This window comes from Curvibacter sp. EU05-FHT14A10 (genome assembly GCF_058791075.1).
This window is the reverse complement of the sequence record NZ_JBYTDE010000003.1, coordinates 280495-335174: the sequence shown is the minus strand read 5'-3', so window position 1 is coordinate 335174 and position 54680 is coordinate 280495. Positions and strand designations below refer to the sequence as shown.

Here is a 54680-nt window from a genome sequence, read left to right as displayed (position 1 = left end):
TGGCGCATTCTAGTTGAACTATTGCTTTGCCGGCGCTCAAAATGGACACAAGACACCACTGTTAGGTCAGATGACCAAACAAAGGCATTTAGACGTCTATCTATTAGCGCTAGTGAGATTAATAAGAAGGGGTGGCTACAGTTACAAGCGGCCGCCGATGAATTCTTACCGCACGAACCAGGCAATGAGCGTGGAGGAAATGGCGTCTAATCAACCACTCAAGCTAAGTCGCGTAGGCAGGCAGCCTTTTGCAGTCCTGCCGCAACGCTAAATGCCCACTTACCATCTTTGCGACTTCCTGTGTCCGGCCGACCCTGTGTGGCAAAAATTTTACGACAGCACCTCGACTACTCGCTGTGTCTTTGTATGTAAATCTTCTGATGAATCAAAGCTGATGCAGGCCGCGGCCACATCCGATGTATTTTCAAGGTGCAGAAATGCTGCCCACCAAGGAATCTTCAGTCCCAGAACAGGAAAATTGCCAAACAGTCCAGGGCACCCCCGGGCCCGGCTTCGGACTCCTACTCAGTGTTGCGTTGATAGCGCGCAGCGGCTAGTTTGGCTCAGACCGACTTGTGTTTTGATCAGATGTCGAACCTGCGCGATGCCCTCCGACGCATTGCCAGCCGCGCGCTCACTTGCGATAACGACTCAATGTAAAAGCCACAAGTGAGCTCTATCTTAGATAGAAAAATATCTACCCAAGATTGACATCAATCGTCTATTGGAAATAGACTTCCCTCCACACCGCAACCCACGCGGAAAGGAGTGAACGATGCACACGAACGAGATCCGACCGTTGCGCAGCTACCGCGCAACCCTGATCCCCAAGGACCTGGACCGTTCCGAGGTTCAAGGCCATGCCGCCGATGGCAAGCTGCCGACCATCCAGCTCAAGGCCGCCAGCGCTGACCGCGCCCAGGCTGCAGCCCACCACACCACTGGCCTGGCGGTGCTGTGCGTGGATCGGGTCGGGGGTGGCGAATGACTGCCGCCGCCCTGCCCTCTCGCGAGCTGTTGGCAGAGGCCATCGTCGTGCGCCCTGGTTTGACCTTCAAGTGGGGCACCTACAACGCTGGATCTGAGTTCGGCCACAACGCCCAGGGCTACTGGTACCGGATGCGCGAGCAGCACTCTTCTGGCTGGCCGCTGGCGGCCCTGCGCCATTTCCTGAAACTGTCGATGTGGGATGAGCACGGCCGGCTTTGGCAATGCGTGACGGCCGCCGTGATCGATGACTTTGGCAACCTGGTAGAGGTGACGCCATGAGCCGCACCACCTTGATCAATGGCTTGTGCGTGCTGGTCATGGCCCTGGTGCTGGGCACCGCCCATCTGTGGGGCCCCAGCGAGCTGGAGGCCATGGAGGCCGTGGCCGATGAGCGCCGTGCTGCCCCTGTGGAGGTGGCCAAGCTCGAGCGCACCGAGGCGGCATCCCCTGCCGCCGTGGGGAGCATGCCGCCCCGATCGCCTCACTGACCATTGGAGGCCCGCCATGCCCACCCTCGTCACTTCGACCATGTTTGTTGCCAAGCAGCGGCCTCTGGTCGCCCCCGCTGCAGACGGCACGTTTCAGCTCACGCTGCGCCTGCTGGATCGCCTGGGTTCTGAGTCGCGCCAGGTGGAGAGCTGGCTGGTGCGCTGGTCTGGCCGTGAGGCCGCTGCCTGGTGGCACCGCCATGGCGCCCAGGTGGTGGCTGGCCAACCCGTGGACGTGGTGCTGTCGCGGCCCCGGGTCTTCTACACCGGCCGAGGCGACTTTCGCACGGCCGAGCTGCATGCCACCGCCAAGCGGCTGGCCCTGGCGCCACGCCGCAAGGCGCTGCCCTCTTCCTCAACCCCTTCCCAACCCCCTGCAGCCCTGATCGCTGCGTAAACCCTTCGGAGGTTTTCCCATGTCTGTTTCAACACAGAAGAGACTCGCTCGCCCTTTGAAAGCCGTTTTGCCTGTTTCGCAGGCAGTTTTGCTGCAAAAGTCGATGGCGCTGGCCTCGGCTGACAGCTTTTTGCGCACCGCGGCGGCCACGATCCAGGACCGTGGTGTGCTGCGTGACACCAGCGCGGAAGGGGCCCAACAAGAGCGCAGCATGGCGGCCACCGTGGCGGCCTTCAATGCCCTGGAGGGTACGTCGCTGACAGAGCGCCAGGGCTGGGCCTTCATGCAGGTGCTGAAGCTGGCCCGGTCTGCGGCTTCGGCCCGCAATGGCCAGTTCAACGCGGATGACTTCGTGGATGGTGCGGCCTATGCCGCCCTGGCCGGTGAATCGGCTGTGCCGAAGGATTGAGCCATGGCAACCGATACCTGGATGATCACGGCCCGCGGGGCCGAGCACCACCTGGCCGGTGTGGGCATGGCAGTGAACCGGTTTGAGATTCAGACCATTGCCCATGCCCTGGCGCAGATCAATCGCTTCACGGGCCATGCGGTGCGCCCCTACAGCGTGGCCGAGCACAGCCTGCTGTGCTGCGCCCTGGCCGCCCGCGAGGGCCTGAGCCCCAGCGTGCAACTGGCCTGCCTGATGCATGACGCCCACGAGGCTTTCACGGGGGATATAGCCAGCCCGGTGAAGTGGAGCCTGCAGGGGGCGTGGGATGGCTTTGAGCATGTCCACGCGGTACAGGTGCGCCGCTGGTACGGGCTGCAGTCAACCTTTGCCGCGCACAAGGCAACGATCCGGCATTTCGATCTGGTGGCCCTGGCCACGGAGCGGCGGGATCTGACGCTTTGGAATGCGGACCAGCATGAGCCCTGGGCGATCTTGGACACGCCCGGTGCCGAAGTTCGGCCCGCCGCCGACAACCTGCTCGAGGGTTGGCGCGATTGCCCCTGGTCCACCTGGCGGGACCGGTTTGTTCAAACCTTTCATGCGCTTCGCGCGGAGGCCTGAGCATGATGGGTCCCACCTACCAACCCAGCACCATCGCCATCCTGAAGCACCTGCAAGAGCATGGCCCGCTGACGGTGGACGAGTTCGGTAAGCTGAAGCACATCGGCACCACTGCACCCGGCATTCGCGTGGCCAGCATGGTCAAGCGCGGCACGGTGGCCCGCGTCGACATGAGCCGGCCGGCTCGATACGCCATCACCAAGAGGGGCCTCGAGGCGGTCAATGCCGTGGCCAATGGCCAGGGCAACCTGGTGCCGCGCACGCTCATTCCCGTGGTGTCGACGCGGGCTGCTCCGCAAACAGCACAACTCCTGCCTGCACCGGCTTGTCGGGCGTCGGTCGAGTCCTACAAGGCCCCCGAGCTGCGGCCCTTTGATGCGCGGCCTAGGGCGATGGATGCATTTGCACTGCCAAGTCGAATGGGTAAGGCGCTGTACTACCGCAACGGACGGATGGAGGATGCGAAATGAGCGCCCCCGCTATTGCACTGTTTATCGAATTGGCGTGTGCCGATCCGTCCTCGGAGCCAACCCGACGCCGCCTCGCTCACCCTATGCTTGATTCAGGACACCACTCATGAACACAGCCTTCCTGCTCATGGCGCAATACAACGCTCAAGCTGTGATTCCGGTTGCGGCCGTGGTGAAGGATTACTTCCCCCACCTAACGACCGAAAATTTTCTGCGCAAAGTTTCGGCCGGCGACATCACGATCCCGCTGGTGAGGATTGAACCGGGGTCTCAAAAGGCCGCGCGTGGTGTGCACCTCTCGGATCTGGCGGAATACCTTGATGATCGACGTGCAGCAGCCGTCAAAGAGGCTCGGCAACTGGCTGGGCAACCAGTGCATTGGTCTCAGAAACGGTCTACATAGCCAACAAGCTAACAACGCAGAATTTGCGACTGATACGTCGGCATCGATTGGCTGCACAAGCAATCACCCGCCCTCACTCCCCCATTTGCCTTGATGCCGTTGGACTCGACAGTTTGGAACTGCTCTGCAAAGAGGGAGGAGAAGGCAATAGAGTTTTCGTTGCCATTCTTCAAGAGGAGGATTTACTTGCTACACGTCCCTGGCTGCGCCAGACCCAACCGGGCCACATCGGCTTTGCCTTGTTCCTCAGGGATCAGCTCCAAGTCTGCTCCAGCCACAAATGCGCCCATCTTAATGTACTGCCGAATAAAGTAGTTCTTTCCGACGTCCATAATGACCTCCAGAGAGTTGGGCGAAAACTCCGACTCGGTTTCGATTTTGTGCTTCTTGCCGCCTTCCACCTGAGTGTAGAAGAACACATCGGATGCGCTCTCACCAAGACATTTACCGTCAATCCATATATCCTTCTTCAACGCACTTCCAAAAAGGCCATTTCGGTATACATAGAGACCTGAGCTCCCTGAATTTGGAGCCGCGAACTGCTTTGCCTTGTCGGCTTCCTCCTTATTGGCCATATTGACAGAAGCACAGCCAGTCAGCATCAAAACAGAAACAGCTACACCGATAATTCTATAATTAATTTTCATTGAATGGCTTCAAAACCGTTGTGAATTTAAGGGCAAGACCCGGCTTAGGTCCGGTTCCTGGCCACCGCACACCATGGCGGCGGCCTAGCCATTATTACACTTGTATCAGTACGTAAAATTCAACAGAGCTTCGCTCACACCTCGGCGTCGAACACTTGCGGAGGGCCGCACTAACATCGCTGATCTTGACTGAGATTTCTCATGACCGAGGGTGCTTTCAAGGAGGTCGTTGTTAGGCAATCCTTAACCCATAAACATTGCCCTCCTGCTCATGGCCCAATACATCGCTCAGGCCGTGATTCCTGTGGCATCAGTGGTGAAGGATTACTTCCCTCACCTAACCACCGAGAATTTTCTGAGCAAGGTTTCGGCAGGCGACATCAAGATTTCACTGGTGCGAATTGAGCCAAGTTCGCAGAAGGCCGCCCGAGGTATACACCTCACAAACTTGGCCGAATACCTTGATGATCGACGCGCCGCCGCAGTGAAAGAGGCACGGCAGCATTCGAGTCAGCCGACTCATTGGTCCCACAAGAGGGATACATAGCCGAAGCGGCTAGCGCCGTGAGCGCGAGATGCTACGTTGTCCGATTTCGTACTGATCTGTGGTTTGCGTTAACAGGCCCTAGCCTTCGACCGTTACCGGTCAACCTTTACTAGCAGCCATCGCTCGGAGTGAGCCTAACGACAAAATCTTCAGTTTTCAGCGGAGGCTCTGCAACCTCATGCAGTGTGACACACGTGCCGATCAGCAACTGACCTTCAGCCCTCGCCTTGACGTCTCTCCCGTCAAGAAGCCGCACGGTGTACAAGCGCCATGGTGTCGCGACTGGGGTAAAGTACGGCAATAGGATGGGTGCCATAGCCATATCACTGCGGCGCTGCTGGAGCGTCGCTTCCTCAAGGGCCGCAACCTCAAGGATGCGCCCTTTCCCAACTAACCTGGGAGTGGCACACCCTGTAATCATGCTGGCCAACAAAACAGCAACCGTGAGTGTTTTCAAAAGAGTCATTAAATCGCGCCCGCATCGCAATAGGGCAGTGGGTTCGTCGTTCTCACTCAAGGGCCTTGGTTTCTTGTAGCTCGACCAACGCAACTTCTGGCGGGATGTTATCGAGCGAACGAACCAAACTACCCGGGACCGCATAGAGCCCGCTACTCCTTAGCTCTATGGTGTACCGGAAAAAGAGTGTTTTGCCCGGCTCAATATTGACATCAACTCCTGTCGGTTGAGCACTTTGGACCACAACCGTGTGATGGCCGGGTGCAAGTTCTCTTCGAAGGTAGCCGCCATTCTTCATTACTGCAACTTTAACCCCGTCAATCAGGATCGGCGGAGTAAGCCCTCCAGCCGCAAAAGCTGGCAAACGATATACATAGACCGCTCCTAGAGAAGGACTTGGAGCCTTAGATTCGCTAAAGGCAGGCCCGTAAGCTCCACAGCCCCCCAGCGCGAGAGGCAGGACCACACATGCGGCGATTCGAGGCAGGAAATGGCCTAAGCCTGCGAGCTTGAGAAATTTGATGTTCATGTCAATTTGGAGCGCACTTGTGTGAATTGGAGGAAGGTGTGAGGTGACTGCTATTGACTGAATTCTGCCGCGTGTCCAAGGGCCGTGGGTGGCCCATGGCCGTCACCGGGCTAAACCGCAAGCATACACTCAACGTGCAAGCACAGAAACGAGCGAAGCCAACACATAAGTCGCTTCATCGTTCCATAGCGTCACAGAGCAGCTCAGGCACCTAGCGTGGATCGAGTTACACAACATCTTCAAGAAGTTCTTGGCCAGGCACCAGACTGCCGGTGGTCAGGTGGAGCACATCAGCCTTTAGGAGCTTGCACCATGAATACGGCCTTCCTTCATATGGCGCAGTACAACGCGCAAGCAGTCATTCCCGTCACCTCCGTGGTGAAAGATTATTTCCCACGCCTGTGCATCGCGAATTTTCTACGAAAGGTTTCGGCCGATGACATCAAGATCCCTCTGGTAGGAATTGACCCGGGTTCACAGAAGGCAGCACGCGGTGTACACCTCACAGACTTGGCCGAATACCTTGATGATCGACGTGCTGCCACAGTGAGAGCGGCGCGGCAGCTTGCGAGCCAGGCAATTCACTGGTCCCACAAGCGGGCCACATAGCAAAAGCGGTAACGCCGTGAGCGCGAGCGGCTACGATGCCCGATTTCGGCCGAGGCTGTGTGAAAACGCTGATGAATGACTTTTTCGGGGGTGCTTGAACCCTTGCTCTCTGAGAAGAGCGGTGGATTGAACAGCCGCTTCGGGACCACCAGTGCCCTCCGATGTGGGGCAGAATTCGGCCAGAACCAGCCATTCCCGTCACTCCTTCGCTAAGCTGGAAAAATGGGGAGCCTTTGCGACAGATGAAAACAACCCCTGAGCCTCGGTCTTGCAAACAACGGACCCAAGTTGTAGCGATTCTCGCGTTGGCTCTCATCCTGGGTAGCGTCCTGCAGGCAACTTTTGATTGGCCCTATCGATTGCGTTTTGCAAGCCCCGCGGCCAACTATTGGGCCGTTGCGATTGGGGTGCTTCTGGTCCCGGTTCTCCTTCTCTGGCTATCTCGCCCGCTAGCTAGGCCGTGGGTGCGCCGAACTGGGATGACACTCGCTTGTTTGATGGTGGTCCCATGTCTCCTGATTTCGAGCTGCGCAGCTTTGGAGGCCCCTTCGCCGGGTTCATCCGACAGCTCATATGAACTACTTAGTGAAGTTCAAACAGGCAGTTCTGCTTTCCGTCTGTACAGGACGAATTGTGGGGCTACCTGTGCATTCGGCCTTAATTTGAGAGAGGAGCACGATCTCTTCGGCGGTCTCAAAGTGGTTTCGTCAAAATGGGCCATGTACCGAGCGTCGGCTGGAGAATTGAGGCTCGACCAGGCATCTGTTCTTGTTGTCGATGGAGGCCGCATCGTTGCTAGTGTTCCTCGTTGAGCGCGGGCGGCAAAGATTTTGTGCCGGCGGCGACAACCGGCCACATCCGGCCAATAGCAGCCCCTTGATTTAAATGATGAAACCACAACTTCGACTCGGGGTCAGCACCATGCTGATAGGCGTTGGGTTATTGCTGCTTCCATGGTCATCCACATTGCTAGCCCTGCCTAGTCTCCCACCGAGATGGGGCGGACTTCAGCACTTCTTTGATGTCATGGTTCTCGATGTTGGGCCGCAGTTATTTTTTGTGGCGTTTCTGGTCGCCGCCGTCTTTCTTGCTTGGGCTGTCTGGCGTCGCCGATGGGCGTTTGCTGTGCAAGCGATTGGAGAAATGTCGGTGTGTGTTCTCGCGGTTATGGCGGTTCCCGCGTACTAATTTCTGAAGGAATGGCCACTTTCGGAAAACTTGTACTTCCGCAATGGGCCCAAAGTAGACATGCTTCTTGGAGAAAAATTGAGTAGTGACGCAATGGGAATGCCAGCGGGGTTCAGTTGCGGCTTTCTGCCCAACGCTTATTTTTGGGCTCCAAAGGGCTGGATAGTTCCGGTCAGCATCGCGATGCAAGCGCGAGTCTTGTTGGCCTGCGGCCCTGTTCGGACGCTGAAGTACCCTTGAGACTCAGGAATGAAAACGACGGTGAAATCGCCAATAGAACCAAATTTTTCGCGGCATTGATTGACTGCCCCGTCCAAGCTAGCCTCAAGTGACAAGCGCCTTTGACTGCCATCGTCATCCTTGGAGGCAGCTCCTTGGGCTAAGCATTGAGTAAATGGCGTGTCTTCGACAAATGCAAAAGTTGAATGTGTATCAATGGAAAATCGAATGCTAAAGGGATGCACTTCAACATTCGCGCGACAATTTCGTGCTACGTCATAGAAATGCTGGTCGCGGGCAAATGCAGCATGCGATGCTGCCAGCCAAACGAAAATAGCTGTGAGGATTGAAGGGATACGCATGCTCACAGGACGTATGAGTAGAAAACGCTTTTGAGTCGATGAAGAAGGATTTCGATGATGCTCATGCAGGTCTGAACGTCCACTTATGGCCGATTGCAGGTATCGCCGCACGTTGGCATCGTGCCAGACCTTAGGCGCCTAGTGGAGCATCAGACACTAGCGAAGTGATACCAAACGTCCTACCCCATGACCATGATAGACACGACATCTGCCGTCACGACACAGAAGCCCAGGGCCCAACCTGAGGCCCCGAGTCCCACAAAAGTGCTACACAGCCCATCACAATGAAGCCAATCTATTGATTCCATTGGATTTATTATTTCATTCAGCCCAATCCATCATCGGTGCGACACTCAGCCGGTGCATGCTGTGGGAGGGCTGCTCTCCTCTGAAAACGTCACCTGGGGTGCCTGTCTGATTCACGTCGATTTACCTGCTTTGGGGATCAATTTGAACTGCCAGTGCTACAGGGGGCCACAAAAACGCCGTGTGGCACTGGCAAATGAACCCGATTTTCTCATGCGGGAGGAGGGACGGCTGGGCAAGCTCGTCCTCACCCACGTCGCGGCACAGTTGGTGTTTCTCCCAGTTCTGGGCCACTCGACGATGCAAAACGACTGCAAGATCGCGGACGAAATCGACAAGGTCCTGGCGCGCGACCTCAAATCCAAACACCTGCTTGACTACGCGTCTCCACGGAACAGCGGCGACGGTCTGTGCCCGCCACCATCAAGTTAGCCTTGGTCCCGTGTCGACAGGGCTCCGTGTCGCCCGCATCTCGTTCCACATCGAGGCTGAACCCGCGGTCGTTCAACAGTCCTTGTTCCATCTCTACAAGCAGGTCTTGTGCTTGATGATGAATTTCGAAAGGTCAGTGCGCAAGGCACTGTCGCAGCCCGCGAGCGACGCATCGCCCGATGCTGTAAGCACTAAGGATGCTTCTGGGAGGTCACTAGAGTCTGGGACCAACCAGAGCGTTGTCATCTGCCAAAGCATCCACGGCGTTTCAGGTGCCCACCATGGAAGCTAGGTTGAGGAGCTTCATGAAATGAGCAACAGCGTGCTTCAGTTTTTGCGACGGCGCAGTGTCAGCATCGACGCTGCAAATAGAAGAACGCCAAGCAATACCTGTCCCCACTCCGACAACGACGGAACACTATTGACATCGGCAACGCCGGATGTAGCACCCAGAGCCACCGGGTCGTCAATCACACCGTTCTGAGTCCAGTCGTTGTCGCCCCTCTGTCCATCCGTGAGTGTGTAAGTCACCGTGCCTGCAGCGGCATCGATGGTGGCCGGGTAGACGAACCATTTGTTGACATCACCCAGGCCGTTTTCTTTGCCATATTTGTAGAGTTGGGCCCCCGCCGGAATGCTGCTGAAGCGCAGTGTCACCGTGGCGCTGGTGCCCGGGGTGCCGCTGTCCAGGACCACCTTGGTGGCCCCTTGGGGAAAAGTCACGTTATTGGGCGGGGCGGCGGGCGGGGCGACAAAGCCCGAGTTGGCCGACCTGATCTGCCAGTTGTTGCTGGTGGCGGCCTGGATGGCGCCCACAGCGCCCCCCACCGCCACAGCACTGTAGGGGGCCGAGCAGACGCTGGCAGTGCCGCCGCCGCTGCCACTGCAACTCCACGACCAACTGCTGGAGCCAGCGCTCACGGCACCCGCCGTGCCCGCCGAGCACAGATTGGCAGCAGGCAGGTAGGCGCTGGCAACATTGGCTGCGCTGCCGCAGCTGGCGTTGACGAGGGGTGCGGCCGCCACGGCCACGGTAGAGCCTGTGCAGACCTCTGCACCTGCACTGGTGTTGCCCACCGCCGCCACCGGGGTCACGCAGAACCGCAGGACTTTGCCTTGGTCCGTGCTCACCGGGGTGTAGTTGCGGGCGGTGGCGCCGGGGATGGTGGTCTGGGTCCCTCCTCGGCCTCCCGCAGTAACCCACACCCAGCGGTAGGTACTTGTACCTTCGGCGTCGTCTTCGAAATCCCAGTAGCGGTAGCTGCCGGCCAAGGACTGGCCCACCTGCACGGTGCCGGTCACGGCGGGCGTGCCGCGGATTTCCGCCCGAGCATTGATGATCGATGTCCCCGTGATGACCATCGAAAGGTTCTTTGTCGCGGCAGGCGATGTAGCGTGCTTACGGAAGATCACCCGGTACTGGGTGTCGGCCACGGGGTTAGCGATGATCACCTGCTTGAAGTTCTGCCCCATGTCGTCAAAGAGCGACGTGGACAGGGTAGCGTTGTCAGTGCGGTGCGCCATGTCCGGGATCTTCCAGGGGCGGTAGGTATTGCCTGTCGCTAACTCGTAGACTTCGATGTCGAAGTTGTAGATGACCCGAGAGCTGGTGTCGTCCACCGGGTCGGCGGCCGTCTGCTCCGTGCCAGCGTCATCGTTCCAGGCCACATTGATCACCAAAGGCACTCCTCCCCCCCGGGCAATCACCGTCCGGTAGCAAGCCGCAGCCCCGTTGTTGTTGGGGTTGACGTCGAGCTCATCGATGACCGCCCCCCTCAGCTCAGAAGCCAAGTAATCTTTAGTGCAGCCGGAGGTTCCCTGGGGCGTGGTGCGCTGCTTGATGACCGAGGCGGCCTTCTGCACATCCAGCAGTCCCCAGCCGAATTGGTGATCGGGCCCGGGCCGCCCCAGATCCTCAGCGGTCCCAAACATCAGGGCCCGCAGGGTCTCTGAGCGCATGTAGAAGAGTTCGTAGCGGGCCCTGTAATACTGCTGCAGCAACAGCGCGCCTGCCGTGACGGCCGGCGTGGCATATGAGGTGCCACTGGAGGCGGCCCCGCTGCCGCTGTAGGACGTGTCGCTGGCGGCGGTGGCCGAGTTGATGCCGGTACCCCGTGCCACGATCTCGGGCTTGAGCCGGCCGTCATCGGTGGGCCCCCAGTTGCTGTAGTCCGACATGCTCTTGTCGGCGTTCACCGCGCCGACCGTCACCACGTTCTTGGCCGCACTGGCGCCCGTCATCAGGTCGTACCCGCCTTTGGTGGGGTTGCCGTTGCTTTGCTGTTCATTGCCTGCCGCCACAAACGGTTGGTAGTAGACCAGCGAGCTGATCACCTGGTCCCAGGTCCGCGATTCGCTGTCGTAGGCGCCGAACTGCCAAACCGGGATGGTGTTGTCGTTGGCGTAGCCGTAGGAATGGTTGGATACCACCATCATGTTCACGCTCAGGCCGGCCGCGTACATCTCGGTGGTGTCATTGTCTGAATCCCAGTTGCGTGAGCTTGCGCTGTAGGCAATGCCTTGGGCACTGGCACCATCGCCGCTCAGACCAGCTTTGCCAATGATGGTCCCGGTCACATGGGTGGCATGGTTGCGCGCCGAATCGGTGGTGCTGCCCAATTGGTTGGCCTCGATGGTGACCTTGCCGGCCAACAGCTCGTGCGTTGCTCGAGGCACCCCAGGCTCCCAGACGTCAGCCACCATGTTCTGGCCCGTGATGTTCACACCGAGGCTGCCGCCCGGATAGAGCGAATCGGCCTTGATGAGTTGGCCAGATTCCACGTTGCTGCGGGCACCTACGCTGCTCCCCTTGCTCTTGATGTAGATGGGCTGGCCATCGGCGCCGATGCGCACGATGCGGTACAGCACCCCGTCGCGGATCACTTCGCGCTGAACCTCTGGATGAGCCGCCAGATACCGGGCAACCGCCGCTTCTTGTGCCTCATAGCGGCGTTGCAACTCGACGGCCAGGTCAGGGCTCGTGCTGCCCTGGGCCTGGGCAAGCCCCATGTTGACAGTGCACAGCATCGAGGCAGCCAAAGCCACGGCTGTCCATGTTCCATGGGCCTTGTGCCATGAGTGATGTGAACGAAAGCAATGGGCGGAATCAGTGTTCATGCGGGCTAAGGGCCAAGGTCTCTTCCGTTAACATCGCGCTCCCAAGACCATCCACTGGATTGGACTGAAAGGGCTGCCGCTCAGTTGCAGGTCAAGGGTGCCGTGGCGTTTTACGTTATTGAATTCACGCCGTTTGTAACCATCGAGATCCGAGAAAGTTTGCGTTTTATTGCAACGTCTTCGGACCTCTACCGTTCGCCATTTGCCATCCCCAAAGGAGCTGGGTTCGCGTATGTCATTTGCCTTCGGCGCCCTGAACGTCCAGCCTTTTCTAAAAGCATGTCTTGCCCGTGTAGCGCCTTGGCTGGCACTGCTGATACTTCTGGTGGCATGGCCTGCGCTCACCCACGCTGCGCAAAGCGATCAGGTCGAGGTACAGCGAGCCATATGGACCGATCCCACCGGCGAGGCTCGCTTCGAGGACGTGATGCAGCAGCCCTTCCAGCCCGCGCCCGCCATCGTGTCCCGCGGCTATAAAGCAGGTGCCACCTGGTTGAGGGTGATCGTCCCCCCCTCTGCCGCAGAGTCTTTGTGGGTCACGATCCAGCCCATGTACCTTGACGATATCCAGCTCTACAGCCGACGTCGGGAAGCAGATGGGCGTTTGGGAGACTGGACAATCAGAAGAACAGGCGACCGCTTCCCGTTCCAAAGCCGAGAGCTGCCCACTCTGAACTACAGCCTGACTCTGGACACCTCTTTGAGCGAGTCCACCGTCTTTTATGTGCGCTTGACCACCACCAGCACTCACGCGCTGTATGTGACAGTCCGAACCCAGAACAGGGCACTCGAGTTTGAAGGAAGAACGCTGCTTTGGCTGGGTGTGTACCTGGGTGTCGTGCTTGTGCTGGCCTGGATGTCCACGCTGCGCCTCATCATCACACGCGACCTTCTATGGGCTCTCAATCTGGCATTCCAGATGGGCACATTGATCCTCACCTTGTTCTACTTGGGACTTGCCTCCAAGTACCTGATGCCCGACGCTCCCCAGGGCGTGGATGCATGGATGTCCACAGTCTTGTGCGGGCACCTTTTCGTAGGCCTGATCTACTACACGGTATTCGTCAAAAACTTTGGCGCCCCTCGCTGGGCGGTGCTGCTATATGCCTGCTGCACGCTGGCGTTTCCCGTGCAACTGTTGTGGATCTGGCATGGGCATGAACAGGCCCGATTGGCCATGAGCTTGAACTCGAATATGCTACTGGTGAGTACGATCTTGGGCTCCGTGGTGGCATGTGTTTTCAAGATCCAGGACCAACGGCTGCGCTGGATGATCCGCATCCTTTATCTAACTCAGACGCTCTACCTGATGTTCTTTGTGCTGCCCTTGCTCGGCTTGATGCCAATGACCATCTGGCATTTGTACCCGGCATTGTTGATTAACCTGTTCGGATCGGTCTCTCAACACTTGGTGCTGACACGACGCGATCAACTTGACATCGAGGCCAAGCGGCGACTGAAGAGTGAAGTGGCTGCCGCACAGTTGACGTTACGGGCAAAACAAGAGCAGTTGGCGGCCAGCACGAGCTTTTTGAGCATGCTGCTGCATGAGCTAAAAAACCCGCTGGCATCGATTCGGCTTGCGGTATTGAACCTGCTTCGTCAGACAACGCCCCACTCCCCCGACCAATTGAAACGCCTCGACCACATTCAGGCAGCTGTACAGGGCATGGACAGGGTATTGGACCGCTGCCGTCAGGTGGACAGGATCGAATCTGGAGGCTGGTCCGTACAACGGGTCGAATTCGATGCGCTGGCTATCGTGGTCGAGCTGATAGCGCTCCAAGACCAGGGACGCAGGGTGGAGATCACCGCTCCGAGTTCCCTGCCAGTGTTTCTGGACGAGCAAGGGTTTCAGATCGTGGTCGCCAACCTTCTGGATAACGCTTTGGGCTATTCACCTGCGGGCTCAAAAGTGAGTCTTCAACTGCAGGTGGCTCTTCAGGACGGTGCTCCAGGCAGGCAGTTGCTGCTGAGAATAGGCAACACAGTCGGCAAGGCTGGCCCGCCCGATCCGAAGAAGCTGTTCGAAAAATACTACCGTGCCGAAGGCGCCCATCAACGCACGGGCTCAGGGCTGGGCCTGTACCTCGTCAAAAGCCTTGTCGAACTCAAGGGCGGCACGATCAGTCACTCGATGTCGCCGTTGCCTGACGGTGGTGATCAAGTCATTTTCGAGGTCCGGCTGCCATGCGATTAAAAGAGGCTGTTGATTTGAGTGGTTCTTTGGAAATCATTGTGGTCGAGGACCATGACCTGGTCCGCGAAGAATTAGTGGCCTTCTTGCAGTCCCCAGGTGTCAACGTGCGGGGAGCCGATGACGCCAAGGCTCTCGAAGCGCTGCTGAAGCAACGCCCGGCTGATGTGTTGATCGTTGACCTGAACTTGCCCATCGAAGATGGATTGAGCATCTGCCGCAGGATGCGGCACTCTTTTCCAGAGATGGGTCTGGTCATGCTGACCGCGAGGACCTTGTCAACCGACAAAGCCGCAGGGTATCAAAACGGCGCTGATGTGTATCTGACCAAGCCAGCCAACCTGGATGAACTGGAGGCCGCTGTCGCCAATTTGGCGCGCCGCATCAGGAGACGGGTCGCCAACGGCTTGCAGCTGGACATGCCAAAACAGCGGTTGACTCTCCCGTCAGGCACTGTCGTTCAGTTAACGCTGCTCGAATCGCGTCTACTTTACGAGTTGGCATCTGCGCCCGAGCGCATGCTCAGCACCGCCGTGCTGATTCAGCGCCTGTGCCCCAGTCGGGACACGAATCGGCTAGGGGAGAACCTGCCGGTGACCATCAGCCGACTTCGTCAAAAGATGACCTCTGACTATGTCGGGCCCGACGTCATCAAGGCGGTGCGAGGGTTTGGGTACAAGCTGACGGTCGCGGCCACCATCAGAACTTGAGTCGCACAGATTTCGATCTGTCGGTGGGGTTCTTCAGGGTGATTGCGGCCCCCCATTCAACGAACGCGTTGTTGTTGGTGCCACTGCCCCAATTCGCTGCAGGCTCCAGATACATGCTGCGCAGCACGGGAGGCCAGAGCGCAGTGCCATCAGGCTTGGCCAACAGGTCTTACAACAGCGCCCTCACCTCCCGCGCCGCCTCCTGCAACAGCGGCAGCAAAGTCTGATGCAGGGTCTCGGGCGGATGCGCCTGGGGTGAGGCCACCACGTTCAGGGCAGCCACGGTGCCGCCCTGCATGTTGCGCAAGGGCACGGCCAGGGCCAGCACGCCCAGTTCGTGCTCTTCGGTGGCGAGGCAGAAATCGTCTTCGCGCACCTGGCGCAACAGCTTGCGCAAGGCCGTGGGCTGCACCGTGGTCTGGGGGGTCAGGCGCGCCAGGGTACGGTCTTTGAGCCAGGCACTCAGCTCGGCCGGTGCCAGCGCCGCCAGCAGCACCCGGCCAGTGGAGGTGGCATGGGCCGGCAAGCGCGCGCCCAGGTGCAGGCCATAGGCCAGCAGACGGGTTGGCGAGCCATACACCCCGCTGCGCGCCACGATGACCACCTCGTCGCCCTCCAGCACCACGGCCGAGAACGACTGCTGGGTCTGCGCGGCCAGGCGGTTCAGCGTGGGCTGCATCACGCGTGGCAGCCGGGCCGAGGCCAGGTAGCTGCCCGAAAAGCGCAGCACCTTGGGGGCCAGCCAGAAATAGCTGCCATCGCTTTCCAGATAGCCCAGGTGCTCCAGGGTCAGCAGGTGGCGGCGCGCCGCGGCGCGGGTGATGCCGGCGCGCTGGGCAGCCAGCGTGGCATTCAGGCGCTGGCGCTCGGTGTCGAAGCTCTCCAGCACGGCCATGCCTTTGGCCATGCCTTCGATGAAATCTGCTTTGGCAATCATGGGGGGACGGCGGCCACACGGAGGCCACAGGTTGATTCAGATCAATGTTGCGCGATCATCGCACAAACTGCTCATTGATCGCACAAAGCCATGCCGCCAGCCCTACCCGGGGCAGACACAGACTTTTACGCTTGCGGACAACCCATCACCCACCACCGAGATCCCCAAGGAGACCCTCATGCGTACCCAAGTCGCCATCATCGGCGCCGGCCCCTCCGGCCTGCTGCTCGGTCAACTGCTGCACAAGGCCGGCATTGACAACGTCATCGTTGAGCGCCAAAGCGGCGACTACGTGCTCAGCCGCATCCGTGCCGGTGTGCTCGAACAGATCACCATGGACCTGCTGGAGCAGGCCGGCGTGGCCCAGCGTGCCCATGCCGAGGGCTTGCCCCACCACGGCATCGAGTTGCTGTTCAAGGGCGAGCGCCACCGCATCGACATGCACAAGCTCACCGGCGGCAAGCAGGTGATGGTCTATGGCCAGACCGAGGTCACCCGCGACCTGATGGAAGCCCGTGCTGCTGCCGGCCTGAGCACCGTGTACGAAGCCAGCCAGGTCAGCCTGCATGATTTCGATGGCACCCAGCCGCGCGTGCGCTATGTGAAGGACGGCGTGACGCACGAGATCGAGTGCGATTTCATTGCCGGCTGCGACGGCTACCACGGCGTGTCGCGGGCCAGCGTGCCGGCCGGCGCGATCCATGAGTACGAGAAGGTCTACCCCTTTGGCTGGCTGGGTGTGCTGGCCGATGTGCCCCCGGTGTCCGACGAGCTGATCTACGCCAACACACCGCGCGGCTTTGCCCTGTGCAGCATGCGCAGCCACACCCGCAGCCGCTACTACCTGCAGGTGCCCTCCGAAGACAAGGTGGAGAACTGGACCGACGCCCTGTTCTGGGAAGAGTTGGCCCGCCGCCTGGACCCGGCCGCCCGCGAACGCCTGGTGACGGGCCCGTCCCTGGAAATGAGCATCGCCCCGCTGCGCAGCTTTGTGGCCGAGCCGATGCGCTTTGGCCGCCTGTTCCTGGCGGGCGACGCCGCGCACATCGTGCCCCCCACCGGCGCCAAGGGCCTGAACCTCGCCGCCTCCGACGTGGGTTACCTGTCGGGCGCGCTGATCGAGCACTACCGCGAGCACAGCGCCGCCGGCATCGACCATTACTCGGCCCGCTGTCTGAGCCGCATCTGGAAGGCCGAGCGCTTCTCGTGGTGGTTCACCTCGCTGATGCACCGTTTCCCCGAGACCGGCGAGTTCGGCCAGAAGATCCAGGAAGCCGAACTCGACTACCTGATCCACTCCGAGGCCGCCTCGACCTCGCTGGCCGAAAACTACGTGGGCCTGCCCATGGTTCATTCGAACTGAAGCGGGCTCAAAGCGACCGGCGCCTGGATCTGACAGTCAGCCGGTATAGTTCACTCCGATAGCAATTCGGAGACAACAACATGCGCCTTGACCTGCCCACCGCAGGCCGGGTTGCGCGCCGCTGGCTGCCTGTGGCAGCCTGGCTGGCGTGCAGCCTGTTCACCACCGCCCAGGCCGCCGACGACATCGTGGTGGCCCAGATCGGCCCCTTCACCGGCCTGCCCTCGCCCGATGCGCCCGACATCAACACGGGCGCCAAGGCCTACTTCGAGCAGATCAACCGCGGCGGCGGCATCAACGGCCGCAAGATCACGCTGTTCACCCTGGACGACCGATTTACCGCCGACGGCTTCAAGGCGGCCCTGCCCCAGGCGCTGGAGCGCAAGCCCGTGGCCTTGCTGACGCCCATCGGATCGGCGGCCCTGAGCGCGGTAGTGCGTGAGAACCTGCTGGACAACGCCAATCTCATCGTGGTCAACGCCGTGCCCGGGGCCGACGTGCTGCGCAAGCCCGGCCATGCCCGGCTGTTCCATGTGCGGGCCAGCGACCGCGACCAATACGCCCGCATGCTTGAGCATGGGCGCACCCTGGGCGTGAGCACGGTGCACGTGCTGCATCAAGACCTGCCCATTGGCGTGCAAGGCTTGGCGGCGATCAAAGAGCTGGCCCCAGGCTTTGGCTACAAGACCATCGAAGGCAGCCAGGCCCAGCACAACGACGACAGCCTGAAAATCGCCGCCCAAGCCACTCAGGCTGCGGCGCCTCAGTCCGTGATCGTGATCGGTTCGCCAAAATTCATGGCCGATGCCGTCAAGCAGCTGCGCGAGGCCGGCTACGGACGATCCATCATGGCCTTGTCTTACCTGTCGGCCCCTTTGCTGGTCAAGGTGGCGGGCGAGGCGGCTTCCCGCGGTGTGGGCATCGCGCAAACCTTTCCCAATCCCAATGGCCGCGGCCTGCCCCTGCAGGCCGAGTTCCAGGCCACGATGGCCCGCTATGCGCCTGAGGCCAAGCCCTACACCGCCTTCCAGCTGGAGGGATACCTGAGCGCACGCGTGCTGGTCGAAGCCTTGCGGCGCGCCAAGGGCAACCACCCCGAAGCCCTGGCCGACGCCCTGCACGCCGCGGGCGAGCTGGACTTCGGCGGCTTCAGGGTCAACTTCAGCAAAGGCAATACCGGCAGCCAATGGGTCGAAATGAGCGTGGTGGATGCCACCGGCAAGCTGCGGTATTGATGGCCGACATTTGGGAGACACACATCCATGAGCCAGACAAACACCAACACCTTGCAAGGCACGCGCATTCTCAGCCTGGCCTTGAACCTGCCCGGCCCAGCCGCGCTGATGCGTTGCCGCGACATGGGGGCCAGCTGCACCAAACTCGAGCCCCCGCCTCGCCACGGCGTGCCCGCCGATCCCATGGGAGCTTACAACCCCGAGGCCTACCAGACCATGCACGCGGGCCTGCGCACCCTGCATGCCGACCTCAAAACCCCCGAAGGGCAGGCCACGCTGCATGCCGAGCTGGCCAGCACCGATGTGTTGATCACCTCGTTTCGCCCCTCGGCCCTGCGCAAGCTGGGCCTGGCCTGGCCCGAGTTGCAGGCGCGCTACCCTCGACTGTCGCTGGTCGAGATCGTGGGGGCGCCCGGTGAGCGAGCCGAAGAGCCCGGCCACGACCTGACCTACCTGGCCGAGGCCGGTCTGGTGCCCAGCCTCGAGCTGCCCCCCACCCTGTTTGCCGACATGGCCGGTGCCTTGCAGGCCAGCGAGGCCGTGCTGCAATGCCTGCTCCAGCGGATGCACAGCGGCATCGGCAGTCGGCGTGAAGTGGCCTTGAGCCAGGCCGCCGCCTGGCTGGCCCTGCCCCGTCATTGGGGCCTGACCCGCCCTGAGGGGGCCGTGGGGGGAGCCCACGCCGGCTACCGGGTCTACCGCTGTCTTGATGGTCGGGTGGCGCTGGCGGCGCTCGAGCCCCACTTTGCCCAATCGCTGTGCCGCGCGGCCGGCATCGACGCCGCTGACTTGAAAGCCATGTTGACCCCCGAGGTGCACCGCGCTGTCGCTGCCTTCGTCGGCAGCCAGACCCGCGACCAACTGGAACGCCTGGCGGTAGAACAGGACGTGCCGCTGTACACACTGGCCGACTGAGCGCGCCTGAGTTCTCAGGCCTCGTACATGTAGGCACGGTTGAACGGGTAGCTCGAACGGGCCCCAACCAGGGGCTCGTCGGCCAAGCCCGGCGCGGGCCGGATGGCCAGCACCTGGTGCAGGGCGATCCAGCCCTGTTCAAAAGCCAGCGCCGAGCCCGCCAGGTAAAGCCGGTAGGCGCGCAAGGTGCGCTCGACCTGCTCACCCGCGAGTGAGCCGCCCAGCACCTCGCGCGCCTCGTCCAGCCGTGCCTCCAGGCCGTCAGACCAGGCCCACAGGGTTTTGGCGTAATGGGGGCGCAGGTTCTCGGTGTCCACCATCTCAAGCCCAGCGCGGGCTGCATCTCGCAAAACCGTGCTGACGTGCACCAGTTCACCCCCTGGAAAGATGTACTTTTCGATGAACTCGCCCATGCCGGCCCCCAGTTGCAGGTTGTCGGTCCCCCCGGCCGTGATGCCGTGGTTCAGGACCAGGCCGCCCGGGCGCACCCGTCGGGCCACTTGGACAAAGTAGTCCGGCAATTGAGCTCGTCCCACATGCTCGAACATGCCCACGGAAGCCACTTTGTCAAAGGTTTCCTCTGCCGGCAGTTCGCGGTAGTCGCACAGCAGCACCTGCACACGCGAGCCCAGCCCCAGGGCGTCGATGCGGGCCTGCACATGGGCTTGCTGGTGGCGCGAGAGCGTGATGCCGGTGGCCAGCACGCCGTGCTGCTGGGCCGCCCACAACAGCAAGCCGCCCCAGCCACAACCGATGTCCAGGAAACGCTCGCCCGGCCGCAGTTGCAGCTTGCGACAGATCAGTGCCAGCTTGGCTTCCTGCGCCTCGGCCAGACTCAGGTCGGCACGGCGGTAGTAGGCGCAAGAGTAGACGCGCCGCGGGTCCAGCCACAGCGCAAAAAATGCATCCGACAGGTCATAGTGGAACTGGATCTGGGCCCGATCCCGACTCAACGTGTGGGCTGCAGCCGACTGCCAACGCTGCATCAGGCGACGAGACAGGCCCGCCGAGGCGACGTCCGACGGGTTATGGCGCAGCAGGTCGGCTGCCACACGCATCACCTCGCGCATGCTGCCCTGCACACGGATGCGGCCCTCCACAATCGCCTGGCCCACCATGCCGATGCGGCCCAGCGCCAGGTCGATCAAACTGCGTGAATCTTCCAAGCACAGGGCCACTGGCGCATCGGCAGGCCCCAGGCACTCCCCGGAGGGCAATTGCAGCATCAGGGGCGTCGACAACGCACTCAGGCGATCCTGGATCAGGCGCAGCCACTTGTTCATAACAGGCCTCCGTCAAACACGGCTGCCTCCAGGGCCGGGCGCAGCCCGCCGCCCTGCCATCAGGTGGCGGACTCACCCCGGGCCCGGCGACAGGCGCATGGTGATACCTGACATTGATTCTAGGCCGGGCTTAAAAATTTTGCCCAGAACCAGTAATTCCCGCCCACTCGTCAACAGGACAATCCCTGATCAGATACCCCATGCCATCACGGACGCCAACCAGGGTTGGGGCCGGCAGCCTCAGCGCAGGCGCTCCACTTGGTAGCCGCGCTGCTCCAGCAGCTTGGGCAGGCCGGTCGGGCCCACCATGTGCAGGGAACCCACGGCGGCAAACACCTTCTTGCCGTCGCTGTGCAGGCCGTCCACGCGGTCGGCCAGGGCCGGGTTGCGGTCATCCATCAGCTTCTTCATCTGGCTGCGGTCCTGCGGCGTCTTGAGGCAGTCGCACCAGTCGGCGTAGTGCTCCAGTGCATCCAGGTCGCCCTGCTCCCAGATCTGGGCCACACGCGACAGCAGGCGCCGGGTCTGCCCACGTTCGATCTCGGTCAGGGTGCGGTTGACCAGGTTGGCCGCCTCGGCATCGTTGCTGCCCAGCAGCACCGCCAACTGGCCGGAGGCCGACTCCAGCGACACCACCGGACGGTCGGTGCTGCGCGCCAGCACGGCCAGCATGATCTCGGTGCCAAAGCTGGGCTGCAGGCCATCGCGACGGCCCGCCAAAAAGGTCAGACTGAGGGCCTGGATCTCGGGCGGGGCCGAGCCCAGGGCGGCCTCGGGCAGGCATTCCGCCAGCCAGCGGGTCTTGAGGCGAGCCTGCAACTCGGCCGGCAGGTTGCGCTTCACGCCTTGGATGACGGTGGCCATTTCACGCTGGATGGCCGGGTCCAGTGGGTTGATCTCGATGCCCGTCACCTCGGTATCGCTCAGTGCCTGCTGGATCTTGGGGCCCGGGGCCATCCAATCGGCCTTGCCGGCATGGAAGGTACCGTACAGATAGGAGCTGTGGTCACCCTTGGTGATCTTCCAGAGAAAACCACGGTCGGCAGCATGTTCAGCGGCCTGGCTGAACAGTTCCGGAGAGAAAGGTGCCGGCAGCGGCGGGCAACTGGCTGGCGCCTTGGCCGCCTTGGCCTCAGCCGGCTTGGGGGCGGCGTGGGGATGGGCGGGCTTGGTCGCCGCCCAGGCCACACTGCTCAACAGGCACAGGCCCACCAGGGCCCAGCGACGGCAGGCCAGACCCGCAGCGGTCGACGACCGAGGCGAAAGAGAAGACATGGAAATGTTCATGCCCGGAATGTTGCCACGACTTGAGGTGGCCGCCTGCGCGTCACCTCAACTTTGCCGCGCGCTCACGACAAGGCCAGGCGGCGCGCGATGCGTTGCGACAGCAGCAAACCCACCAGGCAGCAGCCCCCCGTGACAGCCCAGGTCCATTGCCAGCCTCCGGCCAGGCCGGCCACCCAGCCCACCAACGGTGGGCCGGCAAATTGCCCCAAGGCAGAGCATTGGGTCATCCAGCCAACGGTGGTCGAGATGGCGTTCTCACGCGGAGCCAGGCGCACGGCCAAAGAAAAAAGGCTGCCAGGGATCAACCCCCCCATCATCGAAAAGCCCAGCAAGGCCGCATAGCGCAGTGCCGCAGGCAAGGGCCAGAAGGCCTCGAAGGTAAGCCAGGCACCCACGGCCATGCTGGCAAAGCCCCAGGTCAGCACCCTGGCGGCAGGCACGCCACGCTGCAACAGGGCCCCGGCGGCCAGATTGCCCACAATGTTGGCCGCCGCAGCCAAGGCCGTGAGCATGGCCGTCAAGCCCACCCCCAGATCAGAAGACGCATAGATCGAGGGCAAAAACCCCATGACGGCCTGCCACTGCGAGGCATAGAAGGCAAAGGTCAGCGCGACCAGCCACGGCCCCGCACTGGACAAGGTCAGCCGCAGCACGCCCAAACCCTGCATCAACCCGGGCCGGCTTGCTTTTGGCGGGGTGGCACCCAATCCAGCGGCCGGCCCTGCCCAACGCGCCCGGGTGGCGTCCGAGGGCACCCAGACCAGGGCGGCCACAGCCATCGCCGCCGACACCGCGGCCATCAGCCACCACCACTGCGGCCACCCCATCAGGGGCAGCAGCAGCGGCCCCCCCAACAAAGCCAAGGCGGTGGCCAGCGGCATGCAGATACCGAACACACCCAGCATGAAAGGCAGATCGTGGGCACTGACCAACTGGCGAATCAAGCCCGCACAAGGCATGAAGACGAGCAGGAACCCAACACCCTCCAGCGCTCGAAGGAACAGCATGAAGCCGGCTTCATGCACGGCGGGGCCCAAGGTGCTGGAAGCCACCAGCAGCCCCAGGCCGATCAAAAGGCAACGACGCAAGCCCCATTGGTCAGCAAACAGGCCCAACAAGGCGCCCAGCAACATAGAAGCCATTTGCACCGCCGACAGCAAAAAGCCCGCCTGCAACAGCGACAAGCCCAATTCGGCACGCAACAAGGGAATGGCGGGCGCCAGCTTGGCCACATGCAGGGCCGCCGAGACGCCTGCAGCCACCACCAGCAAAGCCGCTCGTCGGCCATCAGAGCGTTTGCCCTGGTCATTTTTGGAAGTCATCACCGACGTCAAAGCTCACCTCGCTCGCGCCGGCAGGGCTCGGCCGAGAGGGCCGACAAACTCGGTCGCAAAGCTGACGTCCAGGGAGCGTCTGCGCCGCGACCCCGGGACTACCGGCAACAGGCAGGCGCCAGCGTAGCGGCGCAGGCGGCCGCCCTGGTTTCAAATTCCGGCGGACTGATACAAGGCCGCAAGCGCCTCAGCGTGGCCCCTTGCGGCCGGCTTTGGGTTTGCCGACACCTGTGCCGGCGCGGGGCGGCAGGCCGGTGTGCTGGGTCAGGATGCGGCCTTTGACGGGTGCCACCGGTGCGGCGGGTGCGGCGCCCTGCCCCAGCGCTGGCCCGCGGGCGCCACGGGGTGCGCCGACGGCAGGCACGGCCTTGCCAGTGGGCCGAGCCGGGGCCTGCGTCGAGTTTTTGCGGCGGGCACTCTGGTAACTGCCGTCTGTCAGCGGCTGGAAGGTCGGGATCAGGTGTTGCTTGCCGTTACCAATGAGGTCGGCCCGGCCCATGGCCTTGAGTGCCTCACGCAACAGCGGCCAATTGTTGGGATCGTGGTAGCGCAAAAAGGCCTTGTGCAGGCGACGGCGCTTTTCACCGCGCACGATGTCGACCGACTCGCTGTCGGGCGTGATCTTGCGCAGCGGGTTGCGGCCGCTGTGGTACATGGCCGTGGCACTGGCCATGGGGCTGGGGTAGAAGGTCTGCACCTGGTCAGCACGAAAGCCGTTGCGCTTGAGCCATAGCGCCAAGTTCATCATGTCCTCGTCGCTGGTGCCCGGGTGGGCGGCGATGAAGTAAGGGATCAGGAACTGCTTCTTGCCCACTTCTTCAGAGAACTTGTCGAACATCTGCTTGAAGCGGTCATAGCTGCCAATGCCCGGCTTCATCATCTTGGTCAGCGGGCCCTGCTCGGTGTGCTCGGGGGCGATCTTGAGGTAGCCCCCCACATGGTGCTGCACCAGCTCGCGCACGTACTCGGGGCTCTTCACCGCCAGGTCGTAGCGCAGGCCCGAGCCGATCAGGATCTTCTTGATGCCTTTCAGAGCCCGCGCGCGGCGGTAGATCTTGATCAGCGGATCGTGGCTGGTGTTGAGGTTCTGACAGATGTCCGGAAACACACAGCTGGGCTTGCGGCAGGCGGCCTCGATCTCGGGCGTCTTGCAGCCAATGCGGTACATGTTGGCGGTGGGACCGCCCAGATCGGAGATCACGCCGGTGAAGCCCTTGACCTTGTCGCGGATCTCCTCCACCTCGCGAATGATCGAGTCCTCGGAGCGGCTCTGGATGATCCGGCCCTCGTGCTCGGTGATTGAGCAGAAAGTGCAGCCACCAAAACAGCCGCGCATGATGTTCACGCTGAAGCGGATCATCTCCCAGGCCGGGATCTTGGTGGTGCCGTCATGGCTGCCGTTTTCATCGGCGTAGGCCGGGTGCGGGCTGCGCGCATAGGGCAGGTCGAACACCAGATCCATTTCGGCCGTGGTCAGTGGGATGGGGGGCGGGTTGATCCACACGTCACGCGCGGTCACGCCCTCGCCATGGGCTTGCACCAGGGCGCGGGCGTTGCCTGGGTTGGTCTCAAGGTGCAGCACCCGGTTGGCGTGGGCGTACAGCACCGGGTCGCTCTTGACCTGCTCGTACGAGGGCAGGCGGATCACACTGCGCTCGCGCGGTGGCACCTTGACGCGGCCCTGCAGGGCCGGGTTGGGCACGAAGGTCAGCGGTTTGGTGGTGGGCACGTGGCTCCCGGCCCGGGCTTCAGCGTCGCTGGCCACGGCCTGGGCCTCGTCTTCACGGGCGCAGGTGGCGCCCTGTTCGCGCGCCTGGTCCGAGATCATCAGATAAGGGTTGACGTGGGCTTCGACACGGCCCGGCGTGTCGATGCGGGTGGAGTCGATCTCGAACCACCCCTCAGACGACTCGTCGCCACTGCGCCGGATGAAGGCGGTGCCCCGCACGTCGGTGATCTTTTCGATTGGCTCGCGGGCAGCCAGTCGGTGCGCCACCTCGACGATGGCCCGCTCGGCGTTGCCGTACAGCAGCAGGTCGCACTTGGCATCGACCACGATGGAACGGCGCACCTTGTCGCTCCAGTAATCGTAGTGGGCGATGCGGCGCAGCGAGCCCTCGATGCCCCCGAGCACGATGGGCACATCCTTGTAGGCCTCTCGGCAGCGCTGGCTGTACACGATGGCGGCGCGGTCGGGGCGCTTTCCGCCCACGTCGCCGGGGGTGTAGGCGTCGTCGGAACGGATTTTTCGATCGGCCGTGTAGCGGTTGATCATCGAATCCATGTTGCCCGCGGTCACCCCGAAGAACAGATTGGGCTTGCCCAGCACCCGGAAGGGGTCGGCACTTTGCCAGTCAGGCTGGGCAATGATGCCCACGCGAAAGCCCTGAGCCTCCAGCATGCGACCGATCACCGACATGCCAAAGCTCGGGTGATCCACATAGGCATCGCCGGTGACGACGATGATGTCGCAGCTGTCCCAGCCCAGCTTGTCCATTTCCGCACGGCTCATCGGCAGGAACGGCGCCGTGCCGAAGCGGGCCGCCCAGAACTTGCGGTAGCTGTTCAGCGGTTTGGCGGCGCGCGCGAAAAAGGAAACGTCGACGGGGGCGTTCATGGGGGGCTTCTTGGGGATAACCCTCCATTTTACGGGTGTGCACCCCATGAACGGTTTTGTCAGTACCCCCAGAAGGGCTAATGGACCGAACGCCCCAGGATGCGCCGCGGCACGGCGGCCAGCTCAGGCACGGGGTAAGTGCTTTCGTACACCTTGATCTGGGTGATCTGCCCGGCCAGTACCGTGAAGTGAAAAGCAAAGTCGACCCGCATCAACTCGTTGTTGGCATTGAGCCGGGTCTCCAGCTCGCCGGTGGCGATGGCGTGGCAGCCCTCGGCCAGCACCTGCTTCACGGTGAAGCGCTGTGGCGTGGCGCGTCGACGGTGCTGGGTGATGAAGTCGGCCACCTGCTCGCGCCGCTGTGCGGGCCCACTCCAGGGGATGACCAGCGAATTGTGCGGGATGTCCCAGACCATTTCAGGCGCCAGCAGGGCCGCAAAGCCCTCGGCGGCCTCACCGGCCTTCACCTGCTCGAAATAAAGCTGCACCACGGCACGGGTCTGCTCGGTGAGCGTTCCCATCGACAAGACGGTCGGACAATTCTGGAGGATCGACATGGCAACAAACACCCCGCGCAAGGACAGGCAAACTTGCCTGCTGAAATGATTTGAAAATCATTGTCGCAGAATAAATCAAATTTAATTTGATAAATTAGCTTGCTTACCCATGCAAATTCGGCCCCTCAGTCCCAATGGGTCTGGGCCAGGGCCCTGGCAATGGTCTGCCGCTTGACTGTCGGTTTGGGTACATGGAAGTCAAACCAATTGCGCACATCCTGGTCCAGCCCAATGCCATGCATGTAGTTGTAAATGGCCTTGCGCAAACCCTCGCCCAGGGCGTCGTGGTCCACCCCGGTCGGGTCGCGGAACGCGATGTCGTTGCGGGCAAACTGGCCCGGTGGCAGCGGTACCAGGCTGATGCCGTAGTCCTGCGGGTTCTGGCCCACGGGCGAATGCACCGTGCACACGAAGCGGTGCCAGAAGCCCGACTGGATGCAGCCGTTCTCGAACAGCTGACGCACGTACTCCAGCGCATCCACGGTGTCCTGCACCGTCTGGGTCGGAAAGCCATACATCAGGTAGGCGTGCACCAGGATGCCTGCGTCGGTCAGGCTGCGCGTCACCCGGGCCACCTGCTCCACCGACACGCCTTTTTTCATCAGCTTGAGCAGACGGTCAGAGGCCACCTCCAGGCCGCCGGAAATGGCAATGCAGCCGCTGTCAGCCAGTTGCTGGCACAGCTCGGGGGTGAAGGACTTTTCGAAACGGATGTTGCCCCACCACGAGATCGAGGTGCCGCGGCGCTGCAACTCTTGCGCGAGTGCCTTGAGCGACTTGGGCGGCGCCGCCTCGTCAACAAAATGAAAACCAGTCTGGCCGGTCTCGGCAACGATGGCCTCGATTCGGTCCACCAGGGTGGCTGCGCTGGCCGTCTCATAGCGCGAGATGTAGTCCAGGCTGACATCGCAGAAACTGCACTTCTTCCAATAGCAGCCATGGGCCACAGTCAACTTGTTCCAGCGGCCATCGCTCCACAGCCGATGCATGGGGTTGAGCATGTCCAGCAGCGACAGGTAGCGGTGGATCGGCAGGCCGTCCCAGGTGGGTGTGCCCACGTTTTCAAACGGCACCTCAGGCTGCTCCAGGTGCTGCCATTGCACCTGTCCTGTGGCCGCATCGCGCACAAAAGTGCGCACCAGGCGCTGACGCGAACGGCGCCCCTGCAGATGCTCCAGCAAAGCCAGCAAGGGGCTCTCGCCAGCGTCCAGAGTGACGTAATCAAAGTAGTCGAACACCCGGGGCTCGGCCAGCTCGCGCAGCTCGGTGTTGACGAACCCGCCGCCCAACACCGTGACCAGACCCGGGTGGCGCGCCTTGATGGCCTGCGCCACCCGGAAAGCCCCGTAAACCGCCCCCGGGAAAGGCACTGACACCAGCACCACCGTGGGTTCGTGGCGCGCCACGGCTTGCAGGGCCAGCTCGCACAAGGTCTCGTCCACCAGGTTGCGCGGCGCCGCCAGAGCCTCGGCCAGCGGGTCAAACGTGGGTTGCGCGGCAGCCAGTGACTCGGCATAGCGCACAAATTCGAAGCGCGGGTCCACCGCATCGCGCAGAACGTCGGCCAAATCGTTCAGGTACAGCGTGGCCAGATGGCGGGCGCGGTCTTGCTGCCCCAGCGCGCCAAAGGCCCAGGCCAGCGGGTCTTCGCCCTCCTCGGCCAGGTACACCTCCAGGGATTCAAAACGCGGGCCCTCGGGCAAGAACTGCCGCCCGGCAATGCGGTGCGCCAGACTCAGATCACGCCCTTGCAGAAAGCCGATGGTGGGCTCCAGCGTGGCCAGGTAACGGTCGAATTGATCCAGAAACAAATTGACCCGAGCGCTGCGTTGCGCCTCTGGGCCGGCCTCGATCACGGCCCGGACCTCGCGCAGCCCCGCAGCCGAGAACAGCTTGAGCACCAGCGCCAGCGCCAGATCCTCCTGTCGCGCATCCAGCCCCTGGGCGCGCAAAAAGCCAGTGAGGTAGGCCGTGGAAGGGTAAGGCGTGTTGAGCTGCGTCATCGGCGGGATGACGGACAGGATGCGGACAGCGGCGGCAGACGACATGGAGACAGGCAAGGCAGAAAGGCAGGCAGGTAGGGCGGGCCGGTGTGGCGATAGCCCTGGAACGCCCCGAAAATGACCCGGCGGCCGCCCAGAACGGACGCCGGTTGATGCGATGATCATAGGCGCAGGCGCCGGGTGGATGGATCGATGAGGTCGATCCCCCTACAGGCCCGGCCCTTGTGCCCTCATTACATCCCCGCCCCACCATGGCCCTCACACCCTCGCCCGTGCTGCAGATCGAGCAGCTCTGCTTTGACTACCCGGCCCACAAGGGCCAGCCTGCCGTTCCGGTGCTGCGAGGTTTCTGCGCCAGCCTGCCCGCCGGGGTGACCTGGGTGAGTGGCGACGAGAGCTGTGGCAAGACCACCTTGCTGCATCTGCTGGCTGGCGAATTGCGCCCGCAGTCAGGCGAACTGAGCTTGCGCTGTGGGTCAACCCCCCTGACACCCGCCGCTGCAGCCTGGTCAGCCGAGGTGGCCTGGTGCGATCTGCGGGGTGCAGCAGACGATCCGCTCTACCCAGCCGACTGCTTTGCCCGACTGAAAAAACGCCACCCACATTTCGATGCCGCACTGCTGAGCGCAATGATCGAGGGCCTGGATCTGCACCCCCACCTCGACAAGGCCTTGTACATGCTGTCCACCGGCACCCGCCGCAAGGTGGCGCTGGCCGGTGTGTTGGCCAGCGGAGCCACGCTCATGCTGCTGGACGATCCCTTTGCCGCACTGGACAAGGGATCGATCGACTTCCTGCTCAGCCACCTAGCACACCAGGCCCAGTCGGCCGCCGGGCGGGCCTGGGTGCTGGCCGCCTACGTGGCGCCGCGCGGCGTGCCGCTGGCCACCCACCTTGATCTGGACGCGCTCAAGAGCCCTTGATCTTGTTCAGGAACAGGCGCAGAAAAAACACCCCCATGCACAGCATGAACACGATGCCGCCCAGGCTCATGAGGCCGTAGTCGGTCGAAATCAGGTCTTGAAAAGCCTTCATGGGAACACCCTTTCTTGGATTGGATGCCTCCACTGTCGGCGTCGGCAGGCCCCCTGCCCTTGCGAATTCTCAAGGCTGGCCGGGGGGCTTGAGCGAGGGCTGATGAAGATCAAGGAAACCGGGGTCTGCCGCGCATCCTGGTTCGGACAACATCGGGTTCAGAGTCACATCGCCGTCAGGAAATGAGGCCACCAGCTTCAACTCACCTCCCAAAGCCCGGATGTACTCACGCAGCGTGCTGACATGCATGTCATTGCGACGTTCTAGCTTGGAGATGGCGGCCTGTTCAATGCCCATCGCCGTACCCACATCCGACTGGGTCATTTGACGTGCCTGCCTCACGGCCTGCAGTTGCATGTCCACCCACATGGCCTCGGCCCGCGCCGCGGCGCGGGCCTGAGCCTCCGGGGACATCCTGGAGCGCAATTCACTGAATTTTCCGGCCATGGGTCAGCCCTTCCTTCCGCAATGCTTCGAGGTGCGCCTGATACAGCCGATCTGCCACAGGAACTTGCTCGCGGTACCAACGATCGTCACCCGTTTTGTCACCCCCCAACAGCAGGATGGCGCTGCGTCGCGGGTCGAACGCATAGAGAATTCGCAACGGGCGCCCCTGATGCTGCACACGCAGTTCCCGGAGATGAGGAAATCTGGAGCCCGCCACCCCAGAACTGTGTGGAAAGCCCAATTGAGGCCCCAGTTGCTCCAGCAAGCGCACCGACGCGTCAATGGATTCCTGGGCAGCCTCTGTCAGCAAACCCCACCACTGCCCGAACTCGTCGGTGTATTCCACGTCCCAGCGCTGAGTCATTATTCCTCCAGAGGACTTTTTTCTCAAGCTCAACCTGGAGGCATCAGAACAATCGCTCCGGGGCTTGCATGCAGGGCCTCAGCATGCGATCGCCCAGCCCTCACGACGTTTCAAATGGAAATTCGGGTGTCAAGAACGCATGGAATCGACCCACTGCTCAGCGCCCACCAATCCCCATCGCCCGGGTGATCACCTCTTTCATGATCTCGTTGGTGCCGCCGTAGATGCGCTGCACGCGGGCGTCGGCGTAGGCGCGGGTGATGGGGTATTCCCACATGTAGCCATAGCCGCCGTGCAACTGCACACATTCGTCCATCACCTTGCATTGCAGATCCGAGCACCAGTACTTGGCCATGCTGGCGGTGGCGGTGTCGAGCTGGCCCGCCTGCAGCAGTTCGATGCACTTGTCGACAAAGACGCGGGCCACCTGCACCTCGGTCTGCAGTTCGGCCAGGGTGTAGCGGGTGTTCTGGTAGCTGGCCACGGGCTGACCGAAGACCTTGCGCTCTTTCACATAGGCCAGGGTCCAGTCGATGGCGGCCTGGCCGGCAGCCACGGCACCGATGGCGATCTGCAGGCGCTCCCAGGGCAGTTGCTCCATGAGGCAGATGAAGCCACGGTTGAGCTGATCGGCACCGCCCAGCACGTTGTCGGCGGGCAGTCGCACGTTGTCAAAGAAGAGCTCGGAGGTGTCCTGTGCCTTCATGCCCAGCTTTTTCAGGCGCTTGCCCTTCTCAAAGCCTGGCATGCCGCGCTCGACCAGCAACAGGCTGGTGCCCTTGGCACCGGCAGCCGGGTCGGTCTTGGCCACCACGATCACCAGATCGGCATGCCAACCGTTGGTGATGAAGGTCTTGCTGCCATTGAGCAGGTAGCTGCCATCGGGCTGCAACAAGGCCGTGGTCTTCACGCCTTGCAGGTCGCTGCCGGCACCGGGCTCACTCATGGCGATGGCCCCCACCAGCTCGCCGGTGGCCATGCGCGGCAGGTAGTGCTGCTTCTGGGCTTCGGTGCCGTAATGCAGGATGTAGGGGGCCACGATCTCGTTGTGCAGGCCGAAGCCGATGCCGCTGAAGCCGCCGCCCGACAGCTCTTCCATCTGCGCCACCGAGTACAAGCGGTCAGCCCCGGCCCCGCCGTATTCCTCAGGCAAGGTCATGCAGAGAAAGCCGTTCTCGCCGGCCTTGCGCCAGACCTCCCGGTCCACATAGCCTTGTTCCTCCCAGTCAGCGTGAAAGGGCTCGATCTCCTGTTTGCAGAAACGGCGAAAGCTGTCGCGGAAGGTTTCGTGATCGGGGCTGAACAAGGTACGTGCAATCATGGGTGTGTCTCCTGGCGGGCTGGTCGCCCATTTATGAAAAGCAATTGCTTTGCAAAATTATGCCGTGAAGCGTTGCCGGAATCCATGCGCCGTCTTTACAAAGTTCACGCTTCAGTTACCTGCGCGGCTGCCGAAAACCCGGTAAGCCGCCTCACAACCCTGCCAGGAGCCCTGCTTGAACGTCACCAACAGCGTCGCATTGAACGTTGCCGTCAACGTCTTGGAGAAGCCGATCTCCCAGATTGCGCATGCCCTGGGGGTGCCCAACAGTGTCGATGTGCCGGCGTTGGTGAAGGGGGCCGCCACGGTGGCCATGCTCTACAACATGCCCACCGCCGCTGCGGCAGGCTTGCTGACGGTGGGCAGCGCCACGGGTCTGTTGGGCAGCCAGCTCGACGTGTTTGCCTGAACGGCAGCAGGGCCCCCCTGCGCCGCCATCCTTGCCGCCCGATCCGGGCTTTTTGGCTTTGTCTCCATTTTTACAGAGCAATTGCTTTGTAAAAAATATACTGCGGGGTCCAATCACCCCATTTGCTGCGGCCGGCTTTCGCCTGCCGGCAGCCCAGCCTCTGGAGACAAGTCATGACCGAAGCCTATGTGTTCGACGCCATCCGCACGCCGCGGGGCAAAGGCAAGAAAGACGGCAGCCTGCACGAAGTCAAACCCGTGAACCTGCTGGCCGGCCTGCTCAACGACCTGCAGTCGCGCAATGGCTTTGACACCGCCCTGGTCGACGACGTGGTGATGGGCATCGTGTCGCCGATCGGCGAGCAGGGCTCGGTGCTGCCCAAGGTGGCCGCACTCAAGGCGGGCTGGGATTTCCGGTGTGCCGGGGTTCAGGTGAACCGCTTTTGTGCCTCGGGCCTGGAGGCCGTCAACCTGGCGGCCCAGAAGGTGCGCTCGGGCTGGGAGGACCTGGTGGTGGCCGGCGGCGTGGAAAGCATGAGCCGGGTACCCATTGGTTCGGACGGCGGCGCCTGGGCCCAGGACCCCGAAACCAACTCGGCCACCCTGTTTGTGCCCCAGGGCATCGGGGCCGACCTGATCGCCACGCTCGACGGCTTCAGCCGCGCCGATGTCGACGCCTTTGCCCTTGAATCGCAGCGCCGCGCCACCGCGGCACGGGCCGCCGGCTACTTCTCGCGCTCGGTGGTGCCCGTGCGCGACTTTCTCGATCAGGTGATCCTGGAAGAAGACGAGTTCATCAAGCCCCAGACCACGCTTGAGGGCCTGGCCGCGCTGAAGCCCTCGTTCGAGCAACTGGGCGCCCTGGGCTTTGACGCCGTGGCGCTGCAACGCTACCCCCAGGTCGAACGAATCAACCATGTGCACCATGCCGGCAATGCTTCGGGCATTGTCGACGGGGCCGCGGCGGTGCTGATCGGCTCCGAGCAGGCAGCCCGCCAGCACGGTCTGGCACCGCGCGCCCGCATCGTGGCCACAGCCCTCAGCGGCGCCGACCCCACCATCATGCTGACCGGCCCCGTGCCGGCCACCCTCAAGGCGCTGGCCCGCGCGGGTCTGAACATCGGGCAGATCGACCTGTTCGAGGTGAACGAGGCCTTCGCAGCCGTGCCCATGCGCTTCATGAAAGAGCTGGGAGTGCCCCACGAGAAGGTCAATGTGAACGGCGGCGCCATCGCCTTGGGCCACCCGCTGGGGGCCACGGGCGCCATGATTCTGGGCACCCTGATCGACGAGCTGCACCGGCGCCAACTGCGCTACGGCCTGGCCACGCTGTGCGTGGGGGGCGGCATGGGCATTGCCACCATCGTCGAGCGGCTGTGAGTCACAGCCCCGCTCGCTCCATCCCCAACCCGAACACCCCGACGGAGACACGGCCTTGAAAACCATCCGCTACGAACTTGCCGACGGCATCGCCACCCTCACCTTTGACGAGACCGGCTCGGCCGTCAACACCATGTGCCAGGCCTGGCAACAAGACCTCAGCACGGTCACCCAGCGCGTGCTGGCCGACCGGGCCCAGCTCAAGGGCCTGGTGCTGGCCTCAGCCAAGACCACCTTCTTTGCCGGCGCCGACCTGAAGGCCACGATGCGCCTGCAGCCCGACGATGCCAGTCGCGTCTTTGCCGACATCGAACAGACCAAAAAGAACTTTCGCACCCTCGAGACCCTGGGCATTCCGGTGGTCAGTTGCCTCAATGGCGCCGCCTTGGGCGGTGGTTGGGAAGTGGCCCTGATCGGCCACCACCGCGTGGCCGTGGACAACCCCAAGATCCAGTTCGGTCTGCCCGAAGTCACCCTGGGCCTGATCCCCGGCGCCAGCGGCATCACCAAGATGACCCGCCTGCTGGGCCTCATGGGTGCCCAGCCCTACATCCTTGAAGCCCGCCTGTTCAACCCCCGTGAGGCCCTGGAGCTGGGCCTGGTGCACGAACTGGTCGGCGACGCAGAACACCTGCGGCCCGCTGCCCTGGCCTGGATTGCCGCTCACCCCGAGTCACGCCAGCCCTGGGATGACAAGAACTACAAGATGCCTGGCGGCACCCCCGCCAACCCCAAGATCGCCAGCGCGCTGACCGTGGCCCCGGCCATGCTCAAAAAAACCACCCGCGGCCTGTACCCGGCGCCTGAAGCCGCCCTGGCTGCCATGGTCGAAGGGGCCCAGGTCGACTTCGACACCGCCTTGCGCATCGAAAGCCGTTATCTGGCGCGCTTGATCACCAGCCCCGTGGCCAAGAACATGATCAACACGTTCTTCCACAACATGAACGCGATCAAGAGCGGCCAGTCGCGGCCAGGCAGCGCGGCGCGCTTCAAGCCGCACAAGGTAGGCATCCTGGGCGCCGGCATGATGGGCGCGGGCATCGCCTACGCTCAGGCCAGCCGGGGCATTGCCACCGTGCTCAAAGACGTCAGTGTCGAGCAGGCCGAGGCGGGCAAGGCCTACAGCCAGCGCATCACCCAGCCCCGGGTCGACAAGGGCCGACTGAGCCCGGCCGATCAGCAGGCCCTGCTGGCGCGCATCCACACCACCGATCAGGCGGCCGACCTGCAGGGCTGCGACCTGATCATCGAGGCGGTGTTCGAGAACCGCGAACTCAAGGCCCGCGTCACCCGCGAAGCCGAGCCCCAACTGGCCGCCGGTGGCTTTTTTGCCAGCAACACGTCTACCCTGCCCATCAGTGGCCTGGCCCAGGCCAGCGCCCATGCCGAGCGCTTTGTGGGCATCCACTTCTTCAGCCCGGTCGACAAGATGAAGCTGGTCGAGATCATCCGGGGCCACCAGACCAGCGACGACACCGTGGCCGGCGCCTTTGACTACGTGCAAGCACTGGGCAAACTGCCCATCGTGGTCAACGATTCGCGCGGCTTCTACACCAGCCGAACCTTCGGTACCTATGTGATGGAGGGCGCTGCGATGCTGGGCGAAGGCATTCCGGCCCCGGTGATCGAAAACGCCGCCGTGCAGGCAGGCATGCCGGTGGGCCCGTTGGCGGTGCTCGATGAAACCGCCCTGACGCTCAGCGTGCACGTGCTCGACCAGACGCGTGCCGACCTGGCCGCCGCCGGGCAAACTTACCACCCAGGGGCGGGTGAACTGCTGGTCGAGCGCATGGTCAAAGAGCTGAACCGCCCGGGCCGGGCCGGCGGCGGCGGTTTCTACGACTATCCGGCCGGCCAGAAAAAGCGCCTCTGGCCCGAGCTGCGCCCCCTGTTTGAAAAGCCCGGCCACGACTGGGACTTGCAGGAGGTCAAAGACCGCCTGCTGTACCGACAAGCCATCGAGACGGCACGCTGCCTGGCCGAAGGGGTGTTGACCAGCGTGCACGACGCCAACATCGGATCCATCTTCGGCATCGGTTTTCCGGGCTGGACCGGGGGCGCCCTGCAGTTCATCTACGGCATGGGGGTGGCGGCCTTCCTGCAGCGCGCGGACGAACTGGCCCGTCGCCATGGAGCGGGCTTCGCGATCGATGCTGCAACCCGCACAGCCATCGAGAAGCACCACCCGGTGTATTGAAGCGGCGGGGTCGGGCATTGCGATGGCCATGCCTTGCCTTGGGTCAAGCTGGCGATAATCCCGGGATGCCCATGCCCCCCGCCCCCTCTGCAGATGCGGCCGCCGAAATCCGGCCGCGCCCCCGTTCCCCCAGCGATCTGTTCTTTTCGTTCAGCATCCTGGCCCTGCAGGGCTTTGGGGGGGTGCTGGCGGTGGTGCAGCGCGAGCTGGTCGAAAAAAAGAAGTGGATGACGAACGAAGAGTTCGTCGAGGAATGGGCCGTGGCGCAGATCATGCCCGGCCCCAATGTGGTCAACCTGTCGGTGATGCTGGGCGATCGCTACTTTGGCTGGCGTGGTGCCATGGCCGCCCTGTCGGGCATGCTGGCATTCCCCACCCTGATCGTGCTGGCCCTGGCTACGCTTTACGTGCAGTACGCCCAACATCCACAGGTGGCAGGTGCCTTGCGCGGGATGGCCGCGGTGGCCGCCGGGTTGATCGCGGCCACGGCCTTCAAGCTGGCGGCCCCCCTCAAGAAGCACCCGCTGGGCCGGGCCGTGTGCGCCTTGCTGGCCGCGGCCTGTTTCGTGCTGGTGGGCTGGCTGCACCTGCCCCTGGGCTGGGTGGTGCCCGGCCTGGGCCTGCTGGCCTGCGGCCTGACCTGGCGAAAGATCGCCCCATGAGCCTGCACTTCGAAGCCCTCCAATGGCTGCAGTTGCTGCTGCATTACGCCTCACTGTCGCTGCTGGCTGTGGGTGGTGCGATCAGCCTGGTGCCCGACATGCACCGCTACCTGGTGCTGGAACAGCATTGGCTGACCGAGGCCCAGTTCAATGCCTCGATCGCGATTGCGCAAGCGGCCCCGGGGCCCAACGTGCTGTTTGTCGGCCTGATGGGCTGGAACGTGGGCTTGAACGCCGCCGGTGGCAGCGGCCTCAGCGCCCATGCCGCCACGTTGGGCGTGCTGGGCATGGCCTGCACCATGCTGGGCATGCTGGTGCCCAGCACCGTGCTGACCTGGGTGGCCACCCGCTGGGCCGCCCGCTACCAACAGCACCGGGCCATCCGGGCCTTCAAGCAAGGCATGGCCCCCTTGGTGATTGGCTTGCTGCTGGCCACGGCCTGGACCTTGGGCAGCGTCAGCGGCGACCCGCGCCAGGATGGCGCCCTGTGGGCCCTGAGCGCTGTGGCCGCCTTGCTGGTCTGGCGCACCCGCATCCACCTGCTGTGGCTGCTGGCGGCCGGGGCCTTGCTGGGGGCCCTGAGCTGGGTCTGAGAACGCGTTGACGATCTCGCATGGGTCGATGGGAGATCGTCAAAGCCGTCTACAAGCCCCTGCCTGACACTCACATCAGCCGGGCGAACAATTCGTTGCGGAAGTGGATGCCGAGCCGCGCAAAGGCCCGGTTGCGATAGGTCTTGACCGTGGCCAGGCTCAAACCCAGATCGGCGGCCACGCCGTCCTGGGTGTAGCCGCGCAGCAATCGCTCACAGACATCCAGCTCACGCTCCGTCAGGCCTTGCTGCAAGGCCTGCAGGCGCTCACGCCAGGCTGCTTGCGTCGACCCCTGGGCCGGCGGACTCACCTGCAGATGCTTGCGCACCAGGGCCAGCAGCGCCGGTGACCAGGCCTCGAAGTCGCCCAGTTGGGCGTCGCTGAAGGGCCGCTGGTGCTGGTGGCGGTAGAAGTTCACGGCAAAGATGCACTCCGGCCCCTCGGCCTCGACAATGGACACCCGCTCGGCCACGCCATGGGCCTCGTACACGCAGGCGCGGTGGTCCTGGGGGACCTCGCGCGCAGTGATGTGGCACAGCTGCAGCGGCACCGAAGGGCCCGCCGACTCGCTGTGCAGGCTGCGATCACGCGCGTAGGGGCCAGCCAGATAGGCATGCCAGCAAGCCTGGGTGGTGTCAGGCACACCATGGCTGGCGGACATGAACAGGGCGGGCTGACACGCCAGCCCGGTGCGGTACACCGACCACGAGGCCGCCGGCAGCAAGGGGCTCAACGCAGGCAGCAAATCAGCGGCAAAGCCCTCTTCACCCAGACGGCAGATGGCCTGGGCCATCACGCCCCCGGCCAGGGCTGGTGAGTTGCTTTTGCCAGGGGTCCATTTCCTCATGGCTGTCATCTTCTGGGATGACAGGCGGTCAGCGCCACCGGATTTACGCTAAGGCACGCCCAAACGGAGTGCCCATGTCCCTGTTCGTATCGCCCAGTTTTCGCCCCTTCGCCGACCTGCAGGTGCAGGTCGGCATCCCCCAGGATGTGGGGCCAGGCCCGCACGGCCACCGGCGCGTGGTGCCCATCCTGGGCGGTCAGGTCCAGGGGGTGGGCTGGAAAGCCCGGGTGCTGCCGGGTGGCGCTGATTTCCAGCTTCTGCTCAGCGACACCCTGGCCGAACTCGATGCCCGCTACGTGCTGGAAACCGAAGCCGGCGAACTGATCTACGTGCACAACCATGCCCTGCGCCGCGCCGAGCCAGAAACCATGGCCCGCCTGGTGCGCGGCGAGCCGGTGGACCCGGCCCAGGTGTATTTCCGCTGTGCGCCCCGCTTCGAAACCAGCGCTCCCACGCTGCGCTGGATCACCGAGCGCCTGTTCATCGGCAGCGGGGTGCGCGAGCCCAGCGCCGTGCTGATGCGCTTCCACGAACTGCTTTGACCCACCCGCTTTCGCGACACACAACACACAACATCGATCAGCCCTGAAGGAGACACCATGCACAACAAGAACCCCCGCCGCCTCGCCTGCCGCTGGCTGGGCACCGCCCTGACGGCCGCCACCCTGGGCACCCTGGCCACCTCGATGGCCTGGGCCCAAAGCCCGGCGGCCAGCTACCCCAACCGCCCGGTGCGCCTGATCGTGGGCTTTCCGGCCGGCACCGGGCCAGACATCGTGGCACGACTGCTGGCGCAGAAGATGTCAGAGGCCTGGGGCAACACCGCCGTCGTGGTGGACAACAAGCCCGGCGCCGGCGGCCTGATCGCCGCCAGCGAAGCGGCCCGCGCCCCAGCCGACGGCTACACCCTGATGCTGGGCGAGACCGGCCAGTTGAGCATTGCCCCCAGCAGCTACAACCGCCTGCCCTACGACCCCGCCAAAGACTTTGCTGCCGTCAGCCAGGTGGTGACCTCGAACTTCGTGCTGCTGGTCAACCCGCAGAAGGTGCCGGCCCGCAGCACCAAGGAGTTCGTCGACTGGACGCGCAGCCAAAAGGGCCTGTTCATGGCCACTTTCGGCGCGGGCACCCCGGGCCACTTCGGGGCCTACATGTTCGGTGACGCCATCGGCATCAAGCCCGAAGCCGTGCACTACAAGAGCACAGGCGATGCCCTGGGCGGCCTGTTCAGCGGCGACGTGCAGGCCGTGTTTGCCAGCGTGGGCCTGGCGGTGCCGAATGTGAAGGCCGGCAAGCTGCTGGCCCTGGGCAGCAGTGGCGCCACCCGCAGCGCCAGCCTGCCCGATGTGCCCACCCTGAAAGAACAGGGCTACGCGGGACTGGAATTCAACTCCTGGTTCGGCGTGGTGGCGCCCGCGCGCACGCCGCCCGACATCCTGGCCAAGCTGAACGCCGACATCGTGAAGGCCGTGCGTTCGCCCGAAGGCCGGCAGAAGATGGAAGACGCCGGCTTTGCCGTCACCGGCACCTCGCGCGAAGAGTTTGGCCGCATCATCGCGGCTGACACCGTGACCTGGGGTAAGGCCGTGGCGGCCACGGGGTTCAAGGCGGATTGAGGGCTGGGGGCCCAGCGCGGGCCCCAACCGATCAGAGCAGCCTTGTCAGACCAGCCTCATCAGGCCCGCGACACCAGTGGAAAGCGCTCGGGCTCGCGAATGGATTCCAAGGACAGGTCGATGTCCAGCTGGGGCCAATAGAGGTGATCCGAGGAAGGCCATTGGACGTCGGCCAACTGGATGGCCGTGGCCCGCTGAAACCAAGGGAAATCGCTGAAGCTGAGTGTCAGATGCTCCTCACCGACGCGCAACGAAAGGCTTTGTGTCGAGACATGGGTGACTTCACACCCCGAAGTGATGGCGCCATGCATGGTGGATCTCCTGCAAATTGACCTCAATCATCGATTTGGCCTGATTCAACTGGGTGGAAGACAGACCTCTATTTTCCGCCAAATGCACCGCTGGCGTGATCCAGAACTTGGCCTCACCATCGGGGTGCTGAACATGAACATGAATTCTGGGCTCTTCGCGAGAGAAGAAAAATAGACGATATGAACCGGCTCGTAACAAGGTGGGAGTCATGCTGACGACGTTAGCTACACACCCGCACGAGGCGTTGGCAGGCCATCAGCTCATACACACTTTCCATCGGGCGTCCGTCGCAACTGCTCCAACCGCGTCTCAGCTGGCGGCTACGGGACGCGGTGGACCGGCTCCTGCCGCTCGATACGTCGGCTTAGGACGAATGACGAGAGCTACAGTGATCAGTCCCCAGGCCCGCCATTGATTCGTTTCATGCACCAATACCTGCAAGTATTGCAATTTACGAAACTTGCAACTGGGCTGACAATCGCCGGCCATGCCAAACCAGCCCGCCCCGCGCCACGGTGGCCAGGGGGCCCACAAGGAGACCTATGTTGTTGACCGATTCCGTTGCCACGCCTCACCCGATCTCTCGCCGCCGCATCGCCGGCTGGCTGGGTGCCACCGCCCTGGCCCTGGGCAGCCTGAGCGCCCAGGCCGACACCTGGCCCAGCAAACCCATTCGTTTTGTGGTGCCCTTCGGGCCGGGCGGTGCCAACGACCTGGTGGCCCGAGCCGTGGCCGAAGCCACGGCACGCCAATTGGGCCAGGCCATCATCATCGACAACAAGCCGGGCGCAGGCTCGGTGCTGGGTGCCGATATCGTGGCCAAGTCGGCCCCGGACGGCTACACCTTCCTGGCCCCGGCGGCCGGTGTGGTGACCAACGCCATGATCAAGGCCAAGATGCCCTACAAGGAAGATGATCTGGTGCCGGTGGCCATGATGGCCGTCAGCCCCTCGGTGATCGTGGTGCCGGCTGACTCGCCGATCAAGGACCTGAAGGGCCTGCTGGCGGCCTCCAAGACAGGCCCGGGCCTGAACTTCTCGACCGCCGGCACCGGCAGCACCCCCCATTTCGTTGCCGAGATGCTCAAGAAGAATGGCGCCAAGCTGCAGGTCGTGCCCTACAAGAGCGGCTCTGAAGGCGTGGTCGCCGTGGTGGGCAAGCAGGTGGATGCCACCTCCGAAGCCAGCGTGGTCGTGCTGCCGCAGATCAAGGGGGGCAAGCTGAAGGCCGTGGCCTCGACCTGGAACCGCCGCATCGCCGCCATGCCCGACATTCCCACCGCCGAGGAGCAAGGCTTCCCGAACATCTTCATCGGGCACTGGTCGGGCGTGTTCGCCCCCAAAGGCACGCCGGAAGACATCCTGGACCGCATGAACCGGGCCATCGACGCGGCGGTCAAATCGCCTGAGCTGCGGGCCCGACTGATCCCCCAGGGCATTGACCCTGCCGGTGGCACCCGCGCCGATTTCGTGAAGTTCATCAACGCGGAAAAGGCCCGCCTGGCACCGATTGCCAAGGCCTCGAACATGCGTGAAGACTGAGCCCGGACGGTCACAGCCATGAATCACAAGAAACTCTGGAGACAAGCCGGCCACTGGATCACCGCCCTGAGCCTGGGGGCCGCCCTGTGCGGCCAGGCGCTGGCGGCCGAGCTGCATGTGCTGAGCTCGGGTGGCTTCACCGCCGCCTACAAACAACTGGTGCCGGGCTACGAAAAGGCCTCGGGCGATCAAGTGGTCTCGGGCTATGGCGCCTCGCTGGGAGGGGCGCCCGACTCCATCCCCAGCCGGCTGGCCCGCCACGAGCCGGCCGACGTGGTGATCCTGTCAGTCCCGGCCCTGGAAGCCCTGGTGGCCGCCGGCCAGGTGCGGCCTGGCAGCCGGGTGGACCTCGGTCGCTCGCTGATCGGACTGTCGGTGCGCAAGGGCACGCCCAAACCCGACATCAGCAGCGTGGAAGCCTTGAAGAACACCTTGCTGCAAGCCCGCTCCATCGCCTATTCGGCCAGTGCCAGCGGCACCTACCTGTCCACAGTGCTGTTCAAGCAATTGGGGGTGGCTGATCAGATCAAGGACAAGGCCCGGCGCATCGTGAGTGAACGCGTGGGCAGTGTGGTGGCACGGGGCGATGCTGAACTCGGCTTCCAGCAGGTCAGTGAACTGCTGCCCATCGAGGGCTTGGACTTTGTCGGCACCCTGCCCGATGAGGTGCAGGAAGTGACGATCTTCGCCGCCGGCATCACCACCGAAGCACGCGAGCCCGAAGCAGCCAAGGCGCTGCTGCGCTACCTGTCCTCTGCCGAGGCGGCACCGGCGATCCGCCAGACCGGCCTGGATCCGATTCCGGCCAAGCCCTGAGCACAATCACCCTGCCAATCGCCCTGCCAATCGCCCTGGCTCAGAGCCCGTCCAGCAAGGCGGGCAGGCCCTGAGCCGCGGTGCAGCGCAGCAGCACATCAGCCAGGGCATCGAGTTCGGTGGGCTGCGGGTTGAGCACCACCACCCGGGCTCCGGCCTCACGGGCCGTGAACACCAAGCCGGCCGCCGGGTAGACCGCACCGGCCGTGCCTGCCACCAGCATCACATCACACGCCGTGGCAGCCTGCTCGGCCGCACGCAATGGGGCCTCAGGCAGCGACTCGCCAAACCAGACCACACCGGGCCGAACCAGGCGCCCACAGACCGTGCAATGGGGCGGGTGACCGGGCGCCAGCGCTGACGGCTCACAAGGCACCCCCATGGGGTGAGCCTGCGAGCAGGCTGGGCCGGGGCCGCCCAGCCAGTGATCTTCAAAAATCTGCCCATGCAAGGACAGCACATCGGGGCTGCCGGCACGTTGATGCAGGCCATCGACGTTTTGCGTGATCAGGGTCAGGCGGCCTGGATGGGTGAGGGCAAAGGCCGCGAGGGCTCGGTGCCCGGCATTGGGCGCCACCATGGCAATGGCCTCGCGGCGAAAGCGGTACCAGTCCCAGACCGTGGCCGGGTCGGCGCGAAAGCCGATTTCCGTCGCCAGCTGCTGCGGATCGAACTGCGCCCACAGGCCTTGTTGAGCATCACGGAAGGTCGGAACACCCGACTCTGCGCTGACCCCAGCCCCGGTGAGCACCGCCACCCTCGGCGCGTCGGCCAGCCAGCCGCGCACCTGAGCCAGCCCCATTGCCAGGGCCGCGGCCGGATCGGACGCCATCACAGGCGTTGGCGCAGCGCCTCGTACAGGCACACGCCGCTGGCCACCGACACATTGAGGCTTTCCACCGCGCCGTGCATGGGGATGTTGACCAGCTCATCGCAGGTCTTGCGGGTGAGTTGACGCATGCCATCCCCCTCGGCGCCCAGCACCAGGGCGGTCGGGCCCTTCAGATCCACCTGGTAGAGGGTCTTGGGCGCGTCACCACTGGTGCCGATGCACCAGATGCTGCGCTCCTTGAGCTCACCCAGCGTGCGCGCCAGGTTGGTCACCATGAAGTACGGCACGGTCTCGGCCGCGCCACTGGCCACCTTGGCCACGGTGGCATTGATGCCGGCGGCATGGTCCTTGGGCGCAATCACGGCATGCGCACCGGCCCCGTCGGCCACCCGCAGGCAGGCCCCCAGGTTGTGCGGATCGGTGATGCCATCAAGCACCAGCAGCAAGGGAGGTTCCTTGATCTGGTCGAGCAGGTCGTCCAGCGACTTGACCTGGGCCACGGCCTCGACCCGGGCGGCCACGCCCTGGTGGCCGTGGCTGCCGGCCAGTTTGGCCAGGCGCAGCCCGTCGGCCTCGATCAGGCGCACACCGGCTTCGCGCACGCGGTCCAGGAACTGGCGCATGCGCGCATCACGGCGCGTGGGCTCGAAGTAGATTTCGATGATGGTCTGGGGCGCGGTCTTGAGCCGCACGCCCACGGCGTGAAAGCCGAACAGCACTTTGGGGGATGACATGGGGCCCGATTATCCCCGCAGTGCGCCGTTCAAACGCCAGCGGGCTGAATCCGACCGGCTTCGATCGTGATGCGGCGCTCACAGCGCGTTGCAATCGCCTGGTCATGGGTGACCAACACCAGGGTGGTCCCGAACTCGCGGTTGAGTTCGAACATCAGCTTCATGACGGTGTCGCCCGTGGCAAAGTCCAGGCTGCCGGTGGGCTCATCGGCCAGCAGGACCGCAGGCTCGACCACGAAGGCGCGTGCCAACGCCACGCGCTGCTGCTCGCCGCCCGACATGACGCGGGGGTAATGCCCGAGGCGCTGGCCCAGGCCCACATGGCGCAGCATTTCGGCCGCCGCGGATCGGGCATCGCGCCGGCCGGCCAGCTCCAGGGGCAGCATCACGTTTTCCAGCGCCGTGAGGTTGCCCATGAGCTGAAAGCTCTGGAACACAAAACCCACCCGCCGGGCCCGCAACGCGGCCCGGGCGTCCTCATCCAGCGCGAACAGATCGTGACCGTCCAGGCGCACCGTGCCCTGCGAGGGGGTGTCCAGGCCCGCCATGATCGACAGCAAGGTGCTTTTGCCCGAGCCTGAGGCCCCCACAATGGCGGCAGTCTCCCGGGCCGCCAGTCGGAAATCGATGTCACGCAGAATGTCCAGCGTGCCCGTGGAATCGGTGACCGACTTGAAGATGTGTTCGACCGAGACGATCGCTGGCGAGAGGGCTTCAGACATGAAAGGTGGGGCGTGTTGAATGCAATGAAGATGCAACTGGCAATGCCAGCCAGGGGGGGTGCTCGGCGCCACTTTATCCTGAGCGGCGCCAGTCTGATGTTGGCGGGGTCATGTGGCGCCCTGATGAAGGCCCAAGCCGCCACGGTACCGACGGTGCTGGTGCTTGGCGACTCGCTGAGTGCCGAGTACGGATTGCGCCGCGGCAGTGGATGGGTGGCCTTGCTGGCCGAGAAAGCCCAGGCTGAAAAGCAGCGCTTCCAGGTGATCAACGCCAGCATCAGTGGCGACACCACCTCGGGCGGTCGAGCTCGACTGGGGGCATTGCTGACCCAGCACAAGCCGCAAGTGGTCGTGATCGAACTGGGGGGCAACGACGCCTTGCGGGGCCTGCCCATCAAGATGACCGAGGACAATCTGACCCAGATGGTGCGCGCGTGCCAGAAAGCCGGCGCCCGGGTCTTGCTGGTGGGCATGCAGGTGCCCCCAAACTATGGGGCCGCCTACACCGAGGATTTTTCGCGCACCTTTGCCCGGGTGGCCGCGGCCGAGAAGGCCGCCCTGGTGCCGTTTCTGCTGAAGGGCATTGCCGATGGGCCAGATGCTGAACGCCTGTTCCAGGCCGATCGCATCCACCCCCGCGAGGAGGCGCACCCCCGCATGCTGGCCAATGTGTGGCCCGAACTGCGCCGACTGCTGAAGTAAGGACTGCAGCCTGACCGGCTCAAGCCTGGGGCGCTGCGCCCGGCGCAGGGGCCTCGGCACTGGCTTCGTCAGCGTCGTCAGGCTCGTCGGCCTCTGGCGGCAGCCCCAGGGCCTTGCGATCCGCTTTGGCCTTGAGTTTTTCTTCTTTCTTGCGCTTTTTCGCCAGTTCTTTTTGACGCTTTTCGTAGCCGTAATTCGGTGTTGCCAAGTCGGGTTCTCCTTATCGAGTTGAAGTCCACTGTAACACCCGCCGGACGCCACTCAACCCGCAGTGGGCGCAGTGCCGCTGGCCGACTCGGCCGGCCAGTGCACCGCACCGCGGTAGGCATGCCAGCTGGCATGCCCCAGCCAGGGCCCCACCAGGACGATACCGGCCCCCCAGGGCCACAGAGCAGCCACCACCAGCGCGGTGATCAGCGCCCCCCATAACAGCATGACACCGGTGTGGGTGAACACCACCCGCAGGCTGGTGATGGCCGCCGTGATGGCGTCGGTGTCGCGGTCCAGGATCATGGGGATGGACACCACCGCCATCGAATAGACCAGGCTGGCGAACACGCCACCGACAACCGCGTAGACGGCCACGAACTCCCAGTTGTCAGGGTTGAAGATCGCGTCGATGACCCCGGTGGTGGACGGCATTCCGGTATTGAAGAACACCGCGAACACCACCAGCGAGGCGCGCCCCCACAGCAACTCGAGCACGATCATGACCAACACCAGCATGGCCATGCTGCCCAGATGTCGGTCCCAGCAGGTGATGGACAGGCCCAATTCAGGCCGCTGACCGCTTTCGCGGCGGCGGCTCACGTCGTATAGGCCCATGGCCATGAAGGGTCCCACGAGCAGGCAGCCCGAGGCGATCGACATGGTGTATTCGGGGCTGCTGCGGAACACCCAGCCCAGCAACAAGGCCATGCCCCAGAAACAAAGCCCATAAAACAGAGCAATGCCCGGCGCAGCGGCCACATCGAGCGCGCCACGCTGCAACCAGCGCAGGGGATCGGTCCATCGCAGCGCGGCCAGTATCAGGCGGTCGGCTTCTGCGCTGTCGGGGTGGTGATCCGGGCCGTCCACCGGTGCAGGGGTGGCGGCGGGCCCTTGAAGGTCAGGGTGCGGCAGGGGTGCGGCCATGGCGGAGGTTTCCTTTCGATGGCCCGGGATGCCCGGGGCAATGAGCAGGCTAGCCCGGCAGGGCCTGCCGCGGTACTCAGGAAACTACCAACCCGGCCGCAAATCGCTCAACGGCCCGACAAGTGCGAGGCCAGCGCCTGCGCCAAGTCGGCCTGAAGATCCTGCACCGCCTCCAGGCCAATCGAAAAGCGCACCACGGTGCCGGGGCGAAGGTGGGCCTGTGGCCGGCTGCGCATGCTGGACAGGTGGTAGGGCACCACCAGACTGATGGGACCGCCCCAGCTGTAACCCAGCTTGAACAGGCGCAGCGCGTCGCAGAATCCGTCGACCTGCGCTGCGCTGTAGCGCTCGTCCATCACCACGCTGAACAGGCCCGCCGCCAGGGCGGGTTGACCCTGGGCGCCGCACAGCGCCTGCCAATGACCATGCCCCGGCGCGCCCTCCAGGGCCGGATGCAGCACCTGCGCCACCGCCGGCTGGGATTGCAGCCACCCGGCCAGGGTGCGGGCCGCCTGGTCATGCGCCTGATACCGCAGGGCGATGCTCGGCAGTGAGCGCAACACCGACTCGACGTCGTTGGCCCCCACGCCCAGGCCCAGTCGCATGTGGGTGCCCTTGAGGCGCAGATGCAGGGCCTCGTCGCGGGTGATGACGCTGCCCATCAGCACGTCGCCACCGCCACTGGGGTACTTGGTCAGGGCCTGCGCGCTGATGTCCACACCCCAACCGGGCCCCAGATCGAAAGGCTTGAACGCCAAGCCGGCGCCCCAGGTGTTGTCGAGCGCGCTGATCACACCGCGCTCACGGCAGATCGCAGTGAGGGCAGGCAGGTCCGGGAACTCCATCGTGACGGAGCCAGGCGCCTCCAGCCAGACCAGTCGGGTGCGTGGGCCGATGCGGGCGGCCAGATCGGCCGGGCTCAACGGGTCGTACCACTGGTGGGCAATCCCCCAGCGGGCCAACTCCCCCTCGGCCAGGGCCTTGTTGGGGCCATAGGCGTTGTCCGGAATCAAAATCTCGTCGCCCTGGCTGAGCAGCGCCAGGGCGACGTTCGCCAGGGCGGCCAGACCACTGGGCACCAGCAGGCATTGCAGACCGCCTTCCAGCTGGCACAGTCGCTCTTCCAGCGTGAAAGTGGTGGGCGTGCCGTGCAGGCCGTAGGTGTAGCCTGTGCGGCTGCGCCAGTCGCGGTTTCGCATGGCCGCGGTGTCGGCAAAAATCACCGTCGAGGCTTTGTGCACAGCCGGCTGAGGCGCCTGAAAACCTGCTGGCGGCTGGTAGGGGTGATGGATCAGTTGGGTGATCGGATCGCGGGAGTCGGGGCTTGAATCGGTCATGGTCCGATGTTATCGCCGCATGCCGCCCCCTGCTGCTCGCCGTCGCTTGTGGTAGCTTCAACGCCAAACACCCCCGCACTGCCCGCCATGAGGCAGTCACCGAGCCCGGAAGCCGCTGTGAAAAACGACCGCCTGCATCGCCTGTTCCCATTCCTCAATTGGCCACGGCCATCCCGTGAAACCCTGCTGGGCGAATTTGCCGCGGGCATGACGGTGGGGCTGATGCTGCTGCCGCAGGGCGTGGCCTATGCCGCTTTGGCTGGCATGCCCCTGATCACAGGGATTTATGCCTCGATCGTGCCGGCGGTGGTGGCCGTGTTATGGAGTTCATCGACCCGCCTGGGCGTGGGCCCGACGGCCCTGAGCAGCCTGTTGATCGGGGCGTCGCTGTCCGGCCTGGCCGAACCGGCCAGCGACACCTGGGTGGCGCTGGCAGTCTGGCTGGCCCTGATGTCGGGGGGCTTGCAACTGCTGTTGGGTCTGGGGCGCTTCGGCTGGCTGCTGAACCTGGTGAGCTCACCGGTGCTCTCCGGCTTCACACAAGCAGCCGCCTGGCTGATCCTGGGCTCGCAGATGCGCGCCCTGACTGGGTTGCAGCCCGACAGCCATGACTGGCTGGCGCTGGGCCAGCATGACCTGATCGCGCTGGGCTTCGGCGCCGGCTCTCTGGCGGCCCTGCTGCTGGCCAAACGTTGGCTACCGCGCTGGCCGGCGGCCATGCTCATCGTGGTGGTGGCCGGCGTCCTCAGCGCCAGCCTTGGCTTTGCCCAGTCGGGCGGCGCCGTGGTGGGTGCCCTGCCCTCCGGCCTGCCCCACTTGTATTGGCCAGGCAGCCTGTCGATGAACGCTTTTTCACAATTGGTGATGCCAGCCCTGGTGATCACGCTGATCAGCTTTCTGGAGACCGCCTCCAGTGCGAAGGTCGAAAACCAGCGCGGGGGCACGCAATGGAATGAAAACCAGGATCTGATCGGCCAGGGCCTGGCCAAGATCGCCTCGGGCTTGAGCGGCTCATTTCCCATCAGTGCTTCGTTCTCGCGCTCGGCCATCAACCTGTATGCAGGCGCCAAAACCGGATGGGCCACCCTGTTCTCAGTCATGCTGGTGGTGGTGGTGCTGTTGTTCCTGACCCCCTACATGTACCACGTACCGCAAGCCGTGCTGGCGGCCATCGTGGTGGCGGCGGTCTTGAATCTGGTACGTCCGATGCAGCTGATCGGCCTTTGGAAGATCTCCAAGGTCGAGGCCTTGACCGCCGGCGCCACCTTTGTGCTGACACTGGTGACCGCACCTCAGCTTTACTGGGGGGTGTTGGCTGGCCTGGTGGCCAGCCTGACCCATTTCCTGTATCAGCGCCTGCACCCCCGCATCATCGAGGTCGGCCTGCACGCCGACGGCAGCCTTCGTGACCGCCATCTGTGGCACCTGCCCCCGCTGGCGCCCCACCTGTATGCCCTGCGCATGGACGCCGAACTTGACTTTGCCTCGGCCAGCACACTGGAGCGCAACATCGTCGACCACCTGGCGCGCCACCCGGACACGCAGTGCGTGTGCCTGTATGCCCAGCCGATCAACCGCATTGACGTGACCGGCGTGGAAGCCTTTCAGCAGATCATGCTGATGCTGCATGAGCGCGACATCACGCTGGTCATCAGCGGACTGAAATTACCAGTTGATACTGTTTTACGGCGTGCCGGATGCCTCAAAGAAGGACCGCTGCTGAAAACCTATCGAACCGATCTGGAAACACTGACAGCACTGCATCACTTGTCGTCAAATGGGTAAAGTGGGCAATAAGCACCACAATTTGTCACTTAGCGCCGAAGGGCGTACTGTTAAACTTCGCAAAACTCTTGTCCGTCCTCCACTCGTGTCCCCCTCCCAGGCTCCTGCACCGATTGACCTCAGCAGTCTTCGTCTCGACACCGCCCTGGCGTTGCTGGCACAAGATGAGGATTTGCACCACCCTGCATCAGAGAGCCCCACAGGCTATCTGCAGCATCTGATTGACGGCCTTTGTGAGCTGTCACTCAAAGACCCGCTGACCGGACTGGCCAATCGACGCCAATTTCGTGCCGTACTGGAACGCGAGGTCGACCGAGTGACCCGGACGGGTGAATCAGCGCTGCTGTTGATGCTGGACATCGATCGCTTCAAACTGGTGAATGACGGATACGGCCACCCTGCGGGCGACATCGTCCTGCAATCGGTGGCCAACACCTTGGCGAATTGTGTGCGCCCCATGGACACCCTGGCCCGCTATGGGGGCGAAGAGTTCGCCGTGGTGCTGCCGGGCTGCCAGGCGGCGTTCGGGCGAGCCGTTGCCGAGCGCATCCGATCTATCGTGGAATCCACGCCCATCACCATCGCCCCGGGCGTGGCCATCAACGTGACCGTCAGCATTGGAGGGTCGTTCACCCTGCCCTGGGTCCGATCGCCGATTTCACTTTGGATCGAGCGGGCTGACCACCAGTTGTATCGGGCGAAATCGGAGGGTCGCAACCGTGTCTGCCTGGATTTCCCTCCAGACAGCACGGTGAGTGCAGAAGAAAAGGGATTGCTGTTCTATGACGTCCACAATCAGGACGGCATTGGAACTTCAACCGATCAAAGTGACCCGGCCGACAGCGCCAACCGAAAGTGAACAGATGAGCGAAGCGCTGAAACCCACCCCTGCGGAAGCTGTGTCGGCCAAGGTCCTGGCCATCACCAGCGGCAAAGGCGGCGTCGGCAAGACCTTTGTCGCGGCCAATCTGGCAGCCGCCCTGACCCGTCGTGGCCAGCGTGTGCTGGTGCTGGATGCTGACCTGGGCCTGGCCAACCTTGACGTGGTGCTGAACCTGCATCCCAAGGTCACGCTGCACGACGTATTCACAGGCAAGGCCACCGTGGACGAGGCCATTGTCAAGGCCCCTGGCGGCTTCAGCGTGTTGCTGGCTGGCTCGGGCATGGTCGAATATTCACGCCTGACACCCGAAGTGCGCGATGAGTTCGTGCGCGTTCTGCGCAGCCTGCTGCCGCGCTTCGACGTGGTGCTGCTGGATACCGGCGCCGGCATTTCCGATGTGGTGCTGTTTGCGGTCTCGCTGGCCGGAGAAGTCTTGCTGGTGGCCACGCCAGAACCCACCTCATTGACCGATGCCTACGCCGCCATCAAGGTGCTGTCGATGCAGCAAAAGCGCCGTCAGGTGCGCATGATCATCAACCAGACCGTGCGTCCTGGTGATGGTCGCGCCATCACCGGACAGCTGCAGCAGGTGCTGGACCGTTTCGTGAGCACCGACACCGGCCGGCCGGTGCGGCTGATCCACCTGGGTGACATTCCAGCCGACCCTTCGGTGCGTGATGCCGTGATGCGCCGCCAGTTGCTGTCCATCAACAACCCCAACAGCCCCGCCGCGCTGGCCATTGCTCAACTGGCCAACAAGATCGACGAAACCGTGCTCATCAAGGCCTGATATCGGGGCCACTCATTCAGGCCCGTCAGCGCTAAAACATATCCAAGACGCCGGGCGCACTGGCGCCCGGCAGGCGGCGTCACTCCTGCATCTTGTCGATGATGACCTGACCAAAACCCGAGCAACTGACCTGCACTGCGCCCTCCATCAGGCGGGCAAAGTCGTAGGTGACCTTTTTGCTCAGGATGGCCTTCTCCAGCGAGCGGATGATGAGGTCTGCGGCTTCTTTCCAGCCCATGTGGCGCAGCATCATCTCGGCCGAGAGGATCTCTGAACCTGGATTCACGTAGTCCTTGCCGGCATAGCGTGGCGCCGTGCCGTGCGTGGCTTCAAACATCGCCACGGTGTCCGACAGATTGGCCCCGGGCGCAATGCCGATGCCCCCCACCTGAGCCGCCACGGCATCCGAGATGTAGTCCCCATTGAGATTGAGTGTGGCCACCACGCTGTACTCGACTGGGCGCAGCAGGATCTGCTGCAGGAACGCATCGGTGATGCTGTCCTTGATCACGATCTGGCCACCCGTCTTGGGGTTGGGCACACGCATCCAAGGGCCCCCATCAATCAACTCGCCACCGAACTCCTTGGCCGCCAGCTCATAGGCCCATTCGCGGAAGCTGCCTTCGGTGAACTTCATGATGTTGCCTTTGTGCACGATGGTCACATTGGGCTTGTTGTTGTCGATGGCGTACTGGATGGCCTTGCGCACCAGGCGCTCGGTGCCCTCTTGCGAGACCGGCTTGATGCCCAGGCCGGAGGTTTCAGGAAAACGGATCTTGGTGATACCGAACTCGTCGTGCAGGAACTTGATCAGGCGCTTGGCCTTGTCGCTGCCGGCCTCGAACTCGATGCCGGCATAGATGTCCTCCGAGTTCTCGCGGAAGATCACCATATTGGTCTTTTCAGGCTCCTTGAGCGGCGAAGGCACACCCTTGAAATACTGGATGGGGCGCAGGCAGACGTAAAGATCCAGCTCCTGGCGCAAGGCCACGTTGAGCGAACGGATCCCACCCCCTACAGGGGTGGTCAACGGCCCTTTGATGGACACCAGGTAGTCGCGCACGACCTCCACGGTTTCCTCAGGCAACCAGACATCCGGGCCATACAGGTGGGTGGCTTTTTCGCCGGCAAACACCTCCATCCAATGGATTTTGCGCTGCCCACCGTAAGCATGAGCCACCGCGGCATCCACCACTTTCAGCATCACTGGCGTGATGTCACGCCCCACGCCGTCGCCTTCAATGAAAGGAATGATCGGGTGATCGGGCACCTTGAGGGTCTTGTCCGCATTGACGGTGATCTTTTCGCCCTGCTCGGGAACCTGGATATGCTGATAACGGGTCATGGACTGACGTCTCCGGTGAGGCTGAACAACTTAGCAAATGAAGTAAAACGCCTGATCTTAGCGCCTGTGCTTGCCACCCATGAGCGCCCCGCTCAAGGCCTTGCACCCAGAGACCGGCATCACCTGGCGACACCGGCTTGGAGCGGCTGCTTCACAACCCCCGGCCAAGGCAAGAGGGCTGTGCAAAGTTGCCCTGCTGCACCGGTCAGCGCTGTCTTTTTAGGCCAAAATGGAACGCTGATGCTGACCGCATTTCTGGGTCGCACCACTGGATCAATCCACCATGAAACTGCCCCGCCGCCACCTGTCCCAGGCTTTGCTGTGTGCACTGCTTTCTTTCTCCGGCCTCACGGCTCATGCACAGGAAGGGCCTCAGCTCAACCTGCCCCGTGTGCAGCTGTCTGCAGGCATGTACCAGATCGATGCCCAGGTCGCCTCGGCACCTGTCGAGCGCCAGATCGGACTGATGAACCGCCCCAACATGCCTCAGCAGGAAGGCATGTTGTTCGTGTTCGAGGTGCCTGCAACACAGTGTTTTTGGATGAAGAACACGCTGCTGCCACTCACCGCCGCCTTTGTGACCGACGACGGCACAGTGGTGAACCTGGCCGACATGAAGCCCCAGACCACCGAATCCCACTGCAGCAGCAAACCCGTTCGTTTCGTTCTGGAAATGAACCAAGGATGGTTCCAGAAGCGAGGCTTCAAGGCTGGGCTCAAGCTCAGCGGCCCGCCCTTCGACAAACGTTGATCCGCCAGCCGCAGGCCTGCTCAAGTTGACACCAGCCCAAGAAAAATGCCACCCGAAGGTGGCATTTCAATGAGGGCGCGCGGTAAGCCACGCCCCTGCAGAGGCCGGATGAACTCAGGCGAAATTGGCTTCCGCGAAACCCCAGTTGGCCAGCTTGTCGAGGAAGGTCTCGACAAACTTCGGGCGCAGGTTGCGGTAATCGATGTAGTAGGCGTGCTCCCACACGTCGACCGTCAGCAAAGCCTTGTCAGCGGTGGTCAGGGGCGTGCCTGCGGCACCGGTGTTGACAATGTCAACGCTGCCATCGGCCTTCTTGACCAGCCAGGTCCAGCCCGACCCAAAGTTGCCGACAGCCGACTTGACGAAGGCTTCCTTGAAGGCGGCATAGCTGCCCCACTTGGCATTGATGGCCGTGGCCAGGGCGCCGGTGGGCTCACCGCCACCGTTGGGCTTCATGCAGTTCCAGAAGAAGGTGTGGTTCCAGATCTGGGCTGCATTGTTGTAGATACCGCCGCTGGAGGTCTTGATGATCTCTTCCAGGGTCTTGGTTTCGAATTCGGTCCCCTTTTGCAGGTTGTTCAGGTTCACGACGTAAGCGTTGTGATGCTTGCCGTGGTGAAACTCCAGGGTTTCCTGGGAGTAGTGCGGCGCCAGTGCATCGATGGCGTAAGGCAGTGCGGGCAGGGTATGTTCCATGGTTTCCTCGTGTGGTTTATCGTGAAAAAACAGCTTTGCTGGCGCATTGTAGGAACTAATTGGGGTGACCATGCGACAGCCCCCGATCAACCCGCCCATTGGCCCAGGATCAGTCCCCACGGGTGCACAACCCGCGAAGTCCACGGCCCACGGACGACGCGCGAACCGCCCCGGATCAGACCTTGGGCATCACTCAAGCCTTCAAGGCAGCATTGATGCGGCCTGGCGATAGAAAACACCCGATACAGCCCGCAAACACTGGGGTTTCAGCCCCCATTGGCGCCCCTCGGGCCTTTGCAGGCGCCTTGGCATGGGCAAGTACTCCACAAGCGAGGGCGGCCGCTGATCGCATATTGCACCCCGCCCAAAGCATCTCCAAAGCCAGCAAATACGTCATAACTCATTGATTTAATTGGTTTTTTTACATGCTTATTTTTTAATCAAAGTAGAGAAGTGACCGTTTGGCGCCATCTGGAAGCGATTGCGACCGAGTTCCCCACAAAGTTATCCACAGATTTTGTGAGTGACTGAGCCGTCCTCCGAGGCGCATGCCGTTCGTCACTGCAGCCCCCCAAAGCTCCGCCATAATCCGGTGCGGAACCACACCCTCTGGGAGAGACCCTTTGCTTTCGATCATTCAAGCCGCTGGCTGGCCCATCTGGCCCTTGCTGGTCTGCTCCGTGCTGGCGCTGGCGCTCGTTCTGGAGCGTCTGATCAGCTTGCGGCCCTCCCGGATCGCACCGGACAGCCTGCTGGACGAAGCCCTCACCGTCTCGGCCCATGGCCTGCCCTCCAGCGAGGTCGTGCAACAGCTCGAAC

The 54680-nt window shown here is 63.1% G+C and carries 58 protein-coding genes (2 of these 58 only partly in view); 32 read left to right on the top strand and 26 right to left on the bottom strand.

What is annotated here, in order from left to right:
* The 9 genes from AC3WUT_RS07575 to AC3WUT_RS07535 all read left to right on the top strand — a co-directional run.
* Positions 1-210 carry the 3' portion of a hypothetical protein gene (locus tag AC3WUT_RS07575; RefSeq protein ID WP_492346461.1) on the top strand. 657 nt of this gene lie to the left of the window's left edge, so 210 of the gene's 867 nt are visible here — the last part of the coding sequence; its start codon lies off the left edge, out of view; it ends in the stop codon at positions 208-210.
* Positions 211-775: 565 nt separating this feature from the next.
* Positions 776-988: a hypothetical protein gene (locus AC3WUT_RS07570; protein ID WP_492346460.1), complete on the top strand. Its 213-nt coding sequence runs from the start codon at positions 776-778 to the stop codon at positions 986-988.
* Entirely contained in the window at positions 985-1269 is a 285-nt protein-coding gene (locus AC3WUT_RS07565; protein ID WP_492346459.1) for a hypothetical protein, read from the top strand. The genes AC3WUT_RS07570 and AC3WUT_RS07565 overlap by 4 nt, the downstream gene beginning before the upstream one ends.
* Positions 1266-1478, top strand: a complete 213-nt coding sequence (locus AC3WUT_RS07560) for a hypothetical protein (protein ID WP_492346458.1) — start codon at positions 1266-1268, stop codon at positions 1476-1478. The genes AC3WUT_RS07565 and AC3WUT_RS07560 overlap by 4 nt, the downstream gene beginning before the upstream one ends.
* Before the next feature lie 16 nt (positions 1479-1494).
* Entirely contained in the window at positions 1495-1875 is a 381-nt protein-coding gene (locus AC3WUT_RS07555; RefSeq protein ID WP_492346457.1) for a hypothetical protein, read from the top strand.
* A 103-nt stretch (positions 1876-1978) separates the two neighbouring features.
* The gene (locus AC3WUT_RS07550) at positions 1979-2284 is read left to right on the top strand and encodes a DUF6378 domain-containing protein (protein ID WP_492346456.1); all 306 of its coding nucleotides are present in this window, start codon (positions 1979-1981) and stop codon (positions 2282-2284) included.
* Positions 2285-2287: 3 nt separating this feature from the next.
* Positions 2288-2887 (top strand): hypothetical protein, encoded by a 600-nt coding sequence (locus AC3WUT_RS07545; protein ID WP_492346455.1) that lies wholly within the window; start codon positions 2288-2290, stop codon positions 2885-2887.
* 2 nt (positions 2888-2889) lie between these two features.
* A complete protein-coding gene (locus AC3WUT_RS07540) occupies positions 2890-3357 on the top strand; it encodes a hypothetical protein (RefSeq protein WP_492346454.1) in 468 nt (155 codons plus the stop codon).
* 106 nt (positions 3358-3463) lie between these two features.
* A complete protein-coding gene (locus tag AC3WUT_RS07535) occupies positions 3464-3760 on the top strand; it encodes a pyocin activator PrtN family protein (RefSeq protein ID WP_492346453.1) in 297 nt (98 codons plus the stop codon).
* 182 nt (positions 3761-3942) lie between these two features.
* Here AC3WUT_RS07535 and AC3WUT_RS07530 read toward each other — a convergent pair whose 3' ends face one another.
* Positions 3943-4407 carry a DUF2846 domain-containing protein gene (locus tag AC3WUT_RS07530; protein ID WP_492346452.1) on the bottom strand — a complete coding sequence of 155 codons (465 nt, stop codon included), beginning with the start codon at positions 4405-4407 and terminating at the stop codon, positions 3943-3945.
* A 271-nt stretch (positions 4408-4678) separates the two neighbouring features.
* On the opposite strand from AC3WUT_RS07530, the gene AC3WUT_RS07525 reads away from it, so the two are divergent.
* The gene (locus tag AC3WUT_RS07525) at positions 4679-4954 is read left to right on the top strand and encodes a pyocin activator PrtN family protein (protein WP_492346451.1); all 276 of its coding nucleotides are present in this window, start codon (positions 4679-4681) and stop codon (positions 4952-4954) included.
* 509 nt (positions 4955-5463) lie between these two features.
* Here the strand turns inward: AC3WUT_RS07525 and AC3WUT_RS07520 are convergent.
* On the bottom strand, positions 5464-5940 hold the full coding sequence (locus AC3WUT_RS07520) for a DUF2846 domain-containing protein (RefSeq protein WP_492346450.1): 477 nt from the start codon (positions 5938-5940) through the stop codon (positions 5464-5466).
* A gap of 312 nt (positions 5941-6252) precedes the next feature.
* On the opposite strand from AC3WUT_RS07520, the gene AC3WUT_RS07515 reads away from it, so the two are divergent.
* Entirely contained in the window at positions 6253-6549 is a 297-nt protein-coding gene (locus tag AC3WUT_RS07515; RefSeq protein WP_492346449.1) for a pyocin activator PrtN family protein, read from the top strand.
* Between the two features lie 1325 nt (positions 6550-7874).
* On the opposite strand, the gene AC3WUT_RS07510 is transcribed toward AC3WUT_RS07515, so the two are convergent.
* Both AC3WUT_RS07510 and AC3WUT_RS07505 read right to left on the bottom strand, forming a co-directional pair.
* Complete coding sequence (locus AC3WUT_RS07510) at positions 7875-8324, bottom strand: hypothetical protein (protein ID WP_492346448.1); 450 nt, start codon at positions 8322-8324, stop codon at positions 7875-7877.
* 1059 nt (positions 8325-9383) lie between these two features.
* Positions 9384-12101, bottom strand: a complete 2718-nt coding sequence (locus AC3WUT_RS07505) for an IPTL-CTERM sorting domain-containing protein (RefSeq protein ID WP_492346447.1) — start codon at positions 12099-12101, stop codon at positions 9384-9386.
* A gap of 304 nt (positions 12102-12405) precedes the next feature.
* Here AC3WUT_RS07505 and AC3WUT_RS07500 point away from each other — a divergent pair, with 304 nt between their 5' ends.
* Together AC3WUT_RS07500 and AC3WUT_RS07495 are read left to right on the top strand one after the other, a co-directional pair.
* Entirely contained in the window at positions 12406-14373 is a 1968-nt protein-coding gene (locus AC3WUT_RS07500; RefSeq protein WP_492346446.1) for a sensor histidine kinase, read from the top strand.
* Positions 14364-15080 carry a response regulator transcription factor gene (locus AC3WUT_RS07495; RefSeq protein WP_492346445.1) on the top strand — a complete coding sequence of 239 codons (717 nt, stop codon included), beginning with the start codon at positions 14364-14366 and terminating at the stop codon, positions 15078-15080. The genes AC3WUT_RS07500 and AC3WUT_RS07495 overlap by 10 nt, the downstream gene beginning before the upstream one ends.
* Positions 15081-15249: 169 nt before the next feature.
* Here the strand turns inward: AC3WUT_RS07495 and AC3WUT_RS07490 are convergent, their stop codons facing one another.
* Complete coding sequence (locus AC3WUT_RS07490) at positions 15250-16017, bottom strand: IclR family transcriptional regulator domain-containing protein (protein ID WP_492346444.1); 768 nt, start codon at positions 16015-16017, stop codon at positions 15250-15252.
* 178 nt (positions 16018-16195) lie between these two features.
* Here AC3WUT_RS07490 and pobA point away from each other — a divergent pair, with 178 nt between their 5' ends.
* From pobA to AC3WUT_RS07475, 3 genes are all read left to right on the top strand, one after another.
* On the top strand, positions 16196-17380 hold the full coding sequence (gene pobA / locus AC3WUT_RS07485; RefSeq protein WP_492346443.1) for a 4-hydroxybenzoate 3-monooxygenase: 1185 nt from the start codon (positions 16196-16198) through the stop codon (positions 17378-17380).
* Positions 17381-17460: 80 nt separating this feature from the next.
* Positions 17461-18615, top strand: a complete 1155-nt coding sequence (locus tag AC3WUT_RS07480) for an ABC transporter substrate-binding protein (protein ID WP_492346442.1) — start codon at positions 17461-17463, stop codon at positions 18613-18615.
* A 27-nt stretch (positions 18616-18642) separates the two neighbouring features.
* On the top strand, positions 18643-19530 hold the full coding sequence (locus AC3WUT_RS07475) for a CoA transferase (RefSeq protein WP_492346441.1): 888 nt from the start codon (positions 18643-18645) through the stop codon (positions 19528-19530).
* A 14-nt stretch (positions 19531-19544) separates the two neighbouring features.
* On the opposite strand, the gene AC3WUT_RS07470 is transcribed toward AC3WUT_RS07475, so the two are convergent.
* The 6 genes from AC3WUT_RS07470 to AC3WUT_RS07445 form a co-directional block, all read right to left on the bottom strand.
* On the bottom strand, positions 19545-20813 hold the full coding sequence (locus AC3WUT_RS07470) for a class I SAM-dependent methyltransferase (RefSeq protein WP_492346440.1): 1269 nt from the start codon (positions 20811-20813) through the stop codon (positions 19545-19547).
* 240 nt (positions 20814-21053) lie between these two features.
* The gene (locus AC3WUT_RS07465; RefSeq protein ID WP_492346439.1) at positions 21054-22088 is read right to left on the bottom strand and encodes a TraB/GumN family protein; all 1035 of its coding nucleotides are present in this window, start codon (positions 22086-22088) and stop codon (positions 21054-21056) included.
* A gap of 74 nt (positions 22089-22162) precedes the next feature.
* A complete protein-coding gene (locus AC3WUT_RS07460) occupies positions 22163-23422 on the bottom strand; it encodes an MFS transporter (RefSeq protein WP_492346438.1) in 1260 nt (419 codons plus the stop codon).
* A gap of 199 nt (positions 23423-23621) precedes the next feature.
* Positions 23622-26051, bottom strand: coding sequence for a YgiQ family radical SAM protein (locus AC3WUT_RS07455; protein ID WP_492346437.1), 2430 nt, complete (start codon positions 26049-26051; stop codon positions 23622-23624).
* 77 nt (positions 26052-26128) lie between these two features.
* Positions 26129-26572: a nuclear transport factor 2 family protein gene (locus AC3WUT_RS07450; protein WP_492346436.1), complete on the bottom strand. Its 444-nt coding sequence runs from the start codon at positions 26570-26572 to the stop codon at positions 26129-26131.
* Positions 26573-26733: 161 nt separating this feature from the next.
* Entirely contained in the window at positions 26734-28656 is a 1923-nt protein-coding gene (locus AC3WUT_RS07445; protein ID WP_492346435.1) for a B12-binding domain-containing radical SAM protein, read from the bottom strand.
* A gap of 206 nt (positions 28657-28862) precedes the next feature.
* On the opposite strand from AC3WUT_RS07445, the gene AC3WUT_RS07440 reads away from it, so the two are divergent.
* Entirely contained in the window at positions 28863-29534 is a 672-nt protein-coding gene (locus tag AC3WUT_RS07440) for an ABC transporter ATP-binding protein (protein ID WP_492346434.1), read from the top strand.
* Here AC3WUT_RS07440 and AC3WUT_RS07435 read toward each other — a convergent pair.
* The 4 genes from AC3WUT_RS07435 to AC3WUT_RS07420 form a co-directional block, all read right to left on the bottom strand.
* The gene (locus AC3WUT_RS07435; RefSeq protein ID WP_492346433.1) at positions 29521-29646 is read right to left on the bottom strand and encodes a DUF3149 domain-containing protein; all 126 of its coding nucleotides are present in this window, start codon (positions 29644-29646) and stop codon (positions 29521-29523) included. The two genes, AC3WUT_RS07440 and AC3WUT_RS07435, sit on opposite strands and share 14 nt — an antisense overlap.
* Positions 29647-29715: 69 nt before the next feature.
* Positions 29716-30093 carry an XRE family transcriptional regulator gene (locus tag AC3WUT_RS07430; protein WP_492346432.1) on the bottom strand — a complete coding sequence of 126 codons (378 nt, stop codon included), beginning with the start codon at positions 30091-30093 and terminating at the stop codon, positions 29716-29718.
* Complete coding sequence (locus AC3WUT_RS07425; protein WP_492346431.1) at positions 30074-30457, bottom strand: type II toxin-antitoxin system RelE/ParE family toxin; 384 nt, start codon at positions 30455-30457, stop codon at positions 30074-30076. Before AC3WUT_RS07425 ends, AC3WUT_RS07430 begins: the two co-directional genes overlap by 20 nt.
* Positions 30458-30614: 157 nt before the next feature.
* Complete coding sequence (locus tag AC3WUT_RS07420) at positions 30615-31778, bottom strand: acyl-CoA dehydrogenase family protein (RefSeq protein ID WP_492346430.1); 1164 nt, start codon at positions 31776-31778, stop codon at positions 30615-30617.
* Positions 31779-31953: 175 nt separating this feature from the next.
* On the opposite strand from AC3WUT_RS07420, the gene AC3WUT_RS07415 reads away from it, so the two are divergent.
* The 5 genes from AC3WUT_RS07415 to AC3WUT_RS07395 all read left to right on the top strand — a co-directional run bounded on the left by AC3WUT_RS07415 (position 31954) and on the right by AC3WUT_RS07395 (position 37018).
* Positions 31954-32187: a hypothetical protein gene (locus AC3WUT_RS07415; RefSeq protein WP_492346429.1), complete on the top strand. Its 234-nt coding sequence runs from the start codon at positions 31954-31956 to the stop codon at positions 32185-32187.
* Between the two features lie 173 nt (positions 32188-32360).
* Complete coding sequence (locus tag AC3WUT_RS07410; protein WP_492346428.1) at positions 32361-33566, top strand: acetyl-CoA C-acetyltransferase; 1206 nt, start codon at positions 32361-32363, stop codon at positions 33564-33566.
* A gap of 55 nt (positions 33567-33621) precedes the next feature.
* On the top strand, positions 33622-35763 hold the full coding sequence (locus tag AC3WUT_RS07405) for a 3-hydroxyacyl-CoA dehydrogenase NAD-binding domain-containing protein (RefSeq protein ID WP_492346427.1): 2142 nt from the start codon (positions 33622-33624) through the stop codon (positions 35761-35763).
* A 65-nt stretch (positions 35764-35828) separates the two neighbouring features.
* Positions 35829-36425: a chromate transporter gene (locus tag AC3WUT_RS07400; RefSeq protein ID WP_492346426.1), complete on the top strand. Its 597-nt coding sequence runs from the start codon at positions 35829-35831 to the stop codon at positions 36423-36425.
* On the top strand, positions 36422-37018 hold the full coding sequence (locus AC3WUT_RS07395) for a chromate transporter (protein ID WP_492346425.1): 597 nt from the start codon (positions 36422-36424) through the stop codon (positions 37016-37018). Before AC3WUT_RS07400 ends, AC3WUT_RS07395 begins: the two co-directional genes overlap by 4 nt.
* A 70-nt stretch (positions 37019-37088) precedes the next feature.
* Here AC3WUT_RS07395 and AC3WUT_RS07390 read toward each other — a convergent pair whose 3' ends face one another.
* The gene (locus AC3WUT_RS07390) at positions 37089-37865 is read right to left on the bottom strand and encodes a LuxR C-terminal-related transcriptional regulator (RefSeq protein ID WP_492346424.1); all 777 of its coding nucleotides are present in this window, start codon (positions 37863-37865) and stop codon (positions 37089-37091) included.
* Between the two features lie 74 nt (positions 37866-37939).
* Between AC3WUT_RS07390 and AC3WUT_RS07385 the strand changes: the two genes are divergently transcribed.
* Together AC3WUT_RS07385 and AC3WUT_RS07380 are read left to right on the top strand one after the other, a co-directional pair.
* Positions 37940-38407 carry a DUF3237 domain-containing protein gene (locus AC3WUT_RS07385; RefSeq protein WP_492346423.1) on the top strand — a complete coding sequence of 156 codons (468 nt, stop codon included), beginning with the start codon at positions 37940-37942 and terminating at the stop codon, positions 38405-38407.
* A 57-nt stretch (positions 38408-38464) separates the two neighbouring features.
* On the top strand, positions 38465-39481 hold the full coding sequence (locus tag AC3WUT_RS07380; protein ID WP_492346422.1) for a Bug family tripartite tricarboxylate transporter substrate binding protein: 1017 nt from the start codon (positions 38465-38467) through the stop codon (positions 39479-39481).
* A 59-nt stretch (positions 39482-39540) separates the two neighbouring features.
* Here AC3WUT_RS07380 and AC3WUT_RS07375 read toward each other — a convergent pair whose 3' ends face one another.
* Together AC3WUT_RS07375 and AC3WUT_RS07370 are read right to left on the bottom strand one after the other, a co-directional pair.
* Positions 39541-39792, bottom strand: a complete 252-nt coding sequence (locus AC3WUT_RS07375; protein WP_492346421.1) for a DUF2442 domain-containing protein — start codon at positions 39790-39792, stop codon at positions 39541-39543.
* Positions 39764-40003: a DUF4160 domain-containing protein gene (locus AC3WUT_RS07370; protein ID WP_492346420.1), complete on the bottom strand. Its 240-nt coding sequence runs from the start codon at positions 40001-40003 to the stop codon at positions 39764-39766. Before AC3WUT_RS07370 ends, AC3WUT_RS07375 begins: the two co-directional genes overlap by 29 nt.
* Before the next feature lie 332 nt (positions 40004-40335).
* Between AC3WUT_RS07370 and AC3WUT_RS07365 the strand changes: the two genes are divergently transcribed.
* Positions 40336-41334 carry a Bug family tripartite tricarboxylate transporter substrate binding protein gene (locus tag AC3WUT_RS07365; RefSeq protein ID WP_492346419.1) on the top strand — a complete coding sequence of 333 codons (999 nt, stop codon included), beginning with the start codon at positions 40336-40338 and terminating at the stop codon, positions 41332-41334.
* A gap of 18 nt (positions 41335-41352) precedes the next feature.
* A complete protein-coding gene (locus AC3WUT_RS07360) occupies positions 41353-42150 on the top strand; it encodes a substrate-binding domain-containing protein (protein WP_492346418.1) in 798 nt (265 codons plus the stop codon).
* Positions 42151-42190: 40 nt separating this feature from the next.
* Here the strand turns inward: AC3WUT_RS07360 and AC3WUT_RS07355 are convergent, their stop codons facing one another.
* From AC3WUT_RS07355 to AC3WUT_RS07345, 3 genes are read right to left on the bottom strand one after another with little or no spacing between them, the layout of a single operon-like run.
* Positions 42191-42982: an SIR2 family NAD-dependent protein deacylase gene (locus AC3WUT_RS07355; protein WP_492346417.1), complete on the bottom strand. Its 792-nt coding sequence runs from the start codon at positions 42980-42982 to the stop codon at positions 42191-42193.
* Positions 42982-43716 (bottom strand): 23S rRNA (guanosine(2251)-2'-O)-methyltransferase RlmB, encoded by a 735-nt coding sequence (gene rlmB, locus AC3WUT_RS07350; protein WP_492346416.1) that lies wholly within the window; start codon positions 43714-43716, stop codon positions 42982-42984. Before rlmB ends, AC3WUT_RS07355 begins: the two co-directional genes overlap by 1 nt.
* Positions 43717-43745: 29 nt before the next feature.
* Positions 43746-44438, bottom strand: a complete 693-nt coding sequence (locus AC3WUT_RS07345) for an ABC transporter ATP-binding protein (RefSeq protein ID WP_492346415.1) — start codon at positions 44436-44438, stop codon at positions 43746-43748.
* Positions 44439-44561: 123 nt separating this feature from the next.
* Here AC3WUT_RS07345 and AC3WUT_RS07340 point away from each other — a divergent pair, with 123 nt between their 5' ends.
* A complete protein-coding gene (locus tag AC3WUT_RS07340) occupies positions 44562-45140 on the top strand; it encodes an arylesterase (protein WP_492346414.1) in 579 nt (192 codons plus the stop codon).
* A 19-nt stretch (positions 45141-45159) separates the two neighbouring features.
* Here AC3WUT_RS07340 and AC3WUT_RS07335 read toward each other — a convergent pair whose 3' ends face one another.
* The 3 genes from AC3WUT_RS07335 to AC3WUT_RS07325 form a co-directional block, all read right to left on the bottom strand.
* On the bottom strand, positions 45160-45348 hold the full coding sequence (locus AC3WUT_RS07335; protein WP_492346413.1) for a hypothetical protein: 189 nt from the start codon (positions 45346-45348) through the stop codon (positions 45160-45162).
* Positions 45349-45401: 53 nt separating this feature from the next.
* Complete coding sequence (locus AC3WUT_RS07330; RefSeq protein WP_492346412.1) at positions 45402-46274, bottom strand: DUF2189 domain-containing protein; 873 nt, start codon at positions 46272-46274, stop codon at positions 45402-45404.
* A 107-nt stretch (positions 46275-46381) separates the two neighbouring features.
* Entirely contained in the window at positions 46382-47611 is a 1230-nt protein-coding gene (locus AC3WUT_RS07325) for a PLP-dependent transferase (RefSeq protein WP_492346411.1), read from the bottom strand.
* A gap of 87 nt (positions 47612-47698) precedes the next feature.
* Here AC3WUT_RS07325 and AC3WUT_RS07320 point away from each other — a divergent pair, with 87 nt between their 5' ends.
* Genes AC3WUT_RS07320 through AC3WUT_RS07310 form a run of 3 tightly spaced genes read left to right on the top strand, consistent with a single transcriptional unit; the run spans position 47699 to position 51069 of the window.
* Entirely contained in the window at positions 47699-49396 is a 1698-nt protein-coding gene (locus AC3WUT_RS07320; protein WP_492346410.1) for a SulP family inorganic anion transporter, read from the top strand.
* Complete coding sequence (locus AC3WUT_RS07315; RefSeq protein WP_492346409.1) at positions 49389-50255, top strand: GGDEF domain-containing protein; 867 nt, start codon at positions 49389-49391, stop codon at positions 50253-50255. Before AC3WUT_RS07320 ends, AC3WUT_RS07315 begins: the two co-directional genes overlap by 8 nt.
* A 4-nt stretch (positions 50256-50259) precedes the next feature.
* Positions 50260-51069: a MinD/ParA family protein gene (locus tag AC3WUT_RS07310; RefSeq protein ID WP_492346408.1), complete on the top strand. Its 810-nt coding sequence runs from the start codon at positions 50260-50262 to the stop codon at positions 51067-51069.
* A gap of 79 nt (positions 51070-51148) precedes the next feature.
* Here AC3WUT_RS07310 and icd read toward each other — a convergent pair whose 3' ends face one another.
* Complete coding sequence (gene icd, locus AC3WUT_RS07305) at positions 51149-52414, bottom strand: NADP-dependent isocitrate dehydrogenase (RefSeq protein ID WP_492346407.1); 1266 nt, start codon at positions 52412-52414, stop codon at positions 51149-51151.
* A 283-nt stretch (positions 52415-52697) separates the two neighbouring features.
* On the opposite strand from icd, the gene AC3WUT_RS07300 reads away from it, so the two are divergent.
* Positions 52698-53165 carry a DUF192 domain-containing protein gene (locus AC3WUT_RS07300; protein WP_492346406.1) on the top strand — a complete coding sequence of 156 codons (468 nt, stop codon included), beginning with the start codon at positions 52698-52700 and terminating at the stop codon, positions 53163-53165.
* 114 nt (positions 53166-53279) lie between these two features.
* Here the strand turns inward: AC3WUT_RS07300 and AC3WUT_RS07295 are convergent, their stop codons facing one another.
* Entirely contained in the window at positions 53280-53861 is a 582-nt protein-coding gene (locus AC3WUT_RS07295) for a Fe-Mn family superoxide dismutase (RefSeq protein ID WP_492346405.1), read from the bottom strand.
* A 623-nt stretch (positions 53862-54484) separates the two neighbouring features.
* Between AC3WUT_RS07295 and AC3WUT_RS07290 the strand changes: the two genes are divergently transcribed.
* Positions 54485-54680 carry the 5' portion of a MotA/TolQ/ExbB proton channel family protein gene (locus AC3WUT_RS07290; RefSeq protein WP_492346404.1) on the top strand. Its footprint extends 440 nt past the window's final position, so 196 of the gene's 636 nt are visible here — the first part of the coding sequence; it begins with the start codon at positions 54485-54487; its stop codon lies beyond the right edge, outside the window.

Coding starts and splice junctions, on each gene's coding strand:
- AC3WUT_RS07410 (WP_492346428.1), top strand. CDS start 32,361: ATGACCGAAGCCTATGTGTTCGACGCCATCCGCACGCCGCGGGGCAAA.
- AC3WUT_RS07445 (WP_492346435.1), bottom strand. CDS start 28,656: ATGTCGTCTGCCGCCGCTGTCCGCATCCTGTCCGTCATCCCGCCGATG.
- AC3WUT_RS07320 (WP_492346410.1), top strand. CDS start 47,699: ATGAGGCAGTCACCGAGCCCGGAAGCCGCTGTGAAAAACGACCGCCTG.
- AC3WUT_RS07520 (WP_492346450.1), bottom strand. CDS start 5,940: ATGAACATCAAATTTCTCAAGCTCGCAGGCTTAGGCCATTTCCTGCCT.
- AC3WUT_RS07565 (WP_492346459.1), top strand. CDS start 985: ATGACTGCCGCCGCCCTGCCCTCTCGCGAGCTGTTGGCAGAGGCCATC.
- AC3WUT_RS07470 (WP_492346440.1), bottom strand. CDS start 20,813: ATGAACAAGTGGCTGCGCCTGATCCAGGATCGCCTGAGTGCGTTGTCG.
- AC3WUT_RS07450 (WP_492346436.1), bottom strand. CDS start 26,572: ATGGGAACGCTCACCGAGCAGACCCGTGCCGTGGTGCAGCTTTATTTC.
- AC3WUT_RS07480 (WP_492346442.1), top strand. CDS start 17,461: ATGCGCCTTGACCTGCCCACCGCAGGCCGGGTTGCGCGCCGCTGGCTG.
- AC3WUT_RS07545 (WP_492346455.1), top strand. CDS start 2,288: ATGGCAACCGATACCTGGATGATCACGGCCCGCGGGGCCGAGCACCAC.
- AC3WUT_RS07395 (WP_492346425.1), top strand. CDS start 36,422: ATGAGCCTGCACTTCGAAGCCCTCCAATGGCTGCAGTTGCTGCTGCAT.
- AC3WUT_RS07345 (WP_492346415.1), bottom strand. CDS start 44,438: ATGTCTGAAGCCCTCTCGCCAGCGATCGTCTCGGTCGAACACATCTTC.
- AC3WUT_RS07385 (WP_492346423.1), top strand. CDS start 37,940: ATGTCCCTGTTCGTATCGCCCAGTTTTCGCCCCTTCGCCGACCTGCAG.
- AC3WUT_RS07490 (WP_492346444.1), bottom strand. CDS start 16,017: ATGATTGCCAAAGCAGATTTCATCGAAGGCATGGCCAAAGGCATGGCC.
- AC3WUT_RS07570 (WP_492346460.1), top strand. CDS start 776: ATGCACACGAACGAGATCCGACCGTTGCGCAGCTACCGCGCAACCCTG.
- AC3WUT_RS07380 (WP_492346422.1), top strand. CDS start 38,465: ATGCACAACAAGAACCCCCGCCGCCTCGCCTGCCGCTGGCTGGGCACC.
- AC3WUT_RS07400 (WP_492346426.1), top strand. CDS start 35,829: ATGCCCATGCCCCCCGCCCCCTCTGCAGATGCGGCCGCCGAAATCCGG.
- AC3WUT_RS07295 (WP_492346405.1), bottom strand. CDS start 53,861: ATGGAACATACCCTGCCCGCACTGCCTTACGCCATCGATGCACTGGCG.
- AC3WUT_RS07435 (WP_492346433.1), bottom strand. CDS start 29,646: ATGAAGGCTTTTCAAGACCTGATTTCGACCGACTACGGCCTCATGAGC.
- AC3WUT_RS07420 (WP_492346430.1), bottom strand. CDS start 31,778: ATGATTGCACGTACCTTGTTCAGCCCCGATCACGAAACCTTCCGCGAC.
- AC3WUT_RS07555 (WP_492346457.1), top strand. CDS start 1,495: ATGCCCACCCTCGTCACTTCGACCATGTTTGTTGCCAAGCAGCGGCCT.
- rlmB (WP_492346416.1), bottom strand. CDS start 43,716: ATGTCATCCCCCAAAGTGCTGTTCGGCTTTCACGCCGTGGGCGTGCGG.
- AC3WUT_RS07325 (WP_492346411.1), bottom strand. CDS start 47,611: ATGACCGATTCAAGCCCCGACTCCCGCGATCCGATCACCCAACTGATC.
- AC3WUT_RS07390 (WP_492346424.1), bottom strand. CDS start 37,865: ATGAGGAAATGGACCCCTGGCAAAAGCAACTCACCAGCCCTGGCCGGG.
- AC3WUT_RS07375 (WP_492346421.1), bottom strand. CDS start 39,792: ATGCATGGCGCCATCACTTCGGGGTGTGAAGTCACCCATGTCTCGACA.
- AC3WUT_RS07315 (WP_492346409.1), top strand. CDS start 49,389: ATGGGTAAAGTGGGCAATAAGCACCACAATTTGTCACTTAGCGCCGAA.
- AC3WUT_RS07535 (WP_492346453.1), top strand. CDS start 3,464: ATGAACACAGCCTTCCTGCTCATGGCGCAATACAACGCTCAAGCTGTG.
- AC3WUT_RS07300 (WP_492346406.1), top strand. CDS start 52,698: ATGAAACTGCCCCGCCGCCACCTGTCCCAGGCTTTGCTGTGTGCACTG.
- AC3WUT_RS07525 (WP_492346451.1), top strand. CDS start 4,679: ATGGCCCAATACATCGCTCAGGCCGTGATTCCTGTGGCATCAGTGGTG.
- AC3WUT_RS07310 (WP_492346408.1), top strand. CDS start 50,260: ATGAGCGAAGCGCTGAAACCCACCCCTGCGGAAGCTGTGTCGGCCAAG.
- AC3WUT_RS07340 (WP_492346414.1), top strand. CDS start 44,562: ATGAAGGCCCAAGCCGCCACGGTACCGACGGTGCTGGTGCTTGGCGAC.
- AC3WUT_RS07425 (WP_492346431.1), bottom strand. CDS start 30,457: ATGACTCAGCGCTGGGACGTGGAATACACCGACGAGTTCGGGCAGTGG.
- AC3WUT_RS07460 (WP_492346438.1), bottom strand. CDS start 23,422: ATGACTTCCAAAAATGACCAGGGCAAACGCTCTGATGGCCGACGAGCG.
- AC3WUT_RS07515 (WP_492346449.1), top strand. CDS start 6,253: ATGAATACGGCCTTCCTTCATATGGCGCAGTACAACGCGCAAGCAGTC.
- AC3WUT_RS07360 (WP_492346418.1), top strand. CDS start 41,353: ATGAATCACAAGAAACTCTGGAGACAAGCCGGCCACTGGATCACCGCC.
- AC3WUT_RS07370 (WP_492346420.1), bottom strand. CDS start 40,003: ATGACTCCCACCTTGTTACGAGCCGGTTCATATCGTCTATTTTTCTTC.
- AC3WUT_RS07495 (WP_492346445.1), top strand. CDS start 14,364: ATGCGATTAAAAGAGGCTGTTGATTTGAGTGGTTCTTTGGAAATCATT.
- AC3WUT_RS07365 (WP_492346419.1), top strand. CDS start 40,336: ATGTTGTTGACCGATTCCGTTGCCACGCCTCACCCGATCTCTCGCCGC.
- AC3WUT_RS07465 (WP_492346439.1), bottom strand. CDS start 22,088: ATGTCTTCTCTTTCGCCTCGGTCGTCGACCGCTGCGGGTCTGGCCTGC.
- AC3WUT_RS07500 (WP_492346446.1), top strand. CDS start 12,406: ATGTCATTTGCCTTCGGCGCCCTGAACGTCCAGCCTTTTCTAAAAGCA.
- icd (WP_492346407.1), bottom strand. CDS start 52,414: ATGACCCGTTATCAGCATATCCAGGTTCCCGAGCAGGGCGAAAAGATC.
- AC3WUT_RS07455 (WP_492346437.1), bottom strand. CDS start 26,051: ATGAACGCCCCCGTCGACGTTTCCTTTTTCGCGCGCGCCGCCAAACCG.
- AC3WUT_RS07355 (WP_492346417.1), bottom strand. CDS start 42,982: ATGGCGTCCGATCCGGCCGCGGCCCTGGCAATGGGGCTGGCTCAGGTG.
- AC3WUT_RS07530 (WP_492346452.1), bottom strand. CDS start 4,407: ATGAAAATTAATTATAGAATTATCGGTGTAGCTGTTTCTGTTTTGATG.
- AC3WUT_RS07475 (WP_492346441.1), top strand. CDS start 18,643: ATGAGCCAGACAAACACCAACACCTTGCAAGGCACGCGCATTCTCAGC.
- AC3WUT_RS07440 (WP_492346434.1), top strand. CDS start 28,863: ATGGCCCTCACACCCTCGCCCGTGCTGCAGATCGAGCAGCTCTGCTTT.
- pobA (WP_492346443.1), top strand. CDS start 16,196: ATGCGTACCCAAGTCGCCATCATCGGCGCCGGCCCCTCCGGCCTGCTG.
- AC3WUT_RS07550 (WP_492346456.1), top strand. CDS start 1,979: ATGGCGCTGGCCTCGGCTGACAGCTTTTTGCGCACCGCGGCGGCCACG.
- AC3WUT_RS07430 (WP_492346432.1), bottom strand. CDS start 30,093: ATGGCCGGAAAATTCAGTGAATTGCGCTCCAGGATGTCCCCGGAGGCT.
- AC3WUT_RS07540 (WP_492346454.1), top strand. CDS start 2,890: ATGATGGGTCCCACCTACCAACCCAGCACCATCGCCATCCTGAAGCAC.
- AC3WUT_RS07560 (WP_492346458.1), top strand. CDS start 1,266: ATGAGCCGCACCACCTTGATCAATGGCTTGTGCGTGCTGGTCATGGCC.
- AC3WUT_RS07330 (WP_492346412.1), bottom strand. CDS start 46,274: ATGGCCGCACCCCTGCCGCACCCTGACCTTCAAGGGCCCGCCGCCACC.